Source organism: Streptomyces sp. NPDC054872, assembly GCF_053610705.1.
Map to the genome: position 1 here is coordinate 1 of NZ_JBSGYY010000042.1, position 56,546 is coordinate 56,546.

Annotated in this window: 49 protein-coding genes; 19 read left to right on the forward strand and 30 right to left on the reverse strand. The window is 71.4% G+C overall.

Annotation, left to right across the window (positions count from 1 at the left end; all coding sequences use genetic code 11):
- Positions 1-48 precede the first annotated feature (48 nt).
- The 7 genes from ACWGIH_RS35815 to ACWGIH_RS35845 all read right to left on the reverse strand — a co-directional run bounded on the left by ACWGIH_RS35815 (position 49) and on the right by ACWGIH_RS35845 (position 7,908).
- A complete protein-coding gene (locus ACWGIH_RS35815) occupies positions 49-1,008 on the reverse strand; it encodes a cation diffusion facilitator family transporter (protein ID WP_453449133.1) in 960 nt (319 codons plus the stop codon).
- A gap of 101 nt (positions 1,009-1,109) precedes the next feature.
- Positions 1,110-2,264 carry a mannose-6-phosphate isomerase, class I gene (gene manA / locus ACWGIH_RS35820; protein ID WP_453449132.1) on the reverse strand — a complete coding sequence of 385 codons (1,155 nt, stop codon included), beginning with the start codon at positions 2,262-2,264 and terminating at the stop codon, positions 1,110-1,112.
- Between the two features lie 120 nt (positions 2,265-2,384).
- Complete coding sequence (locus ACWGIH_RS35825; RefSeq protein ID WP_453449131.1) at positions 2,385-3,587, reverse strand: SIS domain-containing protein; 1,203 nt, start codon at positions 3,585-3,587, stop codon at positions 2,385-2,387.
- Between the two features lie 121 nt (positions 3,588-3,708).
- Positions 3,709-3,885, reverse strand: coding sequence for a Trm112 family protein (locus ACWGIH_RS35830; RefSeq protein WP_453449130.1), 177 nt, complete (start codon positions 3,883-3,885; stop codon positions 3,709-3,711).
- A 300-nt stretch (positions 3,886-4,185) separates the two neighbouring features.
- The gene (locus ACWGIH_RS35835) at positions 4,186-5,550 is read right to left on the reverse strand and encodes a phosphomannomutase/phosphoglucomutase (RefSeq protein WP_453449129.1); all 1,365 of its coding nucleotides are present in this window, start codon (positions 5,548-5,550) and stop codon (positions 4,186-4,188) included.
- A gap of 147 nt (positions 5,551-5,697) precedes the next feature.
- Entirely contained in the window at positions 5,698-7,314 is a 1,617-nt protein-coding gene (locus tag ACWGIH_RS35840) for an L-lactate permease (protein ID WP_453449128.1), read from the reverse strand.
- A 216-nt stretch (positions 7,315-7,530) separates the two neighbouring features.
- The gene (locus ACWGIH_RS35845; RefSeq protein ID WP_363211956.1) at positions 7,531-7,908 is read right to left on the reverse strand and encodes a DUF3499 domain-containing protein; all 378 of its coding nucleotides are present in this window, start codon (positions 7,906-7,908) and stop codon (positions 7,531-7,533) included.
- Between the two features lie 395 nt (positions 7,909-8,303).
- Between ACWGIH_RS35845 and ACWGIH_RS35850 the strand changes: the two genes are divergently transcribed.
- Entirely contained in the window at positions 8,304-8,765 is a 462-nt protein-coding gene (locus ACWGIH_RS35850) for a metallopeptidase family protein (protein WP_453449127.1), read from the forward strand.
- Positions 8,766-8,804: 39 nt separating this feature from the next.
- Here the strand turns inward: ACWGIH_RS35850 and ACWGIH_RS35855 are convergent, their stop codons facing one another.
- The 3 genes from ACWGIH_RS35855 to ACWGIH_RS35865 all read right to left on the reverse strand — a co-directional run bounded on the left by ACWGIH_RS35855 (position 8,805) and on the right by ACWGIH_RS35865 (position 14,446).
- Positions 8,805-10,310, reverse strand: coding sequence for a DUF5719 family protein (locus ACWGIH_RS35855; protein ID WP_453449126.1), 1,506 nt, complete (start codon positions 10,308-10,310; stop codon positions 8,805-8,807).
- On the reverse strand, positions 10,307-13,990 hold the full coding sequence (locus ACWGIH_RS35860; protein ID WP_453449125.1) for a glycosyltransferase family 2 protein: 3,684 nt from the start codon (positions 13,988-13,990) through the stop codon (positions 10,307-10,309). The genes ACWGIH_RS35855 and ACWGIH_RS35860 overlap by 4 nt, the downstream gene beginning before the upstream one ends.
- Before the next feature lie 192 nt (positions 13,991-14,182).
- Positions 14,183-14,446, reverse strand: coding sequence for a WhiB family transcriptional regulator (locus ACWGIH_RS35865; RefSeq protein ID WP_016642094.1), 264 nt, complete (start codon positions 14,444-14,446; stop codon positions 14,183-14,185).
- Positions 14,447-15,133: 687 nt separating this feature from the next.
- Between ACWGIH_RS35865 and ACWGIH_RS35870 the strand changes: the two genes are divergently transcribed.
- From ACWGIH_RS35870 to ACWGIH_RS35880, 3 genes are read left to right on the forward strand one after another with little or no spacing between them, the layout of a single operon-like run.
- Positions 15,134-15,649: a cysteine dioxygenase gene (locus ACWGIH_RS35870; RefSeq protein WP_453449124.1), complete on the forward strand. Its 516-nt coding sequence runs from the start codon at positions 15,134-15,136 to the stop codon at positions 15,647-15,649.
- Between the two features lie 34 nt (positions 15,650-15,683).
- Complete coding sequence (cofD, locus tag ACWGIH_RS35875; RefSeq protein WP_453449123.1) at positions 15,684-16,640, forward strand: 2-phospho-L-lactate transferase; 957 nt, start codon at positions 15,684-15,686, stop codon at positions 16,638-16,640.
- Positions 16,637-17,953 (forward strand): coenzyme F420-0:L-glutamate ligase, encoded by a 1,317-nt coding sequence (locus ACWGIH_RS35880; RefSeq protein WP_453449121.1) that lies wholly within the window; start codon positions 16,637-16,639, stop codon positions 17,951-17,953. Before cofD ends, ACWGIH_RS35880 begins: the two co-directional genes overlap by 4 nt.
- A 121-nt stretch (positions 17,954-18,074) precedes the next feature.
- Here ACWGIH_RS35880 and ACWGIH_RS35885 read toward each other — a convergent pair whose 3' ends face one another.
- The 3 genes from ACWGIH_RS35885 to ACWGIH_RS35895 all read right to left on the reverse strand — a co-directional run bounded on the left by ACWGIH_RS35885 (position 18,075) and on the right by ACWGIH_RS35895 (position 21,729).
- A complete protein-coding gene (locus tag ACWGIH_RS35885; protein WP_453449119.1) occupies positions 18,075-19,091 on the reverse strand; it encodes a DNA-3-methyladenine glycosylase family protein in 1,017 nt (338 codons plus the stop codon).
- A gap of 48 nt (positions 19,092-19,139) precedes the next feature.
- Positions 19,140-20,222: a sugar phosphate nucleotidyltransferase gene (locus tag ACWGIH_RS35890; RefSeq protein WP_453449118.1), complete on the reverse strand. Its 1,083-nt coding sequence runs from the start codon at positions 20,220-20,222 to the stop codon at positions 19,140-19,142.
- Between the two features lie 130 nt (positions 20,223-20,352).
- Positions 20,353-21,729 (reverse strand): N-acetylmuramoyl-L-alanine amidase, encoded by a 1,377-nt coding sequence (locus ACWGIH_RS35895; RefSeq protein WP_453449117.1) that lies wholly within the window; start codon positions 21,727-21,729, stop codon positions 20,353-20,355.
- A gap of 137 nt (positions 21,730-21,866) precedes the next feature.
- Between ACWGIH_RS35895 and ACWGIH_RS35900 the strand changes: the two genes are divergently transcribed.
- The 4 genes from ACWGIH_RS35900 to ACWGIH_RS35915 all read left to right on the forward strand — a co-directional run bounded on the left by ACWGIH_RS35900 (position 21,867) and on the right by ACWGIH_RS35915 (position 27,666).
- Entirely contained in the window at positions 21,867-22,622 is a 756-nt protein-coding gene (locus ACWGIH_RS35900) for a TIGR03089 family protein (RefSeq protein WP_453449116.1), read from the forward strand.
- Between the two features lie 138 nt (positions 22,623-22,760).
- The gene (locus ACWGIH_RS35905) at positions 22,761-23,993 is read left to right on the forward strand and encodes an LCP family protein (protein ID WP_453449115.1); all 1,233 of its coding nucleotides are present in this window, start codon (positions 22,761-22,763) and stop codon (positions 23,991-23,993) included.
- A 227-nt stretch (positions 23,994-24,220) separates the two neighbouring features.
- Positions 24,221-25,951: an LCP family protein gene (locus ACWGIH_RS35910; RefSeq protein WP_453449114.1), complete on the forward strand. Its 1,731-nt coding sequence runs from the start codon at positions 24,221-24,223 to the stop codon at positions 25,949-25,951.
- A gap of 74 nt (positions 25,952-26,025) precedes the next feature.
- Positions 26,026-27,666 (forward strand): LCP family protein, encoded by a 1,641-nt coding sequence (locus tag ACWGIH_RS35915; RefSeq protein WP_453449113.1) that lies wholly within the window; start codon positions 26,026-26,028, stop codon positions 27,664-27,666.
- A gap of 59 nt (positions 27,667-27,725) precedes the next feature.
- Here the strand turns inward: ACWGIH_RS35915 and ACWGIH_RS35920 are convergent, their stop codons facing one another.
- Positions 27,726-28,766: a glycosyltransferase family 2 protein gene (locus ACWGIH_RS35920; protein WP_453449112.1), complete on the reverse strand. Its 1,041-nt coding sequence runs from the start codon at positions 28,764-28,766 to the stop codon at positions 27,726-27,728.
- Positions 28,767-28,930: 164 nt separating this feature from the next.
- Here ACWGIH_RS35920 and ACWGIH_RS35925 point away from each other — a divergent pair, with 164 nt between their 5' ends.
- Positions 28,931-30,433 carry an LCP family protein gene (locus ACWGIH_RS35925; RefSeq protein WP_453449111.1) on the forward strand — a complete coding sequence of 501 codons (1,503 nt, stop codon included), beginning with the start codon at positions 28,931-28,933 and terminating at the stop codon, positions 30,431-30,433.
- Positions 30,434-30,499: 66 nt separating this feature from the next.
- Here the strand turns inward: ACWGIH_RS35925 and ACWGIH_RS35930 are convergent, their stop codons facing one another.
- On the reverse strand, positions 30,500-31,048 hold the full coding sequence (locus tag ACWGIH_RS35930) for an acyl-CoA thioesterase (protein WP_453449110.1): 549 nt from the start codon (positions 31,046-31,048) through the stop codon (positions 30,500-30,502).
- 129 nt (positions 31,049-31,177) lie between these two features.
- Here ACWGIH_RS35930 and ACWGIH_RS35935 point away from each other — a divergent pair, with 129 nt between their 5' ends.
- Positions 31,178-32,512 (forward strand): LCP family protein, encoded by a 1,335-nt coding sequence (locus tag ACWGIH_RS35935; RefSeq protein WP_453449109.1) that lies wholly within the window; start codon positions 31,178-31,180, stop codon positions 32,510-32,512.
- Positions 32,513-32,699: 187 nt separating this feature from the next.
- Positions 32,700-33,842 (forward strand): dipeptidase, encoded by a 1,143-nt coding sequence (locus ACWGIH_RS35940; RefSeq protein ID WP_453449107.1) that lies wholly within the window; start codon positions 32,700-32,702, stop codon positions 33,840-33,842.
- 12 nt (positions 33,843-33,854) lie between these two features.
- Here ACWGIH_RS35940 and ACWGIH_RS35945 read toward each other — a convergent pair whose 3' ends face one another.
- Positions 33,855-34,304 (reverse strand): VOC family protein, encoded by a 450-nt coding sequence (locus ACWGIH_RS35945; RefSeq protein ID WP_453449106.1) that lies wholly within the window; start codon positions 34,302-34,304, stop codon positions 33,855-33,857.
- Between the two features lie 43 nt (positions 34,305-34,347).
- Entirely contained in the window at positions 34,348-34,710 is a 363-nt protein-coding gene (locus ACWGIH_RS35950; RefSeq protein ID WP_453449105.1) for a VOC family protein, read from the reverse strand.
- Between the two features lie 87 nt (positions 34,711-34,797).
- Between ACWGIH_RS35950 and ACWGIH_RS35955 the strand changes: the two genes are divergently transcribed.
- Complete coding sequence (locus tag ACWGIH_RS35955; RefSeq protein ID WP_453449104.1) at positions 34,798-35,322, forward strand: CGNR zinc finger domain-containing protein; 525 nt, start codon at positions 34,798-34,800, stop codon at positions 35,320-35,322.
- Between the two features lie 492 nt (positions 35,323-35,814).
- Here ACWGIH_RS35955 and ACWGIH_RS35960 read toward each other — a convergent pair whose 3' ends face one another.
- On the reverse strand, positions 35,815-37,158 hold the full coding sequence (locus ACWGIH_RS35960) for a UDP-glucose dehydrogenase family protein (protein WP_453449103.1): 1,344 nt from the start codon (positions 37,156-37,158) through the stop codon (positions 35,815-35,817).
- Between the two features lie 189 nt (positions 37,159-37,347).
- On the opposite strand from ACWGIH_RS35960, the gene ACWGIH_RS35965 reads away from it, so the two are divergent.
- Positions 37,348-38,505, forward strand: a complete 1,158-nt coding sequence (locus tag ACWGIH_RS35965) for an acyl-CoA dehydrogenase (RefSeq protein ID WP_453449102.1) — start codon at positions 37,348-37,350, stop codon at positions 38,503-38,505.
- Positions 38,506-38,581: 76 nt separating this feature from the next.
- Here ACWGIH_RS35965 and ACWGIH_RS35970 read toward each other — a convergent pair whose 3' ends face one another.
- Positions 38,582-39,025: a MarR family winged helix-turn-helix transcriptional regulator gene (locus ACWGIH_RS35970; RefSeq protein ID WP_453449101.1), complete on the reverse strand. Its 444-nt coding sequence runs from the start codon at positions 39,023-39,025 to the stop codon at positions 38,582-38,584.
- Positions 39,026-39,243: 218 nt separating this feature from the next.
- Here ACWGIH_RS35970 and ACWGIH_RS35975 point away from each other — a divergent pair, with 218 nt between their 5' ends.
- Together ACWGIH_RS35975 and ACWGIH_RS35980 are read left to right on the forward strand one after the other, a co-directional pair.
- Positions 39,244-39,801 carry a quercetin 2,3-dioxygenase gene (locus ACWGIH_RS35975; RefSeq protein WP_453449100.1) on the forward strand — a complete coding sequence of 186 codons (558 nt, stop codon included), beginning with the start codon at positions 39,244-39,246 and terminating at the stop codon, positions 39,799-39,801.
- The gene (locus ACWGIH_RS35980) at positions 39,798-40,664 is read left to right on the forward strand and encodes an alpha/beta hydrolase fold domain-containing protein (protein WP_453449099.1); all 867 of its coding nucleotides are present in this window, start codon (positions 39,798-39,800) and stop codon (positions 40,662-40,664) included. The genes ACWGIH_RS35975 and ACWGIH_RS35980 overlap by 4 nt, the downstream gene beginning before the upstream one ends.
- A gap of 58 nt (positions 40,665-40,722) precedes the next feature.
- Here the strand turns inward: ACWGIH_RS35980 and ACWGIH_RS35985 are convergent, their stop codons facing one another.
- From ACWGIH_RS35985 to ACWGIH_RS35995, 3 genes are read right to left on the reverse strand one after another with little or no spacing between them, the layout of a single operon-like run.
- Complete coding sequence (locus ACWGIH_RS35985) at positions 40,723-41,907, reverse strand: dipeptidase (RefSeq protein WP_453449098.1); 1,185 nt, start codon at positions 41,905-41,907, stop codon at positions 40,723-40,725.
- Positions 41,908-41,912: 5 nt separating this feature from the next.
- Positions 41,913-42,455: a 5-(carboxyamino)imidazole ribonucleotide mutase gene (gene purE / locus ACWGIH_RS35990; RefSeq protein WP_453449097.1), complete on the reverse strand. Its 543-nt coding sequence runs from the start codon at positions 42,453-42,455 to the stop codon at positions 41,913-41,915.
- Positions 42,452-43,570, reverse strand: a complete 1,119-nt coding sequence (locus ACWGIH_RS35995; RefSeq protein WP_453449139.1) for a 5-(carboxyamino)imidazole ribonucleotide synthase — start codon at positions 43,568-43,570, stop codon at positions 42,452-42,454. Before ACWGIH_RS35995 ends, purE begins: the two co-directional genes overlap by 4 nt.
- Positions 43,571-43,807: 237 nt before the next feature.
- Here ACWGIH_RS35995 and ACWGIH_RS36000 point away from each other — a divergent pair, with 237 nt between their 5' ends.
- The gene (locus ACWGIH_RS36000) at positions 43,808-44,356 is read left to right on the forward strand and encodes a GtrA family protein (protein WP_453449096.1); all 549 of its coding nucleotides are present in this window, start codon (positions 43,808-43,810) and stop codon (positions 44,354-44,356) included.
- Here the strand turns inward: ACWGIH_RS36000 and ACWGIH_RS36005 are convergent.
- Complete coding sequence (locus tag ACWGIH_RS36005) at positions 44,353-45,633, reverse strand: ATP-binding protein (RefSeq protein WP_453449095.1); 1,281 nt, start codon at positions 45,631-45,633, stop codon at positions 44,353-44,355. The genes ACWGIH_RS36000 and ACWGIH_RS36005 overlap by 4 nt on opposite strands.
- Positions 45,634-45,810: 177 nt before the next feature.
- Complete coding sequence (locus ACWGIH_RS36010) at positions 45,811-46,488, reverse strand: response regulator transcription factor (RefSeq protein ID WP_453449094.1); 678 nt, start codon at positions 46,486-46,488, stop codon at positions 45,811-45,813.
- A gap of 475 nt (positions 46,489-46,963) precedes the next feature.
- Between ACWGIH_RS36010 and ACWGIH_RS36015 the strand changes: the two genes are divergently transcribed.
- Together ACWGIH_RS36015 and ACWGIH_RS36020 are read left to right on the forward strand one after the other, a co-directional pair.
- Entirely contained in the window at positions 46,964-48,490 is a 1,527-nt protein-coding gene (locus ACWGIH_RS36015; protein ID WP_453449093.1) for a peptide MFS transporter, read from the forward strand.
- A 105-nt stretch (positions 48,491-48,595) separates the two neighbouring features.
- Positions 48,596-49,438, forward strand: a complete 843-nt coding sequence (locus tag ACWGIH_RS36020) for an alpha/beta hydrolase (RefSeq protein WP_453449092.1) — start codon at positions 48,596-48,598, stop codon at positions 49,436-49,438.
- 132 nt (positions 49,439-49,570) lie between these two features.
- Here the strand turns inward: ACWGIH_RS36020 and ACWGIH_RS36025 are convergent, their stop codons facing one another.
- From ACWGIH_RS36025 to ACWGIH_RS36050, 6 genes are all read right to left on the reverse strand, one after another.
- On the reverse strand, positions 49,571-50,908 hold the full coding sequence (locus ACWGIH_RS36025) for a hypothetical protein (protein ID WP_453449138.1): 1,338 nt from the start codon (positions 50,906-50,908) through the stop codon (positions 49,571-49,573).
- Positions 50,908-52,059, reverse strand: coding sequence for a hypothetical protein (locus tag ACWGIH_RS36030; RefSeq protein ID WP_453449137.1), 1,152 nt, complete (start codon positions 52,057-52,059; stop codon positions 50,908-50,910). The genes ACWGIH_RS36025 and ACWGIH_RS36030 overlap by 1 nt, the downstream gene beginning before the upstream one ends.
- 59 nt (positions 52,060-52,118) lie before the next feature.
- Positions 52,119-53,099 (reverse strand): COG1470 family protein, encoded by a 981-nt coding sequence (locus ACWGIH_RS36035; RefSeq protein WP_453449091.1) that lies wholly within the window; start codon positions 53,097-53,099, stop codon positions 52,119-52,121.
- A 109-nt stretch (positions 53,100-53,208) separates the two neighbouring features.
- The gene (locus tag ACWGIH_RS36040; RefSeq protein WP_453449090.1) at positions 53,209-53,943 is read right to left on the reverse strand and encodes an LPXTG cell wall anchor domain-containing protein; all 735 of its coding nucleotides are present in this window, start codon (positions 53,941-53,943) and stop codon (positions 53,209-53,211) included.
- 181 nt (positions 53,944-54,124) lie between these two features.
- The gene (locus ACWGIH_RS36045) at positions 54,125-54,643 is read right to left on the reverse strand and encodes an ATP-binding protein (RefSeq protein WP_453449089.1); all 519 of its coding nucleotides are present in this window, start codon (positions 54,641-54,643) and stop codon (positions 54,125-54,127) included.
- Positions 54,644-54,919: 276 nt separating this feature from the next.
- The gene (locus tag ACWGIH_RS36050; RefSeq protein WP_451221278.1) at positions 54,920-55,288 is read right to left on the reverse strand and encodes an STAS domain-containing protein; all 369 of its coding nucleotides are present in this window, start codon (positions 55,286-55,288) and stop codon (positions 54,920-54,922) included.
- A gap of 238 nt (positions 55,289-55,526) precedes the next feature.
- Between ACWGIH_RS36050 and ACWGIH_RS36055 the strand changes: the two genes are divergently transcribed.
- Positions 55,527-56,498 (forward strand): RNA polymerase sigma factor SigF, encoded by a 972-nt coding sequence (locus ACWGIH_RS36055; RefSeq protein WP_453449088.1) that lies wholly within the window; start codon positions 55,527-55,529, stop codon positions 56,496-56,498.
- Positions 56,499-56,546 lie beyond the last annotated feature (48 nt).

Below are 56,546 nucleotides of genomic sequence, written 5' to 3' on the forward strand. Positions count from 1 at the left end.
GCACCTGCACGGTGCGGGGCCCCGACTGCGTACGGGAGAGGCGGAAGGTCAGTGGCCGCCCGGCGTCTTCGCCGGGTTGGTGCCCTCGGCAGCCGCCGTCTCGCTGTAGATGTCCGGCTCCAGGTAGATCACCCGCGCGATCGGGACCGCCGCGCGGATGCGCTCCTCGGCTGCGTTGATCGCGGAAGCCACCTCGGTGGCCGTTTCGTCGTGCCGCACGGCGATCTTGGCGGCGACGAGGAGCTCCTCGGGGCCGAGGTGCAGCGTGCGCATGTGGATGACGCGGGTGACCGTGTCGTCGTCGACCAGGGCCTTCTCGATCTTCTCGACCTCGTCCGTGCCCGCGGCCTCGCCCAGGAGCAGGGACTTGGTCTCCGCGGCGAGGATGATCGCGATCAGGATGAGCAGGACACCGATGCAGAGCGTGCCGATGCCGTCCCAGACGCCGTCGCCGGTCGCGAGCGCGAGGCTGACGCCGACCAGGGCCAGGATCAGACCGACCAGCGCGCCCAGGTCCTCCAGGAGCACGACCGGCAGCTCGGGGGCCTTCGCGCGGCGCACGAACTGCGTCCACGTGAGGTTGCCGCGCGTGAGGTTCGACTCCTTGATCGCCGTACGGAACGAGAAGGCTTCGGCGATGATCGCGAACACCAGGACGCCGACCGGCCAGTACCAGTGCTCGATCTCGTGCGGGTGCTTGATCTTCTCGTAGCCCTCGTAGATCGCGAACATGCCGCCGACCGAGAAGAGCACGATGGAGACCAGGAAGGCGTAGATGTAGCGCTCACGCCCGTACCCGAAGGGGTGTTGGGGGGTCGCCTCGCGCTGCGCCTTCTTGCCGCCGAGGAGCAGCAGCCCCTGGTTGCCCGAGTCCGCGAGCGAGTGCACGCTCTCGGCGAGCATCGACGACGAACCACTGAAGATGAACGCGACGAACTTCGCCACCGCGATCGCGAGGTTCGCAGCGAGTGCCGCGACAATCGCCTTTGTTCCGCCTGACGCGCTCATGTGTGCCCGTTGTCCCTTCGCCTGCGTACGTTCTTGTCCACTGCCGCTTTGCCCGGCCTTTGCGGTGGGTCATTGTTGCAGCACGAGGCGCTGGTGGTGAGTCAGGCCACCACAGTGGCCCTGAAGAGCGTGCCCACTCCGGACACTTCGGCCTTTTCGTCCGCGGGGACGAACACGGACTGGCCGGGCGTGAGTTCGCCGGCGTCGCCCACGCTCACGGTGCCCGCGACGCAGAGCAGGATCTGCGGGGTGGCGGCGGTGAGGTCGTGCGCGGCTCCGCCCTCGGGCAGGACGAAGCGGGAGAGGCGGAACTCGTCGATCGGCGTCTCGTAGACCTCTTCGCCGTCGGGGCCGGCCTCGGGGCGCAGGATTCCGGGGGCGGTCGCCTCGAAGCGGACGATGCGCAGGAGTTCGGGTACGTCGACGTGCTTGGGGGTCAGGCCGCAGCGCAGCACGTTGTCCGAGTTCGCCATGATCTCGACGCCGAGGCCGTCGAGGTAGGCGTGCGGGACTCCGGCGCCGAGGAACAGGGCCTCGCCGGGCTGCAGTCGGACGTGGTTGAGGAGCATCGCCGCGATGACGCCGGGGTCGCCGGGGTAGTGCCGCGCGATGCCCGCGTACGGGGCGTAGGCGCCGCCGAGCCGCTGGGCCGCGTCGGAGACCTCGGTGACGGTCGCCGCCATCTCCTCGGGGTCCGCGGTCAGTACGGCCGTCAGGACCTCGCGCAGCGCGCCGTCCTCGGGCTTGGCGTGCAGCAGGTCGACGTACGGCTTCAAGGAGTCGACGCCCAGACCGGCCAGCAGGTCGGCGGCCTCGACGGGGTCGCGGAAGCCGCAGAGGCCGTCGAACTCCGTAAGAGCGCAGATCAGTTCGGGCTTGTGGTTGGCGTCCTTGTAGTTGCGGTGCGGGGCGTCGATCGGGACACCCCGCTTCTCCTCGTCCTCGTAGCCCTCCCTCGCCTGCTCCAGGTCGGGGTGGACCTGGAGGGAGAGCGGGGCGCCCGCGGCGAGGAGCTTGAGGAGGAAGGGCAGGCGCGGGCCGAACCTGGCGACGGCCGCCCGGCCGAGCTCCGGCCCCGGGTTCTGGTCGATCACCTCGTCGAGCGGGCCGCGCTCGGTGCGCGAGGGCGCGCCGGGGTGGGCGCCCATCCACATCTCGGCCTGCGGTTCACCGGTCGGCTCGACGCCGATGAGGTCCGCGATGGCGGTGGTGGAACCCCAGGCGTAGGGGCGGATGGTGTTGGTGAGGCGGTCCACGGAGGGGTTCTCCCTTACGTACGTACGCGGTGCGGGCGATGCGGGGCCATGCGGTGCGGTGCCACGCAGTGCGGTGCCATGCAGTGCGGTGCGAGGTCTCAGGTCATGACCGGGCTGTGGTCATGATCGGTCCCTCGGGGCGAGCGCCAGGTAAACGGCGGCGAAATCCGTGACGGCGATCAGCTCCGCGAGCATCTCCAGGGCGTCGCCGTCCTCCGGTTCGAGCTCGCTGATCGCGATGTCGTGGCCGTGGGCGAGCTCGCGGGCCGCGGGCGCCGCGCTGAGGCCTCCGGCGTCCACCGGGCGGTCGCGGAGCAGGACGACGCGTGCACGGAGCTGCTGGGGTTCCTCGACGCGGTCGCGGAAGAAGTCGTCGCCGTCGCCGTCACCGCCCGAAGCGAGGTTGCCCGCGAGCAGGGCGCCGTGCGCGGGCAGGGACTCGGGCAGTTCGCCCGCGACCGCGGGGTGCCCGGCGAGCTCGGCGAGGCCGGCGGCGAAACGGCGGCCCACGGGGCCCGCGAGCCCGCCCTCGGTCCAGATCACCGGGAGGGTCTCGTCGAGCTCCGCGGCGAGCGTCTTGGCGGGGTTGCCGTACGTCGCGACGACCGGGCCGCAGCGTTCCGCGACGTGGTCGAGGCGGTCGGCGATCTTCTGCAGGGTCTCGGGCGGTGCGGTGATCAGGCCGGTGCGGTCCAGCAGGATGAGGAGCGGGGTGAGCAGGGCCCAGAGGGTGGCGGGGGCGGAGGCCGCGGCCTCGTCGTCCACGCGGCGTGCCTCGTACGCCTCGGAGGCGCGCTCTCCGTCGTGCGGGGTCTCGTACTCCCCGTACGGGGAGGTGGCCATCGGGACCGTGAGGCCGTGCGAGCCCTCCACGCCCTCCGCGAGCGGGGAGCGGGCGGGGGCGACGGCCACGACCGTGCAGCCGCGGCGGTAGGCCTGGCCCGCGAGGAGTTCGAGGCCCGGTTCCGTGCCGTCCGGGGTGGCGATGAGCAGCAGGTCCAACGGGCCCGCCCAGCCGGGGAGCGCCCAGCGCAGGGCGCCCGCCGCGGGGGCCACGCCGGTGGGCGCGAGGCGGATCACGGGGCAGCCGGCGCCCGCGAGGGTGCTGAGCAGATCCGCCACGCAGGTGGCGGCCGTGCCGGGGCCCGCGATCAGGATGGCCCGGGGGCGGCCGTCCGGCTTGAGCTGGGTGAGGCCGGCCTCCGTCGCGTGCCGCACCGCTGTGCGGACGCGGGCACCTGCCTCCGCGGCGCCCCGGAGGAGGCCGCGGCGGTCGGCCACCGCGAGTGCCTCGGGAGCGTCGAGCAGCGATTCGTCGAGCATGGGGTCGGGCCTCCGATTCGCCGGGCGACGGGGCGGGGGCGCCGCCGCTCGCACTTCTTGTCGTTACGCGGGGCCTGGCGGGGCTTTGCGGGGCGTCTGCCCCGGGCGGCCTTGCGGGGCCTTACGCGGGGCGGCGGGCCTCGTCGACGAGGAGGACGGGGATGCCGTCGCGGACGGGGTAGGCAAGGCCGCAGTCCTTCGCGGACGCCGTGCAGACCAGCTCCGTGTCCGCCTCCTTGAGGGGGGCGTGGCAGGCCGGGCAGGCGAGGATCTCCAGGAGGCCGGCTTCGAGCGGCATGGGGTGGGTCCCTTCGAGCGGTGGGGCGAAGAATGTCGCCTGGTCAGCCTACCGCCGGCCCCTGGGCCTCTGCTGGCCCCGGGGCCTTTGCGTGTGTGCTGCCGGGGCTTCGCCCCAGGCCCCGCGGGTGGGACTTCCGTCGCTTTCGCCTCTGCGGCCCGGTGGGCGTTTGCGCCCACCCTCCCCCACTCTCAGCTGCGTTCGAGGGGGGACCCCCATCGCCCTGCGGAACGCCTGCCCACAAACGGGGGTGCGGGGGGGGATGCGTACGGGCACCCATCCCCCTCCCCCCATACGTCCTCAGCCTCGGATGATGCCCAGGGCCTCGTCCCGGGTCCTCGTCATCGTCGCCTCGTCGCGGGCCTCCACGTTCAGGCGCAGGAGCGGTTCCGTGTTGGAGGCCCGGACGTTGAACCACCAGTCCGTGGACGTCACCGTGAGGCCGTCCAGCTCGTCGAGGGTGACGCCCTCCTGGCCGGCGTACCTCGCCTTGATCGCGGCGAGGCGGGCCGTCTGGTCGTCGACCGTGGAGTTGATCTCGCCGGAGCCCGCATAGCGGTCGTACTGCGCGACGAGGGCCGACAGCGGGCCGTCCTGGCCGCCGAGCGCGGCGAGGACGTGGAGCGCGGCCAGCATGCCCGTGTCCGCGTTCCAGAAGTCGCGGAAGTAGTAGTGCGCCGAGTGCTCGCCGCCGAAGATCGCGCCCGTCTTGGCCATCTCCTCCTTGATGAAGGAGTGACCCACGCGGGTACGGACCGGCGTGCCGCCGTTCTCCCGGACGACCTCGGGGACCGACCAGGAGGTGATGAGGTTGTGGATGACGGTGCCCTTGCCGCCATTGCGCGCGAGCTCGCGTGCGGCGACCAGGGCGGTGATCCCCGACGGGGAGACCGGGTCGCCGTTCTCGTCGACGACGAAGCAGCGGTCCGCGTCGCCGTCGAAGGCGATGCCGAGGTCGGCGCCCTCCTCGCGCACCCGCTGCTGCAGGTCCACGATGTTCTTCGGGTCGAGGGGGTTGGCCTCGTGGTTCGGGAAGGTGCCGTCCAGCTCGAAGTACATCGGCACCAGCGTGAGCGGCAGGCCCTCGAAGACCGTCGGGACGGTGTGCCCGCCCATGCCGTTGCCCGCGTCGACGACGACCTTCAGGGGGCGGATGGACGTCAGGTCCACCAGGCCGCGCAGGTGCGCCGCGTAGTCCTTGAGGGTGTCCCGCTCGGTGAGCGTGCCGGGCGTGCCGGCCGGCTCCGGGGCGCCGGTCGCCGACCAGCCCTCCACGAGGGCGCGGATGTCGGCGAGGCCGGTGTCCTGGCCGACCGGGGCGGCGCCCGCGCGGCACATCTTGATGCCGTTGTACTGGGCGGGGTTGTGCGAGGCCGTGAACATCGCGCCGGGCAGGTTCAGCGCGCCCGACGCGTAGTAGAGCTGGTCCGTCGAGCAGAGGCCGATCTCCGTGACGTCGACGCCGAGCGCCGCGGCACCGCGCGCGAAGGCCCGGGAGAGGCCGGGCGACGACGGCCGCATGTCGTGCCCGGTCACGATCGCGTCCGCGCCCGTCACCTTCGCGAAGGCGGCACCGAACAGCTCGGCCAGCGACTCGTCCCACTGGTCCGGGACCACCCCGCGCACGTCGTACGCCTTCACGATCTGGGACAGATCAGCAGTCACGGCCAACCCTCTCTGCAGGTTCTGCGAGTTCAGCGGATGCGGAAAGTACTCGGGCGAGTGCTCGCCGGTCACCCCAAACTACCCGCAACAACTGACAACCAGCTGTGAGCGGCGTCAAGCCTCCGTCAGCCGGACGTCAGGCTCTCGTCACGGCAGCATCCAGCCGAGCACCACCGTGCTCTGCCCCACCACGATCAGACACATCACCAGCAACAGGGCGAGGCTCCAGGGCAGCACCTTGCGCAGCAGGTCGCCCTCCTTGCCCGCGAGTCCGACCGCCGCGCACGCGATCGTCAGATTCTGCGGGGAGATCATCTTGCCGAGCACGCCGCCGGAACTGTTGGCGGCCGCGAGCAGTTCGGGCGAGAGCCCGGACTGCTGAGCCGCCGTCACCTGGAGCGCGCCGAAGAGCGCGTTGGCCGAGGTGTCCGAGCCGGAGACCGCGACGCCGAACCAGCCGAGCACCGGTGAGAGGAAGGCGAGCCCCGCGCCGGCCGCCGCCACGAAGTGGCCGATGGTGGCCGCCTGTCCGGACAGGTTCATCACGTAGGCGAGGGCGAGCACGGACGTCACGGTGAGGATCGCGAACCGCAGTTCGTGCACGGTCGCGAGCCACTCCCGCACCGCCACGCGCGCGTGCACGCCGATGACGGCGGCCGTGCCCACACCGGCGAGCAGCACGAGCGTCCCGCCCGTCGCCACGAGCGGCAGCGAGAAGAGGTTGCCGCTCACCGGGTCACCGTCGGGATCGGCGACGTTCAGGAAGGGCCAGTCGAAGGTCTGCGTCGCCTTGGCAAGAAGGTCCTTGACCGGCGGGATCTGGGCGACCGAGAAGATGGCGACGATCAGGGCGTACGGGGCGTAGGCGCGCAGGATCTCGGGGCGCGGGTCGTCCTGGTCCAGGTCTTCGCTGCGCGCGCCGGTCAGGACGGCGACGCGTACGGGCTCCGCGGCGGGCTTGCGCGCGCCGGGCACCGCCATCAGCGCACCCGCGCCGGCCAAGGCCGCCCCGATGTCGGCCAGCTGGGCCGAGACGTAGTTGGACGCGGCGAACTGCGCGGCGGCGAAGGCGAATCCGCACACCAGGGCGGGCACCCAGGTCTCGCGCAGGCCGCGCCGCCCGTCCACCAGGAAGACCAGGAGCAGCGGCACGACCAGGGCGAGCAGCGGCGTCTGGCGGCCGACGACCGTGGCGACGGTGTCCAGCGGAAGGCCTGTGACCTGCGCGAGCGTCACCACGGGGGTGCCCATGGCGCCGAAGGCGACGGGCGCGGTGTTGGCCACGAGGGCGACGACGGCGGCCTTGACCGGGTCGAAGCCGAGCGCCACCAGCATCACCGCGGAGATCGCGACGGGCGCCCCGAAGCCGGCGAGCGCCTCAAGGAGCGCCCCGAAGCAGAAGGCCACGACGAGCGCCTGGATGCGCGGATCGTCCGAGAGCCGTCCGAAGGAGCGGCGCAGGATGTCGAAGTGCCGGGTGCGGACCGTCATCCGGTACACCCACAGGGCGTTGACGACGATCCACAGGATGGGGAAGAGCCCGAAGAGGGCACCTTGCGCGGCACCGGACGCGGTCTGGCCGAGCGGCATCCCGTACGCGATCCAGGCGACGAGGGCGGCGACACCGAGGCCGATGAGGCCCGCGTGGTGGGCCTTCATGCGGACGGCGCCGAGCAGGACGAGGACGGTCAGGAGGGGCAGGGTCGCGACGAGGGCGGACAGGCCGAGCGAATCGGCCACGGGCTCCAGCTGCTGCACGTACACGGGCGGCTCCCCGGTTCCATTTCCGTATTCCGCGATGCGGAACGTGATCTCTCACGGCTGGGGGAATGGTCGAGTCACCGACATGGGCACGTCAATGGGTCGTACGGGAGAACTTGTTCAGCGATGAACAACAGAGGTCTCCGGAGAGACACGGAGGCCTTCGGAGAGACGACGGAGGCCTTCGGGAAACGAACGAGGTCTCCGGAGAGGGGCGGTTCAGGAATCCGGTGAGCGCAGCACCCGGAGATGGCCGCGGCGCGCGACCTCCATCGGGTCCGCCCTGCGCGCTCCGCCACCGGCCTCCGCGGCGCGCTCCTGCGGGCGGGCCGCCTCGCGCACCGCGTTGGCGAGCGCTTCGAGGTCGTCACCGCTGGGGCGGGCCGGTCCGGAGGAGTCGGCGAGCCGGACGACCTCCCAGCCGCGGGGCGCGGTGAGGCGCTCGGAGTGCTCGGCACAGAGGTCGTAGCAGTGGGGTTCGGCGTAGGTGGCGAGGGGGCCGAGGACCGCGGTCGAGTCGGCGTAGACGTACGTCAGCGTCGCGACGGCGGGACGGCCGCAAGCGGTGCGCGAACAGCGACGTACAGGGCTCACGATGTTGGACGGTACCGCACTCTTGAGCGGGCCGCGACGACTCTCCGCGAGGTCACCCCACCGTGTCGTGCGGTGCCCCCCGCCACCACACGCCCCCGCGGCGCCTTGCTGACCTGCGGTGACGCAAGGGGCCCGAGTGGCCGGTGGTGTTGAATCCGGTCACTACTTGGCGCAAATACCGTCATTCATCGCGAGGTCGACGGTCGCGGAGAGATACGGAATTGGGCCCAACCCTGGCCGGAATGGTCATCGGACGACATGCGGCACGCCGGCCGGAAGCAGCGCGGAAGCAGCACGGAAGCCGTACGAAAGCAGCGCCGAAGCGGTACGGACGCCGCACGGCAGCCCGGCGGAAGCTGTGCGGAAACGCCGATGCCGAGGACTACTCTTCGTCAGTGATGGACGACCCCGTACAGCCCCGCACCGCAGACCCCAGGCCCCGCCGCCGCGACCGCCACGGCAGGGGTATGCGCGGACCCGTGGCGCCGCCCCAGGTGCCGCTGTCCGCCAGCCGCGCCGAGGTCTTCACCGACCTCGTGCAGGACTCCGTGGAACGCCTGGAGCGGCGATGGCCGCAGCTGAGCGAGATCGACTTCCTGGTGCTCGAGGTTCCCGCGCTGGGGCGGGGCGGAGGCGCGGGCGAGGACGACTGGAGCGATGACGTCGTGCCGTTGGGCGGCACGATCGAGGCCTCCGGTGACCGTCCCGCGCGGGTCGTCATCTACCGGCGTCCGGTGGAGATCCGCACCAAGGGGCGGGACGAGCGGGCCGCGCTCGTCCACGAAGTCGTGGTCGAGCAGGTCGCCGAGCTCCTCGGCCTCTCGCCCGAGTCGGTCGACCCGCGCTACGGGGAAGACTGAGCGCGGCGCCTACTTCCGCAGTCCCTACTTCTGCAGCACCTACTTCTGCAGCACCTTCAGATCCTGCTCCGCCTGAGGCACCGACACCGTCCCCCGGTCGTCCGGCAGGGTCTGGACGGTGAACATCGGGACGCCGTCCTCCGGGTCCTCCAGCATGCGGGAGGCATGGACGTCGCCCCCCGACACCGGTTCCACCGTGAGCGCGTACGTGCCCTTGAGGCCGCTCGGGACGGGCGCCTCGACCCCCAGGGTCGTGCCGCCCTTGACCGTGTACGTCTTGGTCGTCGGCGAGCCGCCTTCGCTGCCCTTCGACGCCGTGACCCTCACCTTGCCGGTCTCGCCGGGGGCCACGAGCGACAGGGTGGAGCCCTTGGCCCGGTTGTCGGCCGCCGTCGCGCGCGCGCCGATCGAGTTCGTCGCGGGGATGAACGCCGTCTCCTGGTCGGCGCCCTTGCCCCGGGTGACGCGCAGGGCCGCCACCACGGGCACCGCCTCTTCCGTCGGCGTCAGGATCAGCGAGCCCGCCTCGCCCTTGGTGACGTCGCCGAGGTCCACGGCCGTCGTCATGCCGGACTTGACGTGCAGGCTCGCGTGTCCGGCCGGGCTGATCGAACCGGTGGGCGAGGCCAGTTGCACCTTCAGGTCGGCGTCGTCGACGCCGGGGGTGAAGGCGACCAGGCGTACCGAAGTGGCGTCCTTGGGGATGCCGGGCAGGACCAGGCGGCTCGCGGGGTCGGCGGACGGGGGCAGCCAGTCGCCGCCGAGCTTGTCGTCCGACGACTGCACGGCGGCCGCGACCCGGCCGCTGCGCGCGGTGACGTGCATCGTGAGGTTGGTCTGCTCCTGGGCCGCGAGCGTGGACAGCAGGACCGGGACGCTGGAGTGCGGCTGGACCTGGATCGCCTCGCCCACCTCGGTCTTGAGGGCGCCGTCCTTGCCGTACAGCTCGATGTCGACGACGGCCGCGGAGTCGTCCGGGTTGGTCAGGTGGACGTAGTCACTGCGGTCCTTGGCGGTGCTCGCGCCCGGGAACCAGAAGTCCGTGTCGGGCGCCGCGCAGTTGGTGCCCTGGATGCCGCGGCCGCTGCCCACCGCGTACTTGGTGGTCTGCTGGACGGTCCAGCCGGGGGCCTGTCGGCCGTCCGCGGTGCCCAGGAGCGCGGGCGACTCGCCGCCGGACTCCTCGCCGGTGACCGGCTCGCCCGGCGCCTTCGAGGTCAGGAAGGGCTTGTCGTCCTTCTTCTCTTCCCTGGCGGCGCCCTCCGGCGTGACCTTCAACGCCCTGGTGGCGGGCAGCAGTTCCGCCTTGCCCGTCTTGCCGGAGCCCTCGCCCTCGCCGCCGGGCGTGAACGCCGTGTACGAGGTCTCGGCGAGGTCGGAGGAGCTGGGCACCGGGCAGAGCAGGCTGGTGCGCTCCACGGGCAGCCGCGCGGCCGCCTTCGCGCCGTCGTCGCCGCCGTCGTCGGGCGCGTTGGCCACGGCGAAACCGGTGACCGCGGCGAGCGCGGCCACGGCGGCGATCAGGGACTGGGTCGTGCGGTTCACTGCTGGCTCCCGTCGGGGCGCTCACTGTCGGTGCCGTGCGGCGGCTGCGGGGGCCGGGGCGGCATCGGGGGCTGCTGCCCGTACGCGGCGTCGTACGACTGGCCGTACTGCTCGCCGCCGCCCTGTCCGCCCTGGGTGCCTCCGTAGGCGTACGGGTCGTACTGGCCGCCCTGGTAGGGGTCCTGGTACGCGGGCTGGTCGTACGAACCCGCGGGGTACTGCGCGTCCTGGTACCGCTGCTCGCCCTCGTACGTGCCGTAGTCGGCGCCCGCGGGGACGGGGGCCTGCCACTCGTCGTGCGACGGCGTCTGCTGCTGGGGCACGGCGGCGTAGGTGCCTTCCTCCTCCGGAGGGGGAGGCGGAGTGCCGGCGTCGTCCTGCCCGGCGCCTCCCTGCGCGGCGTCCTGCTCGGCCTGCGCGGCCCGCAACCTGCGGGCCCTGCGTCCCTCGCCCTCGACCGGCTGGGCCGGGACGACGGGCTCGTCGGGGAGGTCGTCGTCCACGTCGCGGCGGCGTCCGGGAAGGGCGAGGACCACCAGGACCACGGCGAGCGCGCCCTGGGCCCACAGCCATCCCGTGTGCCCCACGGGAGTCGCGTGCGTGACGTCCAGGCGTCCGCCCGACGCGGGCAGTTCGAAGCCCTGCGCCCAGCCGTCCAGCGTGGTCGGGGTCAGCGTGCGGCCGTCCAGGGTCGCCGTCCAGCCCGCGTCGACGGCGTCGGCGAGCCGCAGGGTGCGGCCCTCGTCGCCGGCCGGGATGTTCGTGTGCAGCTCCACGGGGCCCGCGGCCACCGGCAGGGGGTCGCCGGACTCGGGGACGATCGCGGCGCGCGCGACCTGGCGGTCCACGCGCCACAGGGCGCTGCCGTCCTCCTGGCTGAGCCGGGTCAGGCCGGGGGTGGAGTCCAGGGTGCGGCTCATCTGGCGGGGCGCGCCGTCGCGTACGAGGACGTAGCGCACGGCGAAACCGCCGAGCTGGTCGGCCTGGTCGGCGCCGGAGCCCGCGAGGAGGCGGGCGACGATCTTGTCCAGGTGCCCGTTCGAGCCGCCTGCGTCGGCGAGTTCGGCGTCACCGAGGCGAGCGCCCGAGCCGCGGACGAGGGTGTACGACACCTCGGCGGCCGATTCGCTGTCCAGGACGAGCGTGCGGGCCTGGTCCTGCGTGCCGCTCTCCTCGGCGACGAACGCGGGCACCTGGACCGGGTCGCGCCGCTCCAGGGGGCCGTCGGCGCCGCGGATCATCCACCCGGCGGCGACGAGCAGCGGCCCGGCGGCCGCCGCGAAGGCGATGAGGACGGCGACCGGCTGGCGCCAGCCGAAGCTCTGCTCGGCGACACGCGTGCGTGCGCCGTCGGCACCGAGCGCGGCGGCGGCGAGGAGCGCGAGGCCGTACCCGAGGGTCGCGGGGCCTGCCCACGCCGAGCTGTTCGAGAGCGCGGCGAACACCAGGGAGACCAGCGCGGCGATCCAGGCGGTGCGGACGGCGAGCTGCCGCTCCGTACGCAGCAGGGCGGCCAGGGCGGCGAGCACGATGCCGATGAGCAGCAGCCCGTCCACGGTGCCGGGGCCGCCGGGGCTGCCCCCGAGCAGGTCGAGCCCGGTCGCGGAGCCGACGCCGAACTCGAGTCCCGCCTCACCGAAGAAGCCGAAGGGCAGCAGCGAGATCGACCAGGGCGCGAGGATCAGGAGCGGGGTGCCGAGCGCGGCGAGGAAGCGCAGGCCGTACGCCGTGATGTCGCCCCTGCGCACCACCAGGAGCGCGAGGCCGAGCACCAGGGCGATCGGCCACACGATCGGCGTGAAGGCGGTGGTGAGCGTCAGGAGCAGGGCGAACGCCCATGAGGCGCGCCAGCTTCCGCGGGTGCCCTCCGGGGAGGTCAGTCCGCTCGCCGCGATGCCCGCGCGCGCCATGAGCGGCAGCAGGATCGCGAGGACGGCGGTGCCGATGCGTCCACCCGCGAGCGCGCCCGTGGCGGCCGGCAGGAAGGCGTACGCGACCGAGGCCCAGGCACGCAGCAGGCGCGACTCGACCAGTGGCCGCGAGGCGAAGTAGGCGGCGAAGCCGGCCAGCGGCACCGAGCCCACCAGGAGGACCGTGACCGCGAGCCCGGTGGAACCGAACAGCAGGCTGCTGAGCCCCGCGACGAGCGCGAGGTAGGTCGGCGCCGACTGCGTGCCGCCGGTGCCGACCGGGTGCCAGGCGTCGAGATAGCGCGCCCACAGGGCCGAGGAGTCGCCGGGTGCGGGCAGCAGCGCGCCGCCCGCGAGCGCACCGCTGCCGAGGAGTTCGCGGCAGGCGATGAGCGAGGCGAACAGCAGCACCACGAAGAGCATCGGTCCCGGCTTGCGGGCCAGGCGCTTGACGCGGGCGAACTGCTCGACCTGCAGGAAGTCCGCGTCGTCCCCGCCGGGGCCGGTCTCGACGGCCCCGTGCCGCCCCGCGCCGGTGACGGCCTCGGGGTCGGAGCGGCCGACGATGTTGCCGGCGACCTGTTCGACGGTGGCGCGCACGGTGGCGCCGGGCGGCGGGAAGAGCGGCCGCATCTCGGACGGTTCGAGCGCCGACTTGCCGCGCTCCTTGCGGGCGCTGACGATCCGTCCGGGCCGCAGCAGTGTGCCCAGGAGCCCGGCGACCTCGTCGACCGCCTGGCCGGGGACCTTGCCGACCAGATACGCCACGGTGCGCAGCAGGGTGCCGAAGACGAGCCGGAAGAGCACCCAGGGCAGCACGGCCGTACGGGCGTTGACGAGCAGGGTGTAGGAGGCGCCCGCCTTGTCCACGCGGTGCGGCGACGTCGACGTACGCCCGACGCAGTCGACGGTGCGGCGCTCGCGCGAGGAGGCCTCGGCGTGCCGGACGACGGCTTCGGGGGCGATGAGGACGCGGTGGCCCGCGTTCTGGGCGCGCCAGCACAGGTCGACGTCGTCCCGCATGAGCGGCAGGCGCCGGTCGAAACCGCCGAGTTCGTCGAAGACGTCCCGCCGGATCAGCATGCCCGCGGTGGACACCGAGAGCACGGGCCGTACGTGGTCGTGCTGGCCCTGGTCCTGTTCGCGCCGGTCGATGCCGGTCCAGCGGCGGCCGCTGTTGGCGATGGAGACGCCGACCTCGAGGAGTTGGCGGCGGTCGTACCAGCCGCGCAGCTTGGGGCCGACGATCGCGACGTCCTTGCCGACCTCGCGTTCGTTCTCCACGACGCGGAGCAGTTCGGCGAGGGCGCCGGGTTCGGGCGCGCAGTCGTCGTGCAGCAGCCACAGCCACTGTTCGGGCTCGCCGTGGGGCAGTTCGGGGAGGTCGTAGGCGTCGTCGCGCCAGGACCTGCTGACCGGGTCCCAGCCGCTGGGGCGCTTCAGGTACGGCAGCTCTTCCGGGGTCAGCACGCCGGCGATGCGGTGCGCCTCGTCGACGGCGGTGCCGAAGCCGGAGCGCCGGGCCAGGTGCAGGACACGGTCGGGGCCGAGCGCCTCGGTGACCAGGCGGGCGGAGTCGTCCGCGCTGCCGGTGTCCGCGGCCACGGCGTTCTGCACCGGGCGTTCCTGGCCGAGCAGGCCGGCGAGGGCGTCGGGCAGCCAGCGCGCGCCGTCGTGGGAGACGATCACGGCGGTGACTACGTGCCGCGGGAACTCAGGAGCGGCAGCGGCGTCGTGGTGACTGGCTGCCGAATGGCTGTGCACGGACATCGAGGTACGGGCCCCGGTTCGATGGACTGCGGTGGACGCCTGCGCTTCATGGGGGCGCCGGGGCGTCTCGGACGGGGCCCCACACTAACGGCTGGCATCACGACAGCCCGCCGCCTGTGGATAACCCACGGGCGACGGGCTGTTCCTTACGTAGGGGTGTGTGCCGTTTGGTCGGGCGGATCCAGCTGGTGTTCAGACGGCGGCCTTCTTCAGACGGCGGCGTTCCCGCTCCGAAAGGCCGCCCCAGATTCCGAACCGCTCGTCGTTCGCCAGTGCGTACTCAAGGCATTCCGAGCGAACCTCACAGGCGAGGCAGACTTTCTTGGCCTCTCGCGTGGAGCCGCCCTTCTCGGGGAAGAAGGACTCGGGATCGGTCTGGGCGCACAGCGCGCGCTCCTGCCAGCCGAGTTCCTCGTCCGCGTCCTCGACCAGCAGTTCCTGAACCAGCTCGGTCATGTGCGCCCCTCGTCTGTCTGTGCGTCCCCGTGGTGCTTGCCGTTACCGATTTCGGTTGAACGACACGAGTGAAATTACAAGTGTGCCGATCCGGGCCAGTCAAGCCGAGATCTGCTATTGGGCCCCTTATTCACCCTGCGGAACCAAGGTAATGCGGAAAGTGTTCAAATCGGCATAAACCCCGTCACTTGCCGGTGGCCCATCCCAAGGCGCCCCGCGACCGCCTTCACCAGGGAAGGACGTCACGGGGAACGATCCCGTTGCGACCGCTCCACCGAAGCGAAGGGGATCACATTCGGGTCACGGGAGCCTGCCGGGGTTTACGCGCCGGGTGAAGCGCGATGTGACCCTGGGTGTCCCGTGAACCCCATGCACAAACCTTTCACCTGACAGAACAACCGGATGAGGTGAAACATATCCCACATACCGGACATAGAGTTGACAGAGAAGGTGTGAGCCGCTGTTCTAGTGGGCATGCTCGCAAACTTGGCACTCCCGACGACCCGCACCAGCGGGCTCCTCGGCGCTGCCCACGCGCGCTGTCTCTGTTCCTGTTCCAGCTGTTGAGCCATCCCGCTTCCAGCTGTTGAGCCCGCTCCGGCGCTTCCTCGCCCGAGCCGCCTTCGCTCCATCGCTTCACCCCTCCCTCGCGACACCCCAGCACTCACGTTGAGGAACCACCGCACCATGAACAGCGACAGCGACCTCCAGATCGCCGGCGACATCCTCGAAGTCACCCACCTCCTGCAGCCCGCCCGCGAGCACCCGGCCACCGTGGCCGAGTTCGTCGGCCTGGCCCGCACCATCGCGGCCGACCGCGCCCAGTGGTCCCACCTCGTCGAGTACGACGCGACGAGCCGCTGGTACCACCGGCTGCGCACCGGACCCGGCTACGAGGTCTGGCTGCTCTCCTGGGTCCCGGGACAGGGCAGCGGAACGCACGACCACGGCCGCTCCTCCGGCGTACTGACGGTCCTGGAGGGCGAACTGACGGAGCGTACGGAGCGCGGGCAGCGCGCGCTCGGCGCCGGGTCCCAACGCGTGTTCGCGCCCGGGTACGTCCACGACGTCGTCAACGACTCCCTGGAACCGGCCGTCAGCCTGCACATCTACTACCCCGGCCTGACCGACATGCCGATGCACGCGGCGCAGTGCGGCGTACGGGCCACCGCTCCGGCGGCCGGAGATGTCGTAACCGCCTGACGCGCTGTCGTACCTGCCTGACATGCTGGGCCCCATGCGCATTGTGGTCCTGGCCGGCGGTATCGGCGGCGCCCGTTTCCTCCGCGGGCTCAAGAAAACCGCGCCTGACGCGGACATCACCGTCATCGGCAACACCGGTGACGACATTCACCTGTTCGGGCTGAAGGTCTGCCCCGACCTCGACACCGTGATGTACACCCTCGGCGGCGGCATCAACGAAGAGCAGGGCTGGGGACGTACGGACGAGACGTTCAAGGTCAAGGAAGAGCTCGCGGCGTACGGGGTCGGGCCCGAGTGGTTCGGGCTCGGCGACCGTGACTTCGCCACGCACATCGTGCGGACGCAGATGCTGGCCGCCGGATTCCCGCTCAGCGCGGTGACGGAAGCGCTGTGCGAGCGGTGGCAGCCCGGCGTGCGGCTCATCCCGATGTCGGACGACCGCGTCGAGACGCATGTCGCCGTCACGGTCGACGGCGAGCAGAAGGCCGTGCACTTCCAGGAGTACTGGGTGCGGCTTCGGGCGTCCGTGGACGCGCACGCCGTCGTGCCGGTCGGCGCGGACCAGGCCAAGCCCGCGCCCGGCGTCCTGGAGGCGATCGCCGAGGCGGACGTCGTGCTCTTCCCGCCGTCCAACCCCGTGGTGAGCGTCGGGACGATCCTCGCCGTGCCGGGCATCCGCGAGGCCATCGCCGACGCGGGCGTGCCCGTCGTCGGGCTCTCCCCCATCGTCGGGGACGCGCCCGTGCGGGGCATGGCCGACAAGGTCCTTGCCGCGGTGGGCGTGGAGTCGTCGGCCGCCGCGGTCGCCGAGCACTACGGAAGCGGGCTGCTCGACGGCTGGCTCGTCGACACCGTGGACGCCGGGGTCGTCGAACGGGTCGAGTCGGCGGGCATCCGGTGCCGGGCGATCCCGCTGATGATGCGCGACGACGACGCGACCGCCGAGATGGCGCGTGCGGCGCTCGCCCTCGCGGAGGAGGTGCGGGCGTGACGTCCTGTGCGTCCGGGGCCACGCCGTCGTTCCGGGTCTGGGCCGTGCCCGGGCTGCCCGAGGTGCGGCACGGGGACGACCTCGCCAAGCTGATCGCCGCGGCCGAGCCGGGGCTCGCCGACGGTGACGTGCTCCTGGTCACCTCGAAGATCGTCAGCAAGGCCGAGGGGCGGATCGTCGAGGCCCGGGACCGCGAAGCGGCCATCGACGCCGAGACCGTACGGGTCGTGGCGCGGCGCGGGACCCTGCGCATCGTCGAGAACCGGCAGGGCCTCGTGATGGCCGCCGCCGGTGTCGACGCCTCCAACACGCCCGCCGGGACCGTCCTGTTGCTGCCCGAGGACGCCGACGCCTCGGCGCGCGCGGTGCGGGACGGGCTGCGGGACGCGCTGGGCGTGGACGTCGGCGTCGTGGTCACCGACACCTTCGGGCGCCCCTGGCGCAACGGCCTCACCGACGTCGCCATCGGGGCGGCGGGCGTGCGGGTCCTCGACGATCTGCGGGGCGGCGTCGACGCGTACGGCAATCCGCTGAGCGCGACGGTCGTCGCCACGGCGGACGAGCTGGCCGCGGCGGGCGATCTGGTCAAGGGGAAGGCCGGCGGGCTGCCGGTCGCGGTGGTCCGCGGGCTGCCGCACGTCGTCGGGGAGACCGGCGAGGGGGCTCGCGTCATGGTGCGGTCCTCGCGTGACGACATGTTCCGGCTCGGCACGTCCGAGGCCGTGCGGGAAGCGGTGACGCAGCGGCGGACCGTGCGGGAGTTCACCGACGAGCCGGTGGACCCCGGGGCCGTGCGGCGGGCCGTGGCGGCCGCGGTGACCGCGCCGGCGCCGCATCACACGACGCCGTGGCGGTTCGTCCTTCTGGAGTCCGAGGACTCCAGGGTGCGGCTGCTCGACGCGATGCGGGACGCGTGGGTCGCCGATCTGGAGCGGGACGGCAAGTCCGCCGAGTCCATCGCGAAGCGCGTACGCCGGGGGGATGTCCTGCGCAAGGCCCCCTACCTGGTGGTGCCCTGCCTCGTCATGGACGGCTCGCACACGTACGGGGACGAGCGGCGGGACGCGGCCGAGCGGGAGATGTTCGTCGTCGCGGCCGGTGCCGGGGTGCAGAACTTCCTCGTGGCCCTCGCCGGGGAGCGTCTCGGGTCCGCGTGGGTGTCGTCGACGATGTTCTGCCGGGATGTCGTACGGGACGTTCTCGGGCTTCCGGAGTCGTGGGACCCGATGGGAGCGGTGGCTGTCGGGCACGGGGCGGTCGAGCCCGGCGCTCGGGCCGCGCGGGATGCGGAGGACTTCATCGCTGTGCGGTAGCTCGCCCCTGGGCGTTGAGCGTCTTTGGGCGGGGGTGTTGCGGGGCTGAATTCGGGTGCGCGCCTGTGGGGGATTGGCGCGCAGTTCCCCGCCTCCCTTACGGGCCCCCTTGCGGGGCGCTTTAAAACAGCGCGATGTCCGTCTTCGGCATCTTTGGTTTTCTGCGGGCCGGCGTGCGGCCGCTCAGGAGGATCAGGCGGGCCGCCCGGTGCCGCTGGCCCTCGTAGGGGGCCAGCAGGCGCAGCATCTCCTCGTCGTCCGCCGTGCGGTCGCCGGCGAGGGCGTAGCCGACGATGCCCGGCAGGTGGAGGTCGCCGACCGTGACCGCGTCCGGGGCGCCGTTGCTGCGCTGGATCGTCTCCGCCGAGGTCCACGGTCCGATGCCCGGGATCAGTTCCAGGCGGGCCTGGGCCTTGAGCGGTTCCATCGCCGCCGCCTCCTCCAGGCGCGCGGCCACACGCGCCGCGCGCAGGATCGTCGAGGCGCGCTTGTTGTCCACGCCCGCCTTGTGCCACTCCCAGGACGGGATCAGGGTCCAGGTCCTCGGGTCCGGCATGACGTACATGCGCAGCTGCTCGGGCACCGGGCCGGGTGCCGGTTCGCCGTACTTGCGGACCAGGAGGCGCCAGGCGCGGTACGCCTCGTCCGTCGTGACCTTCTGTTCCAGGATCGACGGGATCAGGGACTCCATGACCAGGCCCGTGCGGATCAGGCGGAGGCCGGGGCGACGATGCGCTGTCACCGCGAGGAGGCGGTGGCGGGGGGTGAAGTCCTCCGGGGTGTCCGACTCGCCGAGCAGGTGCGGGAGTTGGTCCAGGAGCCAGGTCGCTCCCGGGCCCCAGGCCTCGGCCTCCACCGTGGCGCCGCGCAGGGCCACCCGGAGCGTGCCGGGCCCCTCAGGGGTGCGGCTCGCCCGCCAGGCCGTGCCGTCCGGGGTCGCGCGGAACGTGGGGTCCGCGGGGCCTCTGCGCAGGGGGCCCACGGTCAGGCCCAGGTTCAGGGGGTGGGGCGGGGTCCAGGTGCGGGTCTGCCCTGCCGTGGCCTGGCGGGGTATGCCCTGGCTCGCTGGCTGGGGGATCGCCGTTTCGCCGCCGCGCACGGTGGTGCGGGTGGGGCGCGGGGCGAAACGGGATGACATCTGTATGAGGGTAAGGGCTTCGTCCTCAAACGCCGGACCGGCTGACAATCACTGGTCCGAGGAGAACCTGACCGCCCCCGCCGGCAGCCCCGCCCCGCACCACACCCGTACGCCGTCGCGCAGTTCGTTGTCGGCGCCGACGTCCGCGCCGTCGCCGATCACCGAGCCCGCGAGGACCGTGCGTGCGCCCACCCTCGCGCCCGCGCCGATCAGCGAGTCCGTGACGACCGCGTTCGGTTCGATGACCGCGCCCGCCAGGACCGTGCTGCCGTCCACCCGTGCGCCCTCGCCGATCACCGCGTGCTCGCCGACCACCGTGCCGCCGGTGAGCTTCGCGTCCGGGGCCACCGTGGCGGTCGGCAGGACCAGGCTGTCGCCGCAACGCCCCGGGACCGCCGGGGAGGGGGCACGGCCGAGCACCAGGTCGGCCGAGCCGCGGACGAAGGCCTGGGGTGTGCCCAGGTCCAGCCAGTACGTCGAGTCGACCATGCCCTGGAGGTGGGCCCCGGAGGCGAGCAGGTCGGGGAACGTCTCGCGCTCGACCGACACGGGGCGGCCCACCGGGATGGTGTCGATGACCGAGCGGCGGAACACGTACGCGCCCGCGTTGATCTGGTCGGTGACGATCTCCTCGGGCGTCTGCGGCTTCTCCAGGAAGGCCTGCACCCTGCCCGTCGCGTCGGTCGGCACGAGGCCGTACGCACGGGGGTCCGTGACCTTCGTGAGGTGCAGGGAGACGTCCGCCCCCGATTCCTCGTGCGTGGAGACGAGGGCGGGGATGTCCAGGCCGGTGAGGATGTCGCCGTTGAAGATCAGGACCGGCTCGTCGGGTCCCGAGCGCAGGCGCGACGCCACGTTGCGGATCGCGCCGCCCGTGCCGAGGGGCTCGGTCTCCGTGACGTACTCGATGTGGAGACCGAGCGCCGAGCCGTCCCCGAAGTACGGCTCGAAGACCTCGGCGAGGTACGAGGTCGCCAGGACGATGTGCTCCACGCCCGCCGCGCGGGCCCGCGCCAGCTGGTGGGTGAGGAACGGCACGCCCGCCGCCGGGACCATCGGCTTGGGCGTGTGCACCGTGAGCGGACGAAGCCGGGTGCCCTTGCCGCCGACCAGGAGGATCGCTTCTGTCACCTGTCGTCTCTGCTTCCTGCTGGGGCCGGCCGAACTTGAGTCGCGGCCGGCCAGTGTATGCAGATGGCTTTGCAGATCGTGCAGTGCGCTGTGCGGGTCGTGCGGTGTGCTTCGTGGTACGGGAGCGGACTCAGCGGCCCTGGTAGCGGGCCGAGGTGGAACGGGCCTTGCCCAGCTTCTGATACAGGCGGCTACCGGGGCATTCCGTGGCGAAACCGTCCCGGTGTCCGGAGATCACATGGAGCCGGACCTTGCTGCCTTTCTTGTACAGATTCCCTCCCCCGGACCTCAGGTATGTCTTTCCGCGCGGATTCGCGCCGTACAGGCCGAGCTTCCACGCGGTCAGCCGGGCGATGGCCTTCACCGAGGCCGCGGGCGGCCTGGAGGACCCGAAGCTGCCGATGACGGCGATGCCCATGCTGTTGCTGTTGAAACCGAGAGTGTGGGCCCCGAGGACGGGCTTGGCCACACCTCCGGCACGCCCTTCATAGATGTTTCCGCACTTGTCGACCGCGAAGTTGTAGCCGATGTCACGCCAGCCGCTGCTCTTGACGTGGTAGCGGTAGATGCTGCGCAGCACGGATCCGGTCTGTGAGCAGCGGTAGTTGTTGCCGGAGGCGCTGTGGTGCACGAAGGCGGCCTTGACGGTCTTCGTGTACGCGAAGTTCTTCTCGCGGAGCCTCTCGTTCGCGCCCCAGCCCTTGCGCGTGGTGATCCGCGGCCGCGGCCCCACGTAGGGCCTGGCCTGGCCCGCGGCTTCCTCCGGGCCGCCGCGCGCCGCGATGAGGTCGGACTCCGTCTCCTTCTTGCCTAGCGCCGGGATGACGTCGGCGCCGAGCGGGGCGAGGTCGGCGTTGACCGCCGAGGAGGCGGCCGTCTCGGCGGTCAGGGCCGTGGAGCCGGCGCCCTTGGGCGCGGGGCCCTGTGGGGGCGGCTCGGCTCCGGGGTCGACGAGTTCGAGACGCAGGCCCGTCGGCAGGGCCTGTGCCACGGCGGACGGTGCGGCTCCGCGGTGCTGCGCCGCCTCGCCCCGTACCCGGATCTCGACGCCGTCCGAGTCGCCGACCCACAGCGGTGCCGTGGAGCCGCGGACCCGGCCCGAGGTCCGCTCCGGGTCGTCCGGGTCGGCGGCGTGCTCGTGGTTGTGGGTGTCCACGGGCTGCCAGCCGGACCAGGTGCTTGTGCCGCTCGCCCGGGTGCGGACCTGGACGCTGCCGTGCAGTTCGTCGTCCGGGTCGTCCCAGACGACGCCCACCAGGGAGAAGGGGCGGACCTCGCGCTGGAGCAGGCCTTGTTCGACGGAGGCTCCGCCGCTCGCCGAGCGGTCGGAGCCGAATGGGGTGAGCGGGAGTGACTGGGTGCTGCCCGGCACCGATTCCGCGGAGGGCCCGGCGGGCGACTCCGCGGCCGGGGTCGCGGCGCGGGCGCCGGACGACGGCAGGGTCAGAGGGAGGGCCAGGGCGGCCGCGCACGTGACGCCGATCGAGGAAGCTAGAAATCCACGCATACAACTGATAGTTGGCATAGTCGGACAGATCTGTCCATTGGGGAATTGACGGTCCGTCGGTTCATGTCCGCCGAACCGGTGCCTGCCGCTCCCCCGCCACGCCCGGGCCACCAGAGCACGCGCGTACCCTTGCGCCCGTGAACGCCACCGACCGCACCCCTGCCGACCTGCTGCGATCCGCGCTCGCCGCGGACCCGGGCCGCCCGCTCATCACCTTCTACGACGACGCCACGGGCGAGCGCGTCGAATTGTCCGTGGCCACCTTCGCCAATTGGGTGGCCAAGACCGCCAATCTGCTCCAGGACGATCTCGCCGCCCAGCCCGGTGACCGGCTCGCCCTGCTGCTGCCCGCGCACTGGCAGACGGCAGTCTGGCTGCTCGCCTGTTCGTCCGTCGGCGTCGTCGCGGACGTGGGCGGCGACCCGGCCGGCGCCGACCTCGTCGTCAGCGGGCCCGACTCGCTCGACGCGGCGCGCGCCTGCTCCGGGGAGCGGGTCGCGCTCGCGCTCCGGCCGCTGGGCGGTCGCTTCCCGCAGCCCCCCGAAGGCTTCGTGGACTACGCGGTCGAGGTGCCGAGCCAGGGCGACCGCTTCGTGCCGTACGCGCCCGTGGATCCGGCGGAGCCCGCCCTCGCCGTCGCCGGGGCCGGTGAGCTGACGGGTGCGGAGCTGGTGGAGCGGGCCCGCGCCGACGCCGCCGCGCTGGGGCTCACGCCCGGCTCGCGACTCCTCTCGGGTCTTTCGTACGACAGCTGGGAGGGCCTCGGCTCCGGTCTGTACGCCCCGCTGGCTGCGGGCGGCTCGGTGGTGCTCTGCCGCCATCTCGACCAGCTCGCGGAGGCGGGTCTGGCGAAGCGGATCGAGGACGAGCGGGTCACGGCCACCGTCAAGTAGCGCACCCGGCCGGGTGCCCCCTCCCCTCCCCCGTTCGGCCCACCCACGCCCCTGGCCCGCAGGCCACCGGCGTCACGTCGGTCCATGGTCATAGGAGCGCACCATGCACCGACGTCGCGATGAGGGGTGGCCGTACACGTGTCCGACACCGCAGGCACGCCCGCCGGACCGGAGCGCCCGGACGCGGACGGCGGCCCGCCTGAGCCGTCGGCCACGTACGCACCCGGCGCGGGCTCAAGCCCCACCGGCGAGGGCATCGCCCGGCGCAGACGGCGCTGGCTGCGCTGGACGGCGGTGGGGGCCGCCGGGCTCGTCCTGGCGGCCGGGGGCGCGGGGTGGGCGGTCTACAAGAAGCTCGACGGCAACATCACCAAGGACACCGACGCCGCGGCGGAGCTCGCCCGGTACGAGAAGGAGCGCCCGACGGCGCTGGTGAACGGCGCGCAGAACATTCTCCTGATCGGCTCGGACACCCGCTCCGGACGGGGCAACAAGAAGTACGGCCGCGATCCGGGCACCCAGCGCTCCGACACCACGATCCTGCTGCACCTCGCGGCGGACCGGCGCAGCGCCACCGCGGTGTCGATCCCGCGGGACGTGATGGTGGACATCCCGCGCTGCCGCAAGAGCGACGGTTCGCGGACGCGGGCGCAGTTCGCCCAGTTCAACTGGGCCTACGAGTTCGGCGGGACGGCCTGCACCATTCGTACGGTCGAGAAGATGACGAAGATCCGCGTCGACCATCACATGGTGGTGGACTTCGCCGGGTTCAAGGACATGGTCGACGCGGTCGACGGCGTACAGGTCTGCCTCAGGGCGCCCATCAACGACCGCGACGCCCATCTGAAGATCGCCGCGGGAAAGCAGATCCTCAACGGCGAACAGGCGCTCGGCTACGTGCGGGCCCGCAAAAGCATCGGCAACGGCAGTGACACCGACCGGATGGACCGCCAGCAGCAGTTCCTGGCGGCGCTCGTCAACAAGGTGCAGAGCAATGACGTCCTGCTCAATCCGGCGAAGCTCTATCCGGTTCTCGACGCGGCCACTTCTTCGCTGACGACGGACCCCGCGCTTGCGAGTTTGCGTGGTTTGTACGAACTGGTGCGCGGCATGCGCAACATCCCCACAGAACAGGTGCAGTTCCTCACGGCGCCCCGGCGGTCGTATGCCTACGACGCCAATCGGGATGAACTCGTCGAGCCGGCGGCGGACGAACTCTTCACGCGACTCCGAACGGACGCACCCCTCCAAGTGACGCGCGAGGAGCCCGACTCCGACCCCCGCGGCGAGCAGGCCGCCGACCCCTCCCGCACGCCGAGCCCCGACCCCACTTTCCGCGGCAACACGGCAGCCGGGACGACCTGCGAGTAAACACATCCTCAAGCGCAAGACCGCCCGCACAAAGAAATGGGGCGGATTGCCCAGTTGTAGGGGAGTGGAATTTGTCACCGGCGTCGTTCGACGCCGAACTGGCCGGATAGTGTGAGCGATCCGGTGCGCCTGGCCCTTCGTGGCCGCGCACCGCTGGACGACTGACCGAGCGCCTTTCTTGAGGGGGGAATGGCGCCGCGTGGCCCCGACGGAGGACGCAGACAACCGTGGACGCGCAAGGCCGTGGGCGGGCGGAGAACATCGACCCCGCAGACCAGTGGGTGCTCAACCCGAACACCGGCGATTACGAACTGCGACTGAGCCCTTCCGCTGGGCAGTCGCCAGTGCCCGGACCGCGCAGATCACCGCGGTCCACGCCACGCCAGGGAACGCGCGGCCGCGATGGCCGACGCGGGGAGCGCCCTGACGAGCAGCGCGATGTGCCGCCGCAGCGCAGAAGGCGGGCACCGCAGCCGGAGGCCGCGGGCGGGCGGCGCAAGCAGAAGCCGAAGAAGACCAAGGGCAAGAAGGCCCTGATGTGGACGGGCGGCTCGCTCGCCTTCGTCCTGGTCGCGGTGGGTGTCGGCGGGTACGTCTACTACCAGCACCTCAACGACAACATCAGCTCGATCAATGCCGACGGCGCGAGCACCGGCGGCTTCAGCAAGGACCGTGCCATCAACATCCTGGTGATGGGCACGGACAAGCGCAGCGGCGAGGGCAACGAGAAGTACGGCGACAAGGGGAGCGTCGGCCACGCCGACACGACGATCCTGCTGCACGTCTCCAAGGACCGCACGAACGCCACCGCGTTGAGCATCCCGCGCGACATGATCACGGACATTCCGGACTGCCCGACCACGATGGAGGACGGCAGCAAGAAGACGATCCGGGGATCGCAGGGCGCCCGCTTCAACGAGAGCCTCGGTCAGAGCGAGCGCACGCCCAGCTGCACCATGCGTACGGTCACGAAGATCACCGGGATAGTGCCGGACCACTTCATGGTGGCCGACTTCAACGCGGTCAAGACGCTCTCCAGCGCGGTCGGCGGCGTCGACGTCTGTCTGGCCAAGGACATCGACGACCCGGACTCGCATCTGAAGCTGCCCGCGGGCAAGCACACCATCGAGGGCGAGGAGGCGCTCGCGTTCGTGCGTACGCGCCACTCCGTGGGCACCGGCGGCGACTTGAGCCGCATCGAGCTGCAGCAGCAGTTCCTCAGCTCGCTGATGCGCAAGCTCAAGTCGAACGACACGCTGACCAGCCCGTCGAAGATGATAAAGCTGGCCGAGGCGGGCACCGAGGCGCTGACCGTCGACTCCAAGATCGCGGACATCATGAAACTCCGTGACCTGGGCATGGAGCTCGGCAAGCTCGACATGAAGAACCTCAGCTTCGCCACCGTGCCCGTGGTCGACAACCCGGCGGAGAAGGTCCACACGACGGTCGTCGTGAACGAGGCCAAGGCCGACCCGCTGTTCGCCATGATGCGCGCCGACGAGTCGCTGACCGCGGTGAAGAAGAAGGAGAAGAAGGAGAAGGCAGCGGTCGCCGCCCGGCTCAAGGGCGAGAAGTCCACCGCCGCCGATGTGCGGGTCAACATCTACAACGGCAGCGGGAAGACCGGCGCCGCTCAGGCAACTCTCACGTACTTGCAGAACACTGAGGGCATGTCCAAGGCCAGCCAGCTCGGCAACGCGCCGTCCGACCTCAAGAAGACGACGCTGGAGTACGCGCCCGACCAGGCCGACCAGGCCCGGCGGCTCGCCGACGTCATGGGGCTCTCCGGCTCCGCGATGAAGCCCGGGAAGAGCGAGAAGAACTCGCAGGGGCTCCCGGCCATCAAGCTGACGCTCGGCAGCGACTTCAAGGGGGCCGGGGTGCCGATCAGTGCCCCGTCGAAGGCGCCGGAGGGCATTCAGAAGGTCGAAGCGGACAAGACTGTGTGCGCCAAGTGACCTGAAGCGGCCGTTCTGCGTCTCACAAGGCGCAGGATGGCCGTATTTCGGGGTAGCGCGGGGAGGGACAGGGGATGGGGAAAAGCAGCGTGCGTGGGGAGGGGGCGCGACCACGCGCCCCGCACGCAAGTGATCATGGCCAGGAAGGAGGCCCGTCGCACGAGGGAGGGGAGCCCTCGGCGGACGGCGGGCACCGCGGGCGCGGCCGTGGGGGTGGTGGCGGCCGGGCTCCGCGTCCGAGACGCCGGATACTCCGCTGGTCGGCGACGATCCTGTCGGTGCTGATCCTCGGCACGGCCGGCGCCGGATACCTCTGGTACCAGCACCTGAACGACAACCTGGAGACCGACGACCTGACCCTCGGCGAGCACCGGGCCCCCGAGCCCACGCCCAACGCGGCCGGTCAGACCCCGCTGAACATCCTGCTCATCGGTTCGGACGCACGGGACTCCAAGGCGAACCAGAAGCTCGGCGGAGCCAAGGAGACCTTCGGCGGCACGCCGCTCGCCGACGTCCAGATGCTGCTTCACCTGTCGGCCGACCGCACGAACATGTCGGTCATCAGCATGCCGCGCGACACGCTCCTGGACATCCCCAAGTGCACCGACCCGGACGACGGCAAGGTCTACGAGGCGTCCACGCAGCGGACGATGACGAACCAGACGCTCGGTCGCGGCGGCCCCGGCTGCACGGTCGCCACCTGGGAGAAGCTCACCAACATCCACATCGACCACTTCATGGAGGTCGACTTCGCGGGTGTGGTCTCCATGGCCGACGCCATCGGCGGCGTACCGGTCTGCGTGGACGCCAACATCCACTCGCGCGACAGCCAGGGCCACGGCTCCGGCCTGAAGCTGGAGAAGGGCACCACCGCCATCCAGGGCGAGCAGGCCCTGCAGTGGCTGCGCACCCGCTACGGTTTCGACGGCGGCACCGACATCAGCCGCGCCAAGGCCCAGCACATGTACATGAATTCGCTGGTGCGCGAGTTGCGGAACAACGCCAATCTGAGCAGCCCCAACAAGCTGCGCAGGCTCGCCGAGACGGCCACCAGCGCGCTCAAGGTCGACGACGGCCTCGGCACCGTGAAGAAGCTCTACGACCTGAGCAACGAGCTCAAGAAGGTCTCGCCGGAGCGCACCACGATGACGACCATGCCGTTCGAGTACGTGGGCGCGCGCGTCATCCCGAAGCCGGGCGACGCCGAACAGCTCTTCCGTCTCGTACGCGACGACATCGCGCTGGACGGCAAGGGCAAGAAGAAGCCCGCCGAGGAGAAGCTCTCGGACGACCCGGCGGCGGCGGACGACGAGATCGCCGTGCAGGTGCGGAACGGCACCCGCACGGACGTCGAGCCGCCGGTCAGCGGGCGCGCCAACGCGGTCACGCAGATCCTCGCGGGCAAGGGCTTCGCCAAGGCGGCGGCCGACACGACGACGGTGCTCGCTCAGGAGAAGACCGTCGTCACGTTCCCCAGCGCCGAGCTGGAGGGCGACGCGCAGCGAATCGCCAAGTCCCTCGGGATGAAGCTGAGTTCGGTGAAGAAGTCGACGGACGTCTCCGGGGTCACCCTGGTCGTCGGCGCCGACTGGCGGGAGGGGAACACGCCCCCCAAGTCGAAGCAGAACGACAAGACGCCGGACTCGGCCGACGCGCTCAACGGCTCGGACAAGAAGGCGTGCATGCACGTGGACCCGGACTTCACCTGGAAGTGAGGTCCGCCCGGACATGACGAGACCCGGCCCACAAGTGATGGGCCGGGTCTTTCCGGCTGCTAGGCCTCGCTGAGGACCGCCGGACGCCGGGAGGCGATGACCCTCTTGGCGAGGGAGCGCGGGCTGGTCAGGAAGCCCCAGCCCCACGACATGTGCATGGTCGCGAGGGCCACCGGGATCTGCAGGCGCGCCTTCAGCGGCAGGCCCTTGCCCGCCGGCAGTGAGCCGGCCGTGATCGCCGCGAGGTAGCCCGCGGGGACGACGAAGCCCCAGGGCGTGACCAGGGCGCCCACCACGACGCCCGCCGCGATCGCGCAGACCGCGGTCGGCGGCGCGAGGTAGCGCAGGTTGATGGAGCCCTCGTGGTACCGGGCGACGACGTGCCGCCAGCGGCCGTAGTCCTTGTACTGCTTGGCGAGCGCCTTCACGCTGGGCCGCGGGCGGTACTGCACCTTCAGCTCCGGCGAGAACCAGATGAGGCCGCCCGCCTCACGGATGCGGAAGTTCAGCTCCCAGTCCTGGGCACGGATGAACTCCTCGTTGTATCCGCCCTGCTGTTCGAGGGCCGCGCGGCGGAAGACGCCGAGGTAGACGGTCTCCGCCCGCTGGGCGGCGCCACCGGTGTGGAAGGCCGCGTTGCCCACGCCGATCTTCGACGTCATGGCGGCGGCGACCGCGTGCTCCCAGTCGTTCTCGCCCTCGGCGTGCATGATGCCGCCGACGTTCTGCGCGCCGGTCTCCTCCAGGAGGCGTACGGCCGTCGCGATGTAGCCGGGCGAGAGGATGCCGTGGCCGTCCACGCGCACCACGATCGGGTGGCTCGACGCCTTGATGGCGGCGTTCAGGGCGGCGGGCGTGCGGCCCGTGGGGTTCGGGACGGTCTGCACCTTCGCGCGGTTGCCCGCGGTCTCGGCGACCAGTTCGGCGGCGATCTCGTTCGTGCGGTCCGTGGAGGGACCAAGCGCGACGACGACCTCCATCTCACCGTCGTACTCCTGCTCAAGGATGGCGGTGACGGCAGCACGCAGATGCCGTTCCTCGTTGAGCACCGGCATGATCACGGATACGGCAGGAAGCTGCTCGTCGGGCGTCGCGTTCATCGGCGCCACGTTACCGCGAATGGGGGACACGGGCGCGCGCCGCCCGGCCTGCTGCCCCGGGTCGCAGATCGTATGGGCCTACGGTTCTCGCATTCCCCGGCCCCTCACGAGTCCTTCCACCTACCCGTCCGGACAGGCCCGTCACCGCGGAGGTGTCCCCCCACGTGCCCACACCGCCCCGCCGCTACCCCACACCGCCCCCGCGTGGACAGCGTCCGCCTCGTGCGAGGCAGCCGGCGCAGCAGCCCGCGGGGCGGCAGGTCAAGCAGCGCAGGCGGCCGCGGTGGGTCATGAGGGTGGCGACGGGGTTCTCCCTGACGGTGCTCGCGGCGGCCGGGATCGGGCACGGCGTCGTCACCAGCCTCGACACCGAGATCGCGCGGGTCGACGCCTTCAAGGACATGAAGAACCGGCCCAAGGGCGGCAACGGCATGAACGTCCTGCTCGTCGGCACCGACGGCCGGGACAAGATCACACCGGCGGACAAGGAGAAGTACCGCCTCGGCGGAGCGCCCTGCCACTGCACGGACACGATCATGATCGTGCACATCTCGGAGGACCGGGACCGCGCCAGCGTCGTGAGCCTGCCCCGGGACAGTTACGCCGAGATGCCCGAGCACGTCGACCGGAACTCCGGCGACCGGCACAAGGCGCATCCGGTCAAGCTGAACGCGGCGTACGCGGAGGGCGGCCCCAACCTCACCGTGCGGACCGTCGAGAACATGACGAAGGTCAAGATCGACCACTATCTGGAGGTCGACTTCACCAGCTTCATGAAGACCGTGGACGTCCTCGGCGGCGTCGAGATCTGCACGTCGCGCCCCCTGAGGGACTCCTACACCGGGCTCAACCTGCCCGTCGGCACGCACCGGCTGAACGGTGGCGCGGCCCTGCAGTACGTCCGCACGCGGCACGTCGACGGGTCGTCCGACCTGGGGAGGATGCAGCGCCAGCAGCGGTTCCTCGCGGCGCTGATCTCGAAGGCGACCGGCAGCGGGGTGCTGCTCAACCCGCTGAAGTTCCGGGACGTGTCCAGGACGCTGCTCGGCTCGGTCCGGGCCGACAAGGGCTTCGGCACGAACGAGATGCTCGCCCTGGGCAGGGCGATGCGCGGCTTCTCGCCGAAGTCGTCGGAGTTCACCACCGTGCCGCTGCGCAGCAAGGGCGTGCTTGTGCCCGGCATCGGGTCGACGCTGAAGTGGGACCCGGTCAGGTCCGCGAAGCTCTTCCAGGCGCTGCGCGACGACCGGCCCCTCGCCGCGCACAACCTCCGGCGCAAGGCCATCGTCGACGTCTCGCCGCAGCAGATCCGGGTGCAGGTCGACAACGCCACGGGCATCCCGGGCCTGGGCAAGCGGGTCGACAACGGGCTGCGGGCCACCGGCTTCCGCACGACGCGGACCCCCGGAAACGTGCCGGCCAACGTGCCCGGCATGCCGCTGAAGCGCACCATCGTCGCGTACGACCCGCGCTGGGACCGCTCGGCGAAGTCCCTGGCCACGGCGTTGCCCGGCTGCCAGATGAAGGCGGTGAACGGACAGGGCGCGACCCTGAAGGTGCTCGCTGGCCAGGACTTCAAGCTGGTCAGGCCGGTGCGGGCGGAGGACGCCTACCAGGGTGAGTTCGGCGCCGTGACCGGTGACCAGGTGGTGTGCCAGAAGAGCTGACGGCGCTGACAGTGCTGATGGCGCTGTCGGCCCACAGGCCGCCTGTGCGGCCCCCGCGCCCGGCGCTCAGTCGTCCAGGCCCTCCGCGGCGCGCGCCCGGCGCAGCTCCTTGATGGCCCGGCGCCGTGCGAGGCGGTGCGTGCGCCGGATCTGCGCTTCCTGGTACCGGCGGCGGTCCCGCTCGGTCTCCGGGAGCACCGGAGGCACGCCCCGCGGCTTTCCGTCCGCGTCGACGGCGGCGAAGACGAGGTAGGCCGAGCCCACCTGCTGCGCGGGCGTCGACTCGTTCCAGCGCTCGGCCAGGACCCGGACGCCGACCTCCATGGAGCTGCGGCCCGTCCAGTTCACCTGCGCCTTCACGTGGACGAGGTCCCCGACCCGCACCGGCTCCAGGAAGGCCATCTCGTCCATGGACGCGGTGACCGCGGGCCCGCCCGAGTGCCGTCCCGCGACGGCCCCCGCCGCGTCGTCCACCAGTTTCATGATCACCCCGCCGTGCACCGTGCCGAGGAGGTTGGTGTCGCCGTGGGTCATGATGTGGCTGAGTGTCGTGCGGGATGCCGAGGTCGGCTTGCCCGGAATCTCCGATTCCGTGCCAGGGGCCAGGTCTGTCATGCACTCCACCCTATGTCTGGCGTACGCCGGGCCCGCGCCGGGCCGCTTTGCATCAGCTCTGCAACAGCCCTGAACCGAAATCACGCCTGCCCTGTGAGGCACGAGGGCGGAGACGGCACACTGAGCCACATGAGCGATTGGCCTGACGACCAGGGCAACGGCCGCGCGTACGGCCGTGGCAGCGGGAACACGCAGCCTGAGGGCGCCCGCAGGATGCGGCATGTCCAGCGCGGCGGCCCGTCCGGCCGACCCGGCCAGCAGCAGGCAGGAGGCGTGCCGCAGCAGCAGCCGTACGACGACGGATACGGCCGGCCGTACGGCGACGCCCGCGACGACATGTTCGAGCCCCGCAGCCCCCGTCAGGAGGGCTACGACAGCGGCTACAACACCGGTCAGGTCTACGGCTCCCCGAACGGTCCGGGCCAGGGCCAGGGCGGCCGGGGCGGCGACGACGGGTACGGCACCCGCGCGCCCCGTCCCGCCCCGAACTGGCGGCGCCGCATCAAGATCGGCTCGATCACCCTCGTCGTGGTGCTGCTCGCCGTCTCGATCGGCACGTACTTCTGGGCCGACTCGAAGCTCAAGCGCGAGGTCGACCTCTCCAAGGTCATCGAGCGCCCCGACGGCGGCGACGGCACGAACTACCTGATCGTCGGCTCCGACAGCCGCGAGGGCATGTCCGACCAGGACAAGAAGGACCTCCACACGGGCTCGGCCGCGGGCAAGCGCACGGACTCGATGATGATCCTGCACGTCGCGGACGACGGCGGGAACACGATGATCTCGCTGCCCCGCGACTCGAACGTGACGATCCCGTCGTTCAAGGGCGCCGAGTCCGGCAAGCTCTACCCGAACCAGGGCCGCCAGACGAAGCTCAACGCGGCGTACGCGGAGGACGGCCCCGAGCTGCTCGTGCGCACCGTCGAGTACAACACCGGCCTCAGGATCGACCACTACGCCGAGATCGGCTTCGGCGGCTTCGCCAAGATCGTGGACGCGGTCGGCGGCGTCGAGATGGACATCCCCAAGGGCTTCAAGGACGAGAAGTCCGGCGCCGACTTCGAGGCGGGCAAGCAGACCCTCGACGGCAAGCAGGCCCTGGCCTTCGTCCGTACGCGTTACGCCCTGCCGGGCAGCGACCTGGACCGCACGAAGAACCAGCAGAAGTTCCTCGCGGCCCTGGCCAACCAGGCGGCGACGCCGGGCACGGTCATGAACCCCTTCAAGCTCTACCCCACGATGGGCGCGGGCCTGGACACGCTGATCGTCGACAAGGACATGGGCCTGTTCGACGTGGCCTCCATGTTCTGGGCGATGAAGGGCGTGACCGGCGGCGACGGCAAGTCCATGAACATGCCGCTCGCGGGCTCCACCGGCGGCAACCTCCTGTGGGACAAGGCCAAGGTCAAGCAGATGGTGGAGCAGCTGAACAACGACGAGAAGGTCACCGTCTCGGGCGGCTGAGCCTTCTCGGGCGGCTGAGCCGTCTCCCGGGCACGTCGAAGGGGCCCCGCCGGACGATCGGCGGGGCCCCTTCGCGTACCGCCGCGGCCCTCCCGTACCCCGAACGCTTCGCCCGCCGCGAAGCCGCGGCTCCCGCGTGTCACGGTGGATCGGACCCACCCAGAAGCCCGGAGCCCGGAGCCCCGCCATGGCAGATCTGCAGGCCGAACTCGACACCACCGCCGAAGCCGGAGAGCTTGACCGACCCCCCGTGCGGTCCCCCGAGCCCCCGCCCATATCCGAGCAGGGACCACCCGCGCCGGAGCCGGTACCGCCCGCGTCCGCGTCGGGACCGCCCGCGCCGGACCCGCTGCGGCGTGCCCGCGCGCTGCTCGCCGCGCATCCCGTGGCCGACGGCTACAGCGGACTGCCGTGGGCACTGCGCGCACTGCCCTGGTACGACCTGGAGCTGGGCGACAGCGCCGTGGACGCCGACGTGCCGCGGCTGCGCGCGGGCGGCGTGGGGGCGCAGTTCTGGTCGCTGCACGTCCCGGAGAGCATCACCGGCGATCAGGTCCTCGGCGCGACCCTCGAACAGCTCGACCTCGTCAAGCACGTCGTCGGCCGTCACTCCGAGGGGCTGCGCCTGGCCCACACCGCGTCCGAGGTGGCCGACGCCCGGCACTGCGGCCGCATCGCCGCCCTGATCGGCCCGGCTCGCGCCGAGGCGATCGGTGACTCGCTCGCCACCCTGCGCGCCCTGCACACCCTCGGCCTGTGTTCGCTCACGCTGTCCGGCACGTCCTGGGCGGGCCCCGAGGGTCTCACCCCGTTCGGCGAGGAAGTGGTGCGGGAGCTCAACAGGCTCGGCGTCCTCGCCGAACTGACCGGCGCCTCCGAGGCCACGGCGCGGCGGGTGATCACCGTCTCCAGGGCGCCCGTCCTGTTCACCCGCTCGGGAGCCCGCGCGCTGCGGGACGCCCCGGCGAATCTCTCGGACGACCTGCTCGCCGCGCTCGGCGCCGCCAAGGGCCTGTGCCTGGTGCCCCTGGCGGCCGAGCAGACGGGTGCCTCGGTCAGCGAGGTCGCGGACCACCTCGACCACGTGCGCCGTGTCGCGGGCCCGGAGTGCGTGGGCCTCTCGGGGACGTACGACACCCCGGCCGCGCACCCCGAGGGCCTTGCCGACACCTCGCGCTATCCGCACCTCGTCGCCGAGCTCATGGAGCGCGACTGGTCCGACGACGACCTCGCCCGCCTGACGTGGGGCAACGTCCAACGGGTGCTGCGGGGCGTGGACTTCGCGGCACGTGCGGCGCGGGAGAGGCGTCGGCAGCAGGCGGCCGGCTGACGTTGCCCCCCCTCAGGCCCTTGGCGCCCTTGGGATCCGGCAGAGGCAGAAGGGATGCCCTGCCGGATCGGCGTAGACGCGGAAGTCGCGCTCGCCGTTGTCGTCGTCGACGTCGAGCGGCTTGGCACCCAGGCCGAGTACGTGTTCCTGGGCCCGCTCGATGTCCTGGACGGCCGGGCCCACGTCGATGTCGAGGTGGACCTGCTGGGAGCCTGCCTCCGCCCGCGGCCAGTCGGGCGGGCGGTGGCCGGGTGCCGCCTGGAAGCAGAGGCGCGGGCCGCCGGGCGGGTGGAGGGTGACCCAGTCCCCCGCGTCCTCGGTCTCGATCTCACCGCCGGTCAAGTGGCGGTAGAACGCGGCGAGTTGCCCGGGGTCCGGGCAGTCGAGGACGACGTTGCGCAGGCGTCCGACGGGCGTTGGCGTGTCGGGCGCCTGCGCGTCGGGCGGTGGGGTGGCGGTCATGGACGTTCCCTCCTGGTCTTCTCTCGTCTTGGCTCCGGGGCCCTCAGCAGGCGCAGAGACAGAACGGGTGCCCGGCCGGGTCGGCGTACACGCGGAAGTCGCGCTCGCGGTCCTGCGTGTCGAGCGCGGTGGCACCGAGCGCGAGCACCTCCTTCTCGACGGCGTCCAACTGCGCCCGCTCCACATCGAGGTCGAGATGGAACTGCTGCGAGCGCGTGGCCTCGGGCCACTGCGGCGGTACGTGACCGGGGGCGGCCTGGAAGGCGAGCGTCGTGCCGCCGGGGACTTGGAGGGTCACCCAGCCCTCGCTCTTGGGGGTGCCGCCGAGTACGGCCGCGTAGAACGTGGCGAGGGCGAGGGGGTCGGGACAGTCGAGCACGACGATGCCGAGTTTGGCGAGGGGCATGGTGGTCTCCTCGGGTTGGTTACCGGTAGGTGAGTTCTAGCAGTAACGGTTACTGCATGGTGCCCCAATGGAGGTAACGTCGCAAGCATGAATGACAGAGCACCCGCTCCCGGGGGCCTGGCGCTGATCCAGGCGCTGGTGAACACCCTGGACGTGGAGACGGGCGCGGACGCGCTGGACACGGCGGAGGGGCGCGGGCCCTTCGGCCTCGCGCCGGGCGCGGAGGTGGTGGCGGCACGGGAACTGCGGGAGTCGCTGCGGGTGGCGTGCCTCGCCCACGCGAGTCACGGACCGCACGCGGTCGCACCGCCGCTGGGTCAACTCCTTTCCAGGGCCCCGCTGTTGGTGGCCATCTCCGCCGACGACGGGTCGGCGTGGCTCACCCCCGCCGACCCGTCCCCACTGGTGTCACAGGTGGCGGCAGCCATCGCCGAAGCAACGGCCGCCGGCACATGGAACCGCCTCAAGGCGTGCGAGGCCCCGGACTGCCACTGGGCGTACTACGACCGAAGCCCGGCCGGGCGAAGCCGATGGTGCGACATGGGGGTGTGCGGCGCCCGCGCGAAGATGCGCGCGTACCGGGCGCGGAAGGGTGCGGGGGGCGGGGGGTGAGGACCTCGGAGCGCGGCAAGCGAAGGCCGAGGGGGCTCGGAGCGCGGCAGGCGCAAGCTGCCGGTACTAGGAGCACGGACGCGCGCCGCGCGAGCCCTCGGAGCGCGGCAGGCGAAGGCTGCGGGCCTCGGAGCACGGCCTACGAAGGCTGCCGACGCTTGGACCGCAGGCGGAAGCTGCCGGTGCTCGGACCGCGGACCGCACGCCGCGCGAGCCCTCGGAACGCGGCAGGCGAAGGCCGCGGGCCTCGGAGCACGGCCTGCGAAGGCTACCGACGCTTGGACCGTGCAGGCGGAAGCTGCCGGTGCTCGGACCGCGGACCGCACGCCGCGCGAGCCCTCGGAACGCGGCAGGCAAGGACTGCGGGCCTCGGAACGCGGCAAGCGAAGGCCGAAGGGGCTCGGAGCGCGGCAGGCGGACGCTGCCGGTACCAGGAGCGCGGACGCGCGCCGCACGAAGCCTCCGACTACGCACCGCCCGCCGCGCGGCCCCTCAGGCCGAGGGGCGGCCCATCGCCCTGTAGGTCCAGCCGGCCGCGCGCCATACCGTCGGGTCCAGTGCGTTGCGGCCGTCCAGGATCAGTCGGTCCGTGGCCACCTCGCCCAGCGTCGCCGGGTCAAGCTCGCGGAACTCGCGCCACTCGGTCAGGTGCAGCACGACGTCCGCGCCCCGCACCGCCTCCACGGCCGACTCCGCGTACGCCAGCGTCGGGAAGAGCCTGGCCGCGTTCTCCATCCCCTTGGGGTCGTACACGGTGACCTGGCCGCCCTGGAGGTGGATCTGCCCGGCGACGTTCAGCGCGGGCGAGTCACGTACGTCGTCCGAGTCCGGCTTGAACGTGGCACCGAGGACCGCGACCCGCTTGCCGAGGAAGGACCCGCCGCCCAGCGCCTCGCGCGCCATCTCCACCATCTGCCCGCGCCGGCGCATGTTGATGGAGTCGATCTCGCGGAGGAAGGTCAGCGCCTGGTCCGCGCCCAGTTCGCCCGCCCGTGCCATGAACGCCCGGATGTCCTTCGGCAGGCAGCCTCCCCCGAAGCCGATCCCGGCCCGCAGGAACTTCTTGCCGATCCGGTCGTCGTAGCCGAGCGCCTCCGCCAGCTTCACCACGTCGCCGCCCGCGGCCTCGCACACCTCGGCCATCGCGTTGATGAACGAGATCTTCGTGGCGAGGAAGGAGTTGGCCGCGGTCTTCACCAGCTCGGAGGTCGGGAAGTCCGTGACGACGAAGGGCGAACCCTCGCCGATCGGCCCCGCGTACACCTCGCGGAGCAGCTTCTCGGCGTGCGCGCTGCGGACGCCGACGACGATGCGGTCCGGGTGCAGCGTGTCCTTCACCGCGAAGCCCTCACGGAGGAATTCCGGGTTCCACGCCAGCTCGGCCTCCGCGCCCGCCGGAGCGTTCGCGGCCAGCTCGCGCGCGAGGCGGTCCGCCGAGCCGACCGGCACGGTCGACTTGCCGACGACCAGCGCGGGCCGCGTCAGATGCGGGGCGAGCTGCGCGAAGGCGCTGTCGACGTAGCTCATGTCGCACGCGTACTCGCCGTGCTTCTGCGGGGTGTTCACGCAGACGAAGTGCACATCACCGAAGGCCGCGACCTCGGCGAAGTCCATGGTGAAGCGCAGCCGCCCGCTGGAGCCCACGATCCCGGCGACGTGCTTGCGCAGCAGCTCCTCCAGGCCGGGCTCGTACATGGGGACCTCGCCCCGCTGCAGCATCTCGATCTTCTCGGGCACGACGTCGAGGCCGAGCACCTCGAACCCGAGCTCGGCCATGGCCGCGGCGTGCGTCGCACCGAGGTAGCCGGTGCCGATCACGGTGATCTTGAGGGCCATGCGGTGCTCCAGGGGTCTACGGCCGTCAGTGCGGTGCCCGAGCATAGTCGGGCCCTTGACCGGGCACGTTTCCGCCATCGCCACCCGCCGACTGCCCGTTGTCGGCAAGCTCACGTATCCCTCGTGTGAGCCGCCCTCTAAAATTTGGGTTACTTAACGGTAATTAGCGTCCTTGGAGCGTGAGAAACCTTGGCCGGATCGGCTGATTTCGACCTGTACCGCCCGTCCGAGGAGCACGACATGCTCCGCGACGCGATCCGTTCGCTCTCCGAGGCGAAGATCGCGCCCTTCGCCGCGGCGGTGGACGAGGAGGCCCGCTTCCCACAGGAGGCGCTGGACGCCCTCGTCGCCTCCGACCTGCACGCCGTGCACGTACCCGAGAGCTACGGCGGCACCGGCGCCGACGCGCTCGCCACGGTCATCGTGATCGAGGAAGTGGCCCGCGTCTGCGCCTCGTCCTCGCTCATCCCGGCCGTGAACAAGCTGGGCTCGCTCCCCGTGATCCTCTCCGGGTCCGAGGAGCTGAAGAAGAAGTACATGACGCCGCTCGCCAAGGGCGAGGGCATGTTCTCGTACTGCCTCTCCGAGCCGGACGCCGGTTCGGACGCGGCGGGCATGAAGACGAGGGCCGTCCGTGACGGCGACTCCTGGGTCCTCAACGGCGTGAAGCGCTGGATCACGAACGCGGGCGTCTCCGAGTACTACACGGTGATGGCCGTGACCGACCCGACCAAGCGCTCGAAGGGCATCTCCGCCTTCGTCGTCGAGAAGTCGGACGAGGGTGTCTCCTTCGGCGCCCCGGAGAAGAAGCTCGGCATCAAGGGTTCGCCGACCCGCGAGGTCTACTTCGACAACGTTCGCATCCCCGCCGACCGCATGATCGGCGAGGAGGGCACGGGCTTCGCCACGGCGATGAAGACCCTGGACCACACCCGCATCACGATCGCGGCCCAGGCGCTCGGCATCGCGCAGGGCGCCCTGGACTACGCGAAGGGCTACGTCCAGGAGCGCAAGCAGTTCGGGAAGCCGATCGGCGACTTCCAGGGCGTGCAGTTCATGCTCGCGGACATGGCCATGAAGATCGAGGCCGCGCGTCAGCTGACGTACGCGGCCGCGGCCAAGTCGGAGCGCGGCGACGCGGACCTCACCTTCCAGGGCGCGGCCGCCAAGTGCTTCGCCTCGGACGTCGCGATGGAGGTCACCACGGACGCCGTCCAGCTGCTCGGCGGCTACGGCTACACCCGTGACTACCCCGTCGAGCGCATGATGCGCGACGCGAAGATCACGCAGATCTACGAGGGCACGAATCAGGTCCAGCGGATCGTGATGGCCCGCAACCTGCCGTAACCCGGAGCAGTACCTGGTCTGCATCAGCCGCCCTTCCCCTGCCTCAGGGGGAGGGCGGCTGCGTTTTGCGTGAGTCCTAGTTCGGGGCGAGAACCGGCGGGTCGCCCCACGGGAGTTCGAGCGCCGCCCGCAGCGCGTGCACCTGCCGCTCGCCGATCCGGTCGGCGAGCTCCCGCTCGACGCGGCGCAGGAGCAGCTCCGCCCTGCGGTGCGTGCGCTCGCCCTCCGCGGTGCGGCGGATCAGCCGCTGCCGACCGGAGGAGGGGTCGGGGACCTGCTCCAGGAGGCCCGCCGCGACCAGGCCGTGCACCGCCTGATGCGCGGTCTGCCGGGTGACCCCCATGCGGCGGGCCAGTTCGGACACCGTCGTGCCGTCCTCGTCGAGTACGGCGAAGAGGCCCGCCTGGGTCGGCGAGACATGGATCTCCCCCGCCTCCTCCAGGGACGCGAGGAGCGCATCCTCGAACCAGCGCCGGGCGTCGCCGAGGAGTTGCGGGAGATTGCGGCCGGTGGCGTGCATGCCGAGAGCCTATGGGCACGCGGGGCCGCCCCTCGCCCACCGGGGCCGAGGGCCTCTGAGCACGCGGGGCCGATGGCCTCTGAGCACACGGAGTCGCCGTCCTCGCCCGTCGCGGCCGAGGACCCACGCGCTCGCGGAATCGCCCCTTGCCCGTCACGGACACTCTATGTCAGGCTGCCTGACATTCCCCTCGTTTTCCAGCACCCCCGGGAGAGCCCATGACGATCGAGTACGCCACCCGCCACCGGAGCGCCTCCCGCATCCCCGCCGAACCGGGCAAGCCCTACGTCATCGAGAAGGGCGAGGGCGACCGCGCCCATCTGTTCGGCGACCTGATCACCATCTACGCGGGCGGCGAGCAGACCGAGAACGGCTTCAACTTCTTCACCGTCGAGGGCCCCAGGGGCAACGTCATCCCGGCCCACCTGCACCCCGACACCTACGAGGTCTTCTACGTCACCCAGGGCGCCGTCCGCCTCTTCGTCGAGGACCTGGAGGGCGAGCAGTTGGAGAAGCTCCTCACCCCCGGCGACTTCGGCTTCGTGCCCAAGAACTGTCCGCACGCCTACCGCATGGAGCGTCATCACAGCCAGGTCGTCGGCGTCGCCGCGGGCCCCGGCGGCACCTTCGAGCGGTTCTTCGAGACCCTCGGGGCGCCCGCCGAAGGGCTCGGTCTGCCGCGCGAGCCGGTCGTGCCGACGCCCGACAAGTTCGCCACCGTCCCCGAGCGGTACGACGTGCGCTTCCTGCCCGAGCACCAGTGGCGCACCCGGTGAGCCCCACAGGCACGGCTCTGCGGGAGCTGATCGCCGCACCCCACCCGGACGTCGCGCCCCTTCCGGCACCGGACCCGCGGGCCCTTCGTGGCATCCCGTACGCCGAGGTCGACGGCGGCCGTCCGCTGGAACTCGACCTCTGGCTGCCGGACGCCGGGACCGGGCCCGCTCCCCTGGTCCTTTTCGTGCACGGGGGCGCCTGGCGTCGGGGGCGCCGTGACGACATGGGACCGCGCACCCGGGACTGGACTCCGGGGCCGCTCGCCCGCATCGCCGCCGCGGGCTTCGCGGTGGCCTGCGCCGACTACCGGCTCAGCGGGGAGGCCCAGTTCCCCGCCCCGCTGGACGACCTGCGGGCCGCGTTGCGCTGGCTGGGGCTCCGTGCGGCGGAGCTCGGCATCGACACCGCGAGGACCGTGGTGTGGGGCGAGTCCGCGGGCGGGCACCTGGCCTCGCTCCTGGCGCTCGACCCCGCGGTCGGGGCCGCCGGAGCCGTGATCTGGTACGCCCCGAGCGACCTCACCACCCCCCGCGGCCCGTTCGACCCGCACAGCGCCACGACCCCGGAGGCCCTGCTGCTCGGCGCGGCCCCCGCATCCGTTCCCGAACGTGCCCGCGCGGCCAGCCCCGTCGCGCAAGCCCACCGGGACGCCCCGCCCTTCCTCCTGGTCCACGGCGAGCAGGACACCATGGTCCCGGCCACGCACAGCGAGGCGCTGGCCGCGCGGCTGCGGGAGGCGGGAGCCGCGGTCGAGCTGCGTACGGTGCCGGGCGCCGACCACGGCTGGTACGGCGCGTCCGACGAAGCGGTGGAAAAGGTGTTCACCGGCTCGCTGCGTTTCGCGCGGGGGCTCGTGAGCTGAGGCACGCGAAGGGCGGGGCGGCCGACCGGCCGCCCCGCCCTTGTGTCTCTCCGACGCCTCAGCCGTCCAGCTGCTGGAGCGTCGCGTTCGAAGGACCGCGCCGGGACTGCTCGTCCCGCGCCACGTCCTCCGCCGCGCCGAGCACACGCACCGCGTTCCGCCACGTCAGCTTGGCCAGGTCCGGCTTCGACCAGCCGCGGGTCAGGAGCTCCGCGATCAGGTTCGGGTAGCCGGCGACGTCGTCGAGGCCGTCCGGCGTGAACGCCGTGCCGTCGTAGTCGCCGCCGATGCCGATGTGGTCGATGCCCGCCACCTCGCGCATGTGGTCGAGGTGGTCGGCGACCGTCGCGGCGGTGGCGACGGGGCGCGGCGTCGACTCCTCGAAGGCCGCGTGGACCTTCATGGCGTCCGGCGTCGTGTCCAGGTGGTGGAAACCGTGCGCCCGCATGTTCTCGTCGGCGGCGGCCGTCCAGTCGACTGCCGCCTGGAGGACGAACTTCGGCACGAAGGTGGCCATCGCGACGCCGCCGTTGGCAGGCAGGCGCTCCAGGACGTCGTCCGGGATGTTGCGCGGGTGGTCGCACACCGCGCGCGCCGAGGAGTGCGAGAAGATCACCGGCGCCACGGAGGTGTCCAGGGCCGCCCGCATCGTCGTCGCCGCCACGTGGGAGAGGTCCACGAGCATGCCGCTGCGGTTCATCTCGCGTACGACCTCATGGCCGAAGGCGGACAGACCGCCGACGCCGGGCTCGTCCGTCGCCGAGTCCGCCCACGCGATGTTGTCGTTGTGCGTCAGCGTCATGTAGCGGACGCCCAGCGTGTGCAACGCCCGCAGCGTCGCGAGGGAGTTGTTGATGGAGTGGCCGCCCTCGGCACCCATCAGGGACGCGATACGGCCCTCCGCCCGCGACGCCTCCATGTCCGCTGCCGTCAGCGCGCGCCGCAGGTCCGCCGGGTAGCGGGCGAGCAACTGCTCGACGCAGTCGACCTGTTCGAGCGTCGCGCTCACCGCCGCGTCGCCCGTCAGGTCGGTGCGGACGTACACCGACCAGAACTGCGCACCGACGCCGCCCGCCCGCAGGCGCGCGATGTCCGTGTGGAGGTGGCCCGTCTGGTCGGCGGCGATGTCGAGGCGGTCGATGTCGTAACCGGCCTTCTCGCGCAGCGCCCAGGGCAGGTCGTTGTGCCCGTCGACCACCGGGAACTCGGCGAGGAGAGCACGGGCGTCATCCAGCGCGGTCATCTCGCTCACTTCCCCGAGCCGAAGCCGAAGCCGGACCCCGCGCCCTCGACCTTGGTACGGAGGCGCTTGCCCTTCTCCGTGGCCTGTTCGTTCAGCTCCTGCTGGAACTCCCGCATACGGCTGAGGAGTTCGGGGTCGTGCGCGGCGAGGATACGTGCCGCGAGGAGGCCCGCGTTGCGCGCGCCGCCCACCGAGACCGTCGCCACCGGCACGCCCGCGGGCATCTGCACGATGGACAGGAGCGAGTCCATGCCGTCGAGGTACTTCAGCGGTACGGGCACGCCGATGACCGGCAGCGGGGTCACCGAGGCCAGCATGCCCGGCAGGTGCGCGGCGCCGCCGGCCCCCGCGATGATCGCCTTGAGCCCGCGGTCGGCCGCCTCCTCGCCGTACGCGACCATCTCGCGCGGCATGCGGTGCGCGGACACGACGTCGACCTCGTAGGGGATCTCGAACTCGTCGAGCGCCTTGGCGGCGGCCTCCATGACGGGCCAGTCGGAGTCCGAGCCCATGACGATGCCGACTACAGGTCCTGCAGGTGCGGTCATTCGGTGATCGTTCCTCTGAGATAGCCGGCCGCGTGACGCGCGCGCTCCAGCACGTCGTCCAGGTCGTCGCCGTAGGTGTTGACGTGGCCGACCTTGCGGCCGGGCTTCACGTCCTTGCCGTACATGTGGATCTTCAACTGCGGGTCGCGCGCCATGCAGTGCAGGTACGCCTGGTACATGTCCGGGTAGTCGCCGCCCAGGACATTGGCCATGACCGTCCACTTCGCCCGCGGGCGCGGGTCGCCGAGGGGCAGGTCGAGGACCGCACGGACGTGGTTGGCGAACTGGGACGTGATCGCACCGTCCTGCGTCCAGTGGCCGGAGTTGTGCGGGCGCATCGCCAGTTCGTTCACCAGGATGCGGCCGTCGCGCGTCTCGAAGAGCTCGACCGCCAGGTGGCCGACCACGTCGAGTTCCTTCGCGATGCGCAGGGCCAGCTCCTGCGCCTGGCCCGCGAGGTCCTCCGAGAGGCCGGGGGCCGGTGCGATGACCGTGTCGCAGACGCCGTCGACCTGCTGCGACTCGACGACGGGGTAGGCCACGGCCTGGCCGTGCGGCGAGCGGACGACGTTCGCCGCGAGCTCTCGCTTGAAGTCGACCTTCTCCTCGGCGAGCACGGGGACACCGGCCCGGAAGGGGTCTTCGGCGTCCTCGACGGAACGTACGAACCACACCCCCTTTCCGTCATAGCCGCCACGCACCGTCTTGAGGATCACGGGGAAGCCGTCGCCCTCGGCCGCGAAGGCGGCCACATCGGCCACGTCCCTCACGATCCGGTGGCGTGGACACGGCACGCCGATCTCCGTGAGCTTCTCGCGCATGACGCCCTTGTCCTGGGCGTGCACCAGCGCGTCGGGCCCCGGACGCACGGGGATGCCGTCCGCCTCCAGGGCCCGTAGATGCTCGGTGGGTACGTGTTCGTGATCGAAAGTGATCACGTCGCAGCCCCTCGCGAACTCGCGCAGCGTGTCGAGGTCGCGGTAGTCGCCGATGACGACATCGCCGACGACCTGCGCCGCGGAGTCCTGAGGGGTGTCACTGAGGAGCTTGAATTTCAGGCCGAGGGGGATACCCGCCTCGTGGGTCATGCGGGCGAGCTGACCGCCGCCGACCATGCCGACTACCGGGAACGTCACACCCCCAGGGTATCGGCCTGTATCGGCCACCTCGGAACGGCCGGTTTCCGCGCACCGCACGGCCTCCCCCGTCACAGAGCCGCCACAGTGTGGAGGCGTCCCCGAGCGACGGGCGGGGTCGCTGGTTAGCATGGCTGGGTTGACGCGACCGAATCACCACATACGTCGACGAGGACGAGACCGAACGAATCGACGACGGGGGTTGGGGCGACCACCATGACGGAACGTGGCGCACTACGGGTGCGACTGGAGCAGCTCGCGCGCGAAGTGGCCAAGTTCGGAGCCGTGGGGGCGCTGGGCACGCTGGTGAACTTCAGCGTCTCGAACCTGCTGTGGCACACCACCGACCTGCAGGCCGTGCGGGCGAACGTGATCGCCACCGTCGTCGCCATCGCCTTCAACTACGTGGGCTTCCGCTACTTCACGTACAAGGACCGCGACAAGAGCTCCCGCACCAAGGAGCTCACGCTGTTCCTCGTCTTCAGCGCGGTCGGCCTGGTGATCGAGAACGGCGTCCTGTACGCGGCGATCTACGGCTTCGACTGGGACAGCCCGTTGCAGCGCAATGTCTTCAAGTTCGTGGGCATCGGCATCGCCACCTGCTTCCGCTTCTGGTCCTACCGCACCTGGGTCTTCAAGGCGCTGCCCGCAAGGGAGACCGTCGCCCGTGCGGAATCGTTCCTGGACGACGGCTCCACGGCGCCCACGGCGTCCACGGCCGTGGCGGCCGACCGGAAGCGCCCGGCCGGGCGAGGCACGCGCTAGCGCACGGTCTCCTCCTCGTGCCACCGGTCGCGCTTCTGCGGCGGTGTACGCGACAGGAACAGGGCGAAGACCGGCGGCCTGGTCTGCAGCATCTCCAGACGGCCGCCGTCCGCCTCGGCCAGGTCCCGGGCGACCGCGAGGCCGATGCCCGTCGAGTTGCGGCCGCTGATGGTGCGCTCGAAGATCCGCGCGCCGAGATCGGCAGGGACGCCGGGCCCGTCGTCGGTGACCTCGATGACCGTCTGGTTGCCCGTGACGCGGGTCCGCAGGGCCACGGTGCCGCCTCCGTGCATGAGCGAGTTCTCGATGAGGGCGGCGAGGACCTGTGCGACGGCCCCCGGGGTGCCCACGGCCCGCAGATGCCGCTTGCCCGAGCTGACGATGGCGCGGCCCGCGCTGCGGTAGGCCGGCCGCCACTCCTCCAGCTGCTGCTTGATGACCTCGTCCAGGTCGAAGGAGACGGCGGAGCCCGTGCGCGGGTCGCGTGAGTTCGTGAGCAGCCGCTGGACGACGTCGGTGAGGCGCTCGACCTGCGCGAGCGCGATCGTGGCCTCCTCCTTCACCGTGTCCAGGTCGTCGGTGACGGTGATCTCCTCCAGGCGCATGGAGAGGGCCGTCAGGGGCGTACGCAGCTGGTGCGAGGCATCCGCGGCGAGGCGGCGCTCGGCGGTCAGCATCCGGGCGATCCGCTCGGCACTGCCGTCCAGGACGTCCGCGACGCGGTCGAGCTCCGGCACCCCGTACCGCTTGTGGCGGGGCCTCGGGTCGCCCGAGCCGAGGCGCTCGGCGGTCTCCGCGAGGTCGGTGAGGGGCGAGGCGAGGCGGTTGGCCTGGCGTACGGCGAGGAGTACGGCGGCGACGATCGCCAGGAGGGCCACGGCGCCGATGATCAGCAGGGTGCGGCCGACCTCCTGGGTGACCGCGGTGCGCGGCTCCTCGACGGTGACCTTCTCGCCCTCCTCGCCCGTGGCCGTGTCGCGGATGACGTCGCCGGTGGGGCGGGAGCCGATCTCGATGGGGGCGCGGCCGGGGATCTCGATGAGGGCGTAGCGGTCGGTGTCGACCGCGGCCACGTCCCGCAGGATCTCGGCGCTGATCCGTTCGTCGCTGATGAGCCTGCTGTCGACGACGCTCGCCAGGCGGAACGCCTCGCTCGTCACTCGCTCCTGGGCGCTGCTGCTGATGGTCCTCGTCTCGACGATGACGAGGCTGACGCCGAAGACCGCGATGACCACGAGGACTACGGCGAGGGTGCTGCTGATCAGTCGGCGGCGCATTCACTCAGTGTCGCCGATCGAAGCCCCGTCAGGGGCGCGGGGAACTGCGCGGCCGGCCACGACGCGCCCGCGGACGCGTCCGCCCACAGACGTTCCACGGCGGGTGCGGGTGTCTTCGGGTTGCTCGCGCAGTTCCCCGCGCCCCTACGGGGCACTGCCCAGCGCCCAGGGGCGAGATCAGCTCTTCTCGAAGCGGAAGCCGACGCCCCGCACCGTCGCGATGTACCGCGGGGCCGCCGCGTCGTCGCCCAGCTTCTTGCGCAGCCAGGAGATGTGCATGTCCAGGGTCTTGGTGGACGACCACCACGTGGTGTCCCAGACCTCGCGCATCAACTGGTCGCGGGTGACCACGCGCCCCGCGTCGCGGACGAGCACCCGGAGCAGGTCGAACTCCTTGGCCGTGAGCTGGAGCTCCTCCTCGCCCATCCAGGCGCGGTGCGACTCGACGTCGATCCGCACGCCGTGCGTGGCGGGAGCCTGCTGCGGCTCGGCCGCGCCACGCCGGAGCAGGGCCCGGACCCGGGCGAGCAGTTCGGCGAGGCGGAAGGGCTTGGTGACGTAGTCGTCGGCGCCCGCGTCCAGGCCGACGACGGTGTCCACCTCGTCGGCACGGGCGGTCAGGATGAGGATCGGCGCCGTGTGCCCCCCGGCGCGGAGGCGGCGGGCCACCTCAAGGCCGTCCATCCCGGGCAGCCCCAGGTCGAGTACGACGAGGTCGACGCTGCCCTGCAGCCCGGCGTCGAGGGCGGTCGGGCCGTCCTCGCGCACTTCGACCTCGTACCCCTCCCTGCGCAGGGCACGGGCCAGCGGCTCCGAGATGGACGCGTCGTCCTCGGCGAGCAGTACACGGGTCATGGGGTGATGGTAGTCCGCACCGGAGGAGCGCCGTGGGGTGATCGACCGCTGTCGCTCGACCCCTGCGGCTATGGGGTGCGATCCTGAGGATCACCTTGGAATGTGGGCTGGTGGTTCCACCGTAACCTGTGATCCATCTCTCAAGTCCTTCCATATGCCGCACTGTCGTGGCGTATGGTGACCCAACGCCTGATGCACTATGCAAGGACCTTTGGCCCACTGTGCGGCCTTAGGTCTCTTTTATGTGCGGGCCGGCTTCTGCCAGCCTTGAAAGGAATGACCTGTGGTCGGGCCCTGCGCGTGAGGATGCGCCCAGGGCGTGGATCTCGGAGTCGCCGTCCTGCGCCTTCCCCGAAAAGGGGCGCGAACACTCCCCGGGCGTGGGGGTGAGGGCGGTACGACCCCGGTGCCGACCGCCCCCCCACCGGGCGCGCACACGCTCTTGCCGCGCGTCCCGAACCACGAGGATCGACCCATGGCGTCCAGCCTGACGAAGGACTCCGCCGGTACCCCTGGCTCTGAGAAGACCTTCTTCGGCCACCCCCGCGGACTGGCCACACTGTTCATGACCGAGATGTGGGAGCGGTTCTCCTACTACGGCATGCGCGCTCTACTCGTGCTCTACCTGGTCTCCGGCGGCGCAGACGCGGCCACCGGCAGCCAGGGCGGCGGCCTCGCCTACACCGCGGCGACGGCCACGGCCATCTACTCGGTCTACGTGGCCATGGTCTATCTCATGGCCATGCCCGGAGGCTGGATCGGCGACCGCGTCTGGGGCGCCCGCAAGACCGTGGCCATCGCGAGCATCGTGATCGTCGCCGGTCACGTGTGCCTGGCCCTGCCGAGCTCGGCGATGTTCTTCGTCGGTCTCGCCCTGGTCGCGGTCGGCTCGGGTCTGCTGAAGGCCAACATCTCGACGATGGTCGGCCAGCTCTACAGCGACCCGAAGGACCTCCGCCGCGACGGTGGCTTCACGATCTTCTACATGGGCATCAACCTCGGCGCCTTCGCCGCGCCCTTCGCCATCGGCATCCTCGGCGAGAAGGTCAACTGGCACCTGGGCTTCGGCCTGGCCGCGGTCGGCATGGCGCTCGGCGCGATCCAGTTCATGCTCGGTTCCCGCCACCTGTCCGCGGAGAGCAGCCTGGTCCCGAACCCGCTGTCGGCCGAGGAGAAGCGCGGCGTCATCGTCAAGACCCTCGGGGCCGTCGCCGTCATCGCGGCGTTCTACCTCGTCGTGGCCTTCACCGACGTCTACCGGCTCACCCTCAACTGGGCGCTGCTGCCGATCACCGTGGCCGGTCTGCTGATCCCCGTCGCGGTCCTGGTCAAGATCAAGCGGGACAAGGAGCTCAACACCGAAGAGCAGACGAAGATGACGGCGTTCATCTGGTTCTTCGTGGCCGCCGCGATCTTCTGGATGATCTTCGACCAGGGCGCGTCGACGCTGTCCCTCTTCGGTGACTCCCACACCTCCCGGGACATCTTCGGCTGGGAGATGCCGAACACCCTGTTCCAGTCGCTGAACCCGGGCTTCATCATGCTGCTCGCCCCGGTCTTCGCCGCCCTGTGGATCAAGATGGCCCGCAGCAACCGCGAGCCCAGCACCATCGTGAAGTTCTCCTTCGCCCTGGTGATGGCCGGCGCCTCGTTCTTCGTGTTCCTCATCCCGATGGGCATGGCCACCGGCGACACGAAGGTCACCATGTGGTGGCTGGTGCTGATCTTCCTGATGCACACGGTCGCCGAGCTGTGCCTGTCCCCGGTGGGCCTGTCGCTGACCACGAAGATGGCGCCCGCGAAGTACGCCTCCCAGATGATGGGAGTCTTCTTCCTCGCCGTCACCGCGGGTGACAGCGTGACCGGCATGCTCGCCATCGCCGGTGTGGACCTCAACGGCCAGGGCATGGTCGCCCTGGAGGCCGCGGCCGCGGTGCTCGCCGGCTTCTCGGTCTACATGGCCCGCAACAAGGTGAGCGCGCTCATGGGTGACGTGCGCTGATCCGCACACCCCCGCACTCGAACTGAGGGCCGCCGCACCACCCGGTGCGGCGGCCTTTGGCGTTTCTGCGGGTGCGGGCCCGCGGGGCGGTGGAGCATCTGGGCCATGCGCATGCGTCGTACGTTGCCGGCCCTCGCCCTCTGCGGGGCGTTGCTGTCGTCCAGTGCCGCCTTCGGGGCGGCGCCCGAGCCGTCGCCGGTCCGGACCTTCTCGTACGGGGAACACGCCCGGCAGAAGATCACCGTGTACGGCGACCGGTCCGGGCGCCCGGCCCTGATGATCCTGCACGGCGGCTCCTGGGTGCGGGACACCGACTGGAGCGGGCGGGCGCGGTGGTTCGCGGCGCGCGGGTTCACCGTGTACGACACGGACTACCGGCTCGCCACCGACGCCGCCTGGCCCGCGCAGCGCGACGACGTGCTCGCGGCCCTGCGGTGGGTGAAGCGGCGTGGCGGCGCCGCGCCCGTGGTCCTCGGTTCCTCCGCCGGCGGGCATCTCGCCGTCAGTGCGGGGGCCTACGGAGCGGGGCGGGGGCGGGTGCGGGCCGTGGCGGCGCTCTCGCCGGTGGCCTCGCCCTACCGCGCCTGGACGGACGGCGGGATGCGCGCCGCCTCGCCGGCCCAGCGCAAGCTGCGGCGGACGGCGGAGCTGCTCGCGGGGTGTGCGCCGGACCGGGCCTCCGGGCCGTGCTGGAAGAAGTGGGTCGACCTGGTGGCCAAGTCGCACGCCTCCGGCAAGGACGACGCGCCCCTGTACCTCACGCACTCGGCGGCGGACTTCGTGCCGGTCGCACACTCCACGGACCTCGCGCACCGGCAGACGATGGCGGGGATGCGGGACGTCACGGTGCGGATCGTGCCGGGTACGGCGCATGGGGGTGAGCTACTGCGTGATCCTGCGGTCACACAGGCCGTGCTGAGGTGGCTCAGGGAGCACGCGTCCCGATAGGGGCGCGGGGAACTGCGCGCCCAGCCGACGGCGGCCTGCGGTCGACGCGGACGCGTCTGCCTACGGCGGCTGGTCGGCGGGTGCGGGCCGCCCTGGGCCGCTCGCGCAGTTCCCCGCGCCCCTTCGGGCGCGTCAGCGCAGGCCGCGCCTCCGCCCGGGGAGGAACGTGAAGACCGCACCGCCCAGCAGGATCACGGTGCCGGCGACGAGGCCGAGCGCGCGCAGGGTGCCGTCGTTCTCCGCACCGGTCTCGGCGAGGCCGCCGCCGGTCGAGGACGACCCTCCGGCGGAGCCACCCGTGTCGGAGCCGCCCGCGGAACCCGAACCGCCGGCCGCGCCGCCAGGCTGCGCCGCCGTGTCGATCTCCAGGGACACCTCGGCCTTGGACGGGGTGCAGGTCGTCGTCGTACCGAGTGCCTTGACCGTGAGGACGCCCGGCGAGAGCGTCGACTTGCCGTCGGCGCCCGGCTTGTACGTGCCGGTCAGGTCAGGGATGGTCATCGGGTCGCCCGACTTGATGGGCTCCTTGTTCGTGGGGCCCTCGACGTGCACCGTGCCCTTGTCCGCGCCGCCCAGCTTGACCTCCATCGACGGCTTCACGGAGTCCGCGGGGATGTCGGCGGGGCTGTCCATGACGGACTTCTTGAACTCGACGGTGAGGCCGTAATTCCCGCCGTCCTTCTTGGCGTTGATCTGGACGGGGGACGTGGCGTCCTTGTCGCCGATGGGCGTCTTGCACTTGTAGGGGGTCTGGACCTCCTTGCCGGGGAAGTCGGTCCCGCCGCCACCGCCACCGGTGGAGCCGCCGCCCGTGTCACCACCGGTCGTGGACCCGCCGGAGGTGGAGCCGCCGGACGTGGAGCCACCTGACGTGGACCCGCCCGAAGTGCTGCCCCCGGAAGCCGTGCCGCCCGAACTGCCGCCGCCCTCCGTCACCTTGATGGTCGCGCCCGCCTTGACCTCTTCCTTGGGCGTGCACTTGGTGTCGGTCGACATCGGCTTGCTGACGTTGATGTTGTACGCGCCCGGGGTGAGCGTGATGTCGCCCGCCTTGGTCAGCTTCAGCTTGCCCTTCATGTCGGACAGGATCATCGGGCTGTTCTTCTTGATCGGCGGGTTCACGCGCTCGCCCGCCACCGCCAGGTCACCGGTCTGGCCACCGCCCAGCTTGATCGTGCCGCTCGGCTTCACCGTGTCCTTGTCCAGGTCGAGGATGTCCGGGTTCTTGGACGCGGCCTCCGTGGTCTTCCATACGACCTCGACCTCATCGCCCACCTTCGCGGTGGCCGGCGCGGTGATCTCCACCTTCGTGGTGCCCTGCACCGGCGGCAGCCCCGATATCGACGGCGGAATGCACTCCGTCTTGTACGCCACCTCGGCCGCCTGCGCGGGACCCGCGCCCAGCAGGATGCCCGCCCCGCCGAGCAGCAGCGAGACCGAGGCCGCGCCCGCTCTCCGTCGTGTGCTGATCACGTGTTTCCCTTCGTCGTCGGGCTGTTCTCTGACGGTGCGGAGAGCTGTCCGGCTGCGGGTGCGGTCCCGGAGCCGGGGTCTGTGTCAGGGGTGAACCACGGGAGGGTGCCCGTGTTCGCGGCCGCGCCCTTGGCGGACGTGCCGGGTGTGGCGGACGTACCGGAGTCGCCGGTCTCGCGGGGCGGCTTCGTACGTGGCGTACGGGCCGCCTCGTCCGCCGCGACCGCCCCCTGGGACAGCCGCAACTTCGGTATGCGGTCGGTGAGTTCGGCGATCCTGCCGGTGCGGTGGCGCCCCGCGGGACGGGAGGCGCGGCTGCGGCGGCGGTGGGGCCGCAGCCTGTCGACCACGGCCATGCCGATGCGGAAGACGGCGGCCGGCACGACGACGCAGAGCAGGATCCAGAAGACGGTGACGCCCCACGGGCGTCCGACGCCCCAGGGCTGTTCGGCGAGCACCTTGCCGCCGAACTTCAGTGAGACGAGGTAGTCGCCGTGCGCCCCGGCCGACAGCTCGACGGGCAGCTTGATCTGGTCCTTCTTGCCCGGCGCGATGGTGCCGCGCCACTGCTGCTCCTCCCACTGCGGTGCGAACACGCCGTGCGAGGTGCCCACTTGGAAGACCGGGTCCTTGACCGGGGCGGAGCCGACGTTGCCCACGGTGAAGACGAACGTGCGGGACGGCGGGGCACCGAACCAGGTCAGGACGCCGCTCGACCCCTCGAGCCGTGTGTCGGTGAGGACGGAGAGTTTCCCGCCGCCCTGCTGCCTCGGCAGGGGCTTCACCGGATGCCCGGCGACCGCGAAGACGGCATCCGCCTGCGCCTTGTCCCCCGTGACCGTGGCCACGTGGACCACGCAGGGGCAGGGCTTGGGCGGCTCGGCCACCGGGAGCTTCTTGCTGAAGGCGCCCTTGCCGTCCGTGGTGACGGCGCGGCCGCTGTCGTTGGCGCAGGAGTTCGTGCCGCCGGGCACGCCGTCGGCAGGGGTGGACTGGCCGCAGACGAGCATCATCAGGAGGGCGTTCGGCCGCCACCCCTTTCCCTTGACGGTGATGTCACCGCCCTTGCCCGCCTCGGTCTTGGAGAGGGTGAGGGACGGTTTCTCGGCGGCGGTGGCCCCCGCCGCCGGGAGCAGCACAAAAGCCATGGCCGCGAGCACGGCGGTCACGGCGACGCACCGCTTGACCGCCCACAACGGGTTGCTGTTCACAGCTGCTCTCCCTCTGCCGTCCCCACTCCCGCCAACTCCGGTTCCGTGACGCCCTGTTCGGGTTCTTCGTCCGGTGGAAGCCCCTCGGCCGCCCCGCCGCGTCTGCGTACGAACCAGACGCCCGCCGCCACCAGGCCGAGCACCCCGGCCCCCACCCCCGCCACCGCTCCCCACGGCACGAAGCGGGCCGATGCCGTCGCCTCGCCGTGAGCTCCGCCCGATGCCGTCACCGTGAGCGTGACCTCGACGGAGTCCAGCGCGGGGGCGTCCTTCCACGGTTCCGTCAGGGTGACCCTGCGGCCGGGGAGGAGTTCCACGGGGAGCGTGCGGGGCTTCCGGTCGAGCAGCGGTCCGAACACGCCCTCCGCGCGGACCTCGAGCCTGGGGGTCAGGACTGTGTTGCCGCGGTTGACGACGTCGTACGAGATGCGCCCGCCCTCGGCCCGCACGCGCTCGACCGTGAGCGCGGCCAGCGTCGGACCGCTCACCCGCAGGTGCACGCGGACCCCGGCGTCACGGCCGCCCTCCCGCGCGACGACCGCCCCGGGGTGGTCGCCGGGCACCGCGCTCTCGGGGATGCTCACGCTGAACGGCACCTCGGCGCGGGTGCGCGGCGGCACCTTCACCTTGCGTTCGGCGAAGGTGATCCAGGAACCGGTGTCCTTCGGTGCACCCCGCTCCAGGACGTACGCGCCGCCCTTGGTGTTGTCCGCGTCCGCACCGCTCAGCTCCACCGTGCGCGGCTCGGACCCGGGATTGGTGACCGTCACCGTGTCCTCCAGGACGGAGCCGGGCGTGCCCTCCACGTAGAAGTACGGCCGCCCGTCCTTGGCCGGCCGCGTCCCTCCTCCCGCGGAGGGCGCGACGGACCACGCCCCGGAGTCGTCGGCGGACGCCCCGGTCGCCGGCGCCACGCCCGTCACCAATAGGGCCACGGCCACGGTGACGGCTCGGGCAACGGACAGCAGCGACGGCATCGGCGGCTCCTGGATCTGCGTACGCTTCGTACGCCTTGCACGTTTCGTACGCGTCGTGCGCGGGGATCGGACGGGGCGCGCGGCCCACCGCGTCCCCGCGACGCCGCGCCTAGCGCGACCGGGCCGCCTGGTTCCTGCGGGTCAGCCAGAGCGCGCCCGCCGCGCCCGCGAGCAGCACCGTGCCGCCGAGGGTGCCGAGCGCGATGGCGGAGTCCGCGGGGCCGGTCTGCGGGAGCTCTTCGCCGCCGGACGGGGCGCTGGCCGAGCCGCCGTCGTCCGTCGTTCCGCCTCCGGAGCCGCCGCCCGTGGTGCCGCCTCCCGAGCCGCCTCCTGAGCCCTTCACGTCGAGCGAGAGGGCGGGCTTGGGGCTGTTGGACGGCGTGCACGTCGTCGTGGTGCCCAGCGCCTTGATCGTCAGGACGCCCGCGGTGAAGGTGACCTTGCCGCTCTTCTTGGGCGTGTACGTCCCCGACAGGTCGCTGATCTTGATGGGGGTGTTGGCGGGGATGGCCTTGTCGTTGGGCGCTCCGGACACCGGTACCGTGCCGCTCTCCGCGCCGCCCAGTTTGATGAGCGCGCTCGGCTTCATCGCGCCCTTGCCCAGTTCCACGGGGCTGGAGGAGACGCCCTTCTGGAAGGACATGGTGAGCTTGTAGCCGCTGCCGCTCTTCACGCTCTTGATGTCGATCGGCGAGACCGCGCCCTTGTTGCCGATGGGCGTCTTGCACTGGTAGTTGACGTCCTGGACCTCGGCCTGCGCGGCGGGGGCGGCCATCAGCACCGCCGAGCCGCCGGCCAAGGCCGTGGCAAGCGCGAGCGCGACCCTTCGTTTCTGGTGATACACCTCGAGATCCCCTCATGCCGGTCGTGGCGTGCCGCGGGGTGCGGATTTACTGACGGCACATCAGATTGGGCGCTCAAGGTACGCCCGGGGCCTTGCCGAGGGAAGACAAAGAACGCGCCGGATCTCAATGATCCGGCGCGCGTACGAACCGTGGGTAACCCAAGGGGGAACTGAGCGGGCCCTACACGGGCGCGCTCAGCTCGGCCCACACCGTCTTGCCCGGCACCCCCGGGGTGCGGGCAACCCCCCAGTCCAGGCAGAGCCGCTGGACTATGAACATCCCGTGTCCGCCGGGACGGCCGGCGCGGTGCGGGGTGCGGGGCGTGGGCTGACCGGCGCCGCGGTCGGACACCTCGATCCGCAGCACCTTGCTGTCGGAGGAGAGCCAGAGCTCGTCGGGGCCCTCGGCGTGCAGGCACGCGTTGGTCACCAGCTCCGACACGACGAGGAGGACGTCCTCCGCGGCGGCACGCTGATCGGCGCCCGCCGCGGGCAGCCAGCCCCACGCCTGCAGCGACTGGCGCGCGAAGTCCCGGGCGAGCGGCACGATGCCACTGGCGCCGTTCAGGCTCAGCCTGCGGACCTGGCGACCCTGACGGACCGTGGCCGCCGGGACGGCCTGGTCCGCGGGGGCGGCCGCGAGGACGGCCTCGGGCTCCGGGCCGCGGTCGCCCGGCGAGCAAGGCCGGGTGGTGCTCATCAGCGCTTCACCTCACCGACAAGAGGACTCTGGACAAGGAACTGGACAAGAAGCAGGGCTCCAAGAGGGGTCATCGGCTGCTCGGCCGTTCCGGCTGTTGATTTGGCAACGATGGTGCGCGGACCGCTGTCGACGTATCCAGGGTGTCTCCTGCCCGGCCGAACCGTGAGAACACCCACTTATTCGACGCTACCCGTGTGACACTCGTAACGCGGTGATCACATAGAGACAGCCGGCGCGTAACCCTTGAGCACGCTCCGTCAGCGGACCGCCCGGTCAGTCGGCCAGCGCGTCGGCGAGCGTCTCGTGGACACTGAAGACCGCCTCGGCCCCGGTGATCTCGAAGACCCTGGCCACCACCGGCAGCATCCCCGCCAGATGTACCCCACCTCCCGCTGCCTCGGCCTTGAGCCGGGCCCCCAGTAGGACATTGAGTCCGGTGGAGTCCATGAACTCCAGGCGCGAGCAGTCGACGACCAGGCGTGAGAAGCCGTCGTCGAGGCATGCCTCGAGTGGCTCACGCAACAAATCGGCGGTGTGGTGATCCAACTCACCCGCCGGAGTAACGACGACGCTCGGGCCTTCTGCCCGGACTTCGACCAGAAGCCGGCCCCGATGCGCGCTACCGACTGTCCCGCGGTCCATTCCGTCACTCACTTCCGACCGTCGTGGCTGTTGATGACGCCCCTGAACATTACGCCTTCCTCACGCCCTCGGGTACCCGAACATCCCCCCGAAATCGGACATTTAGCCGCACAACGCACTTGCGACCGGGCTGTGGAACCGGGTAGGGGTAGAAGAGACAGTAATCAACACTGACGGCTTTGGAGGCGCCGCACACCGCAGTGCACGTATTGGCATCGGCAGCCATATGCCGAGAACGATGGAGGACACCATGTCACCCCGGCTCGACGAATCGCGCACTGACCGAGCGACGTCGACACTCCCACCGCACCGTATCGAGACCGAGATCCCGGGTCCCCGCACGGAAGCCACGCCCGGCGAACTCCCGGACCTGACGGCCGCAACGGAGGCGGAAGCCCTCGAAGGGCTCGCCGACCTGCCCGAGATCCCGCCGTTCGACGAGGTGGGGCCGCTGGATGCGAGGGCTCTGTCCAAGACCCTCTTCGAACGCCTCGAATCGCTCGAGGAAGGCACACACGAGTTCGCGTACGTCCGCAACACGCTGGTCGAACTCAACCTCGCCCTGGTCAAGTTCGCCGCCTCCCGGTTCCGCTCCCGCAGCGAGCCCATGGAGGACATCATCCAGGTCGGCACCATCGGCCTGATCAAGGCGATCGACCGCTTCGAGCTCAGCCGAGGCGTCGAGTTCCCCACCTTCGCGATGCCGACCATCGTCGGTGAGATCAAGCGCTTCTTCCGCGACACGAGTTGGTCGGTGCGCGTCCCGCGCCGCCTGCAGGAACTCCGACTGGACCTCGCCAAGGCGGGCGACGAACTCGCCCAGCAATTCGATCGCGCCCCCACGGTGGGCGAGCTCGCCGAGCGCCTGGGCATCTCCAACGACGAGGTCGTCGAGGGCATGGCCGCGTCCAACGCCTACACGGCGAGCTCGCTGGACGCCCAGCCCGAGGAGGACGACTCCGAGGGCGCGCTCGCGGACCGGATCGGCTACGAGGACCACGGACTCGAAGGCATCGAGTACGTCGAGTCGTTGAAGCCGCTGATCGCCGAACTGCCGCCGCGCGACCGGAAGATCCTCTCGCTCCGCTTCGTCGCCAACATGACGCAGTCGGAGATAGGCGATGAGCTGGGCATCTCGCAGATGCACGTCTCGCGACTGCTGTCACGCACCCTGGTCAAGCTGCGCAAGGGATTGACTGTCGACGAGTGAGGTTTGCGCGCCGCTCGGCGTTTTTCACGGGTCCTGGACCGCCGCTTC

What these genes read in the sequence shown, in the direction of transcription:
- ACWGIH_RS35815 (WP_453449133.1), bottom strand. Translation starts at nt 1,008, where the DNA reads ATGAGCGCGTCAGGCGGAACAAAGGCGATTGTCGCGGCACTCGCTGCG.
- ACWGIH_RS35825 (WP_453449131.1), bottom strand. Translation starts at nt 3,587, where the DNA reads ATGCTCGACGAATCGCTGCTCGACGCTCCCGAGGCACTCGCGGTGGCC.
- ACWGIH_RS35830 (WP_453449130.1), bottom strand. Translation starts at nt 3,885, where the DNA reads ATGCCGCTCGAAGCCGGCCTCCTGGAGATCCTCGCCTGCCCGGCCTGC.
- ACWGIH_RS35850 (WP_453449127.1), top strand. Translation starts at nt 8,304, where the DNA reads ATGGACGACCCCGTACAGCCCCGCACCGCAGACCCCAGGCCCCGCCGC.
- ACWGIH_RS35860 (WP_453449125.1), bottom strand. Translation starts at nt 13,990, where the DNA reads ATGTCCGTGCACAGCCATTCGGCAGCCAGTCACCACGACGCCGCTGCC.
- ACWGIH_RS35865 (WP_016642094.1), bottom strand. Translation starts at nt 14,446, where the DNA reads ATGACCGAGCTGGTTCAGGAACTGCTGGTCGAGGACGCGGACGAGGAA.
- ACWGIH_RS35870 (WP_453449124.1), top strand. Translation starts at nt 15,134, where the DNA reads ATGAACAGCGACAGCGACCTCCAGATCGCCGGCGACATCCTCGAAGTC.
- cofD (WP_453449123.1), top strand. Translation starts at nt 15,684, where the DNA reads ATGCGCATTGTGGTCCTGGCCGGCGGTATCGGCGGCGCCCGTTTCCTC.
- ACWGIH_RS35885 (WP_453449119.1), bottom strand. Translation starts at nt 19,091, where the DNA reads ATGTCATCCCGTTTCGCCCCGCGCCCCACCCGCACCACCGTGCGCGGC.
- ACWGIH_RS35895 (WP_453449117.1), bottom strand. Translation starts at nt 21,729, where the DNA reads ATGCGTGGATTTCTAGCTTCCTCGATCGGCGTCACGTGCGCGGCCGCC.
- ACWGIH_RS35915 (WP_453449113.1), top strand. Translation starts at nt 26,026, where the DNA reads ATGGGGAAAAGCAGCGTGCGTGGGGAGGGGGCGCGACCACGCGCCCCG.
- ACWGIH_RS35920 (WP_453449112.1), bottom strand. Translation starts at nt 28,766, where the DNA reads ATGAACGCGACGCCCGACGAGCAGCTTCCTGCCGTATCCGTGATCATG.
- ACWGIH_RS35930 (WP_453449110.1), bottom strand. Translation starts at nt 31,048, where the DNA reads ATGACAGACCTGGCCCCTGGCACGGAATCGGAGATTCCGGGCAAGCCG.
- ACWGIH_RS35935 (WP_453449109.1), top strand. Translation starts at nt 31,178, where the DNA reads ATGAGCGATTGGCCTGACGACCAGGGCAACGGCCGCGCGTACGGCCGT.
- ACWGIH_RS35940 (WP_453449107.1), top strand. Translation starts at nt 32,700, where the DNA reads ATGGCAGATCTGCAGGCCGAACTCGACACCACCGCCGAAGCCGGAGAG.
- ACWGIH_RS35945 (WP_453449106.1), bottom strand. Translation starts at nt 34,304, where the DNA reads ATGACCGCCACCCCACCGCCCGACGCGCAGGCGCCCGACACGCCAACG.
- ACWGIH_RS35950 (WP_453449105.1), bottom strand. Translation starts at nt 34,710, where the DNA reads ATGCCCCTCGCCAAACTCGGCATCGTCGTGCTCGACTGTCCCGACCCC.
- ACWGIH_RS35955 (WP_453449104.1), top strand. Translation starts at nt 34,798, where the DNA reads ATGAATGACAGAGCACCCGCTCCCGGGGGCCTGGCGCTGATCCAGGCG.
- ACWGIH_RS35960 (WP_453449103.1), bottom strand. Translation starts at nt 37,158, where the DNA reads ATGGCCCTCAAGATCACCGTGATCGGCACCGGCTACCTCGGTGCGACG.
- ACWGIH_RS35970 (WP_453449101.1), bottom strand. Translation starts at nt 39,025, where the DNA reads ATGCACGCCACCGGCCGCAATCTCCCGCAACTCCTCGGCGACGCCCGG.
- ACWGIH_RS35975 (WP_453449100.1), top strand. Translation starts at nt 39,244, where the DNA reads ATGACGATCGAGTACGCCACCCGCCACCGGAGCGCCTCCCGCATCCCC.
- ACWGIH_RS35985 (WP_453449098.1), bottom strand. Translation starts at nt 41,907, where the DNA reads ATGACCGCGCTGGATGACGCCCGTGCTCTCCTCGCCGAGTTCCCGGTG.
- purE (WP_453449097.1), bottom strand. Translation starts at nt 42,455, where the DNA reads ATGACCGCACCTGCAGGACCTGTAGTCGGCATCGTCATGGGCTCGGAC.
- ACWGIH_RS35995 (WP_453449139.1), bottom strand. Translation starts at nt 43,570, where the DNA reads ATGGTCGGCGGCGGTCAGCTCGCCCGCATGACCCACGAGGCGGGTATC.
- ACWGIH_RS36000 (WP_453449096.1), top strand. Translation starts at nt 43,808, where the DNA reads ATGACGGAACGTGGCGCACTACGGGTGCGACTGGAGCAGCTCGCGCGC.
- ACWGIH_RS36005 (WP_453449095.1), bottom strand. Translation starts at nt 45,633, where the DNA reads ATGCGCCGCCGACTGATCAGCAGCACCCTCGCCGTAGTCCTCGTGGTC.
- ACWGIH_RS36010 (WP_453449094.1), bottom strand. Translation starts at nt 46,488, where the DNA reads ATGACCCGTGTACTGCTCGCCGAGGACGACGCGTCCATCTCGGAGCCG.
- ACWGIH_RS36015 (WP_453449093.1), top strand. Translation starts at nt 46,964, where the DNA reads ATGGCGTCCAGCCTGACGAAGGACTCCGCCGGTACCCCTGGCTCTGAG.
- ACWGIH_RS36020 (WP_453449092.1), top strand. Translation starts at nt 48,596, where the DNA reads ATGCGCATGCGTCGTACGTTGCCGGCCCTCGCCCTCTGCGGGGCGTTG.
- ACWGIH_RS36030 (WP_453449137.1), bottom strand. Translation starts at nt 52,059, where the DNA reads ATGGCTTTTGTGCTGCTCCCGGCGGCGGGGGCCACCGCCGCCGAGAAA.
- ACWGIH_RS36035 (WP_453449091.1), bottom strand. Translation starts at nt 53,099, where the DNA reads ATGCCGTCGCTGCTGTCCGTTGCCCGAGCCGTCACCGTGGCCGTGGCC.
- ACWGIH_RS36045 (WP_453449089.1), bottom strand. Translation starts at nt 54,643, where the DNA reads ATGAGCACCACCCGGCCTTGCTCGCCGGGCGACCGCGGCCCGGAGCCC.
- ACWGIH_RS36050 (WP_451221278.1), bottom strand. Translation starts at nt 55,288, where the DNA reads ATGGACCGCGGGACAGTCGGTAGCGCGCATCGGGGCCGGCTTCTGGTC.
- ACWGIH_RS36055 (WP_453449088.1), top strand. Translation starts at nt 55,527, where the DNA reads ATGGAGGACACCATGTCACCCCGGCTCGACGAATCGCGCACTGACCGA.